The 57,671-nt window shown below is 45.4% G+C and carries 50 protein-coding genes and 1 pseudogene (2 of these 51 running past the window's edge); 43 read left to right on the top strand and 8 right to left on the bottom strand.

Features of this window, described 5'->3' with window-relative positions:
• The 3 genes from MHI15_RS16485 to MHI15_RS16475 form a co-directional block, all read left to right on the top strand.
• Nucleotides 1–761 carry the 3' portion of an RNA methyltransferase gene (locus MHI15_RS16485; protein ID WP_076125464.1) on the top strand. The gene continues 193 nt to the left of window position 1, outside the view, so the window shows 761 of its 954 coding nt (coding positions 194–954); the start codon falls outside the window, past its left edge; its stop codon occupies nt 759–761.
• Nucleotides 762–794: 33 nt separating this feature from the next.
• Nucleotides 795–1,412, top strand: coding sequence for an NUDIX hydrolase (locus tag MHI15_RS16480; RefSeq protein WP_076125462.1), 618 nt, complete (start codon nt 795–797; stop codon nt 1,410–1,412).
• 202 nt (nt 1,413–1,614) lie between these two features.
• The gene (locus MHI15_RS16475; protein WP_155288093.1) at nt 1,615–1,767 is read left to right on the top strand and encodes a hypothetical protein; all 153 of its coding nucleotides are present in this window, start codon (nt 1,615–1,617) and stop codon (nt 1,765–1,767) included.
• Between the two features lie 101 nt (nt 1,768–1,868).
• Here MHI15_RS16475 and MHI15_RS16470 read toward each other — a convergent pair whose 3' ends face one another.
• From MHI15_RS16470 to MHI15_RS16460, 3 genes are all read right to left on the bottom strand, one after another.
• Nucleotides 1,869–2,336 carry an ASCH domain-containing protein gene (locus tag MHI15_RS16470; protein WP_076125460.1) on the bottom strand — a complete coding sequence of 156 codons (468 nt, stop codon included), beginning with the start codon at nt 2,334–2,336 and terminating at the stop codon, nt 1,869–1,871.
• A gap of 24 nt (nt 2,337–2,360) precedes the next feature.
• The gene (locus MHI15_RS16465) at nt 2,361–4,322 is read right to left on the bottom strand and encodes an ABC-F family ATP-binding cassette domain-containing protein (RefSeq protein WP_341164620.1); all 1,962 of its coding nucleotides are present in this window, start codon (nt 4,320–4,322) and stop codon (nt 2,361–2,363) included.
• 119 nt (nt 4,323–4,441) lie between these two features.
• Nucleotides 4,442–4,609: a hypothetical protein gene (locus MHI15_RS16460; protein WP_162636617.1), complete on the bottom strand. Its 168-nt coding sequence runs from the start codon at nt 4,607–4,609 to the stop codon at nt 4,442–4,444.
• Between the two features lie 178 nt (nt 4,610–4,787).
• On the opposite strand from MHI15_RS16460, the gene MHI15_RS16455 reads away from it, so the two are divergent.
• The 22 genes from MHI15_RS16455 to MHI15_RS16350 all read left to right on the top strand — a co-directional run bounded on the left by MHI15_RS16455 (nt 4,788) and on the right by MHI15_RS16350 (nt 31,390).
• Nucleotides 4,788–5,165 (top strand): PH domain-containing protein, encoded by a 378-nt coding sequence (locus MHI15_RS16455; RefSeq protein WP_036680049.1) that lies wholly within the window; start codon nt 4,788–4,790, stop codon nt 5,163–5,165.
• A gap of 563 nt (nt 5,166–5,728) precedes the next feature.
• Entirely contained in the window at nt 5,729–7,306 is a 1,578-nt protein-coding gene (gene ggt, locus MHI15_RS16450; protein WP_341164759.1) for a gamma-glutamyltransferase, read from the top strand.
• 118 nt (nt 7,307–7,424) lie between these two features.
• On the top strand, nt 7,425–8,801 hold the full coding sequence (locus MHI15_RS16445) for an amidase family protein (RefSeq protein ID WP_341164619.1): 1,377 nt from the start codon (nt 7,425–7,427) through the stop codon (nt 8,799–8,801).
• An 871-nt stretch (nt 8,802–9,672) separates the two neighbouring features.
• The gene (locus MHI15_RS16440) at nt 9,673–9,987 is read left to right on the top strand and encodes a hypothetical protein (RefSeq protein ID WP_341143954.1); all 315 of its coding nucleotides are present in this window, start codon (nt 9,673–9,675) and stop codon (nt 9,985–9,987) included.
• A 462-nt stretch (nt 9,988–10,449) separates the two neighbouring features.
• Nucleotides 10,450–12,024 (top strand): PucR family transcriptional regulator, encoded by a 1,575-nt coding sequence (locus tag MHI15_RS16435; protein WP_340977206.1) that lies wholly within the window; start codon nt 10,450–10,452, stop codon nt 12,022–12,024.
• 95 nt (nt 12,025–12,119) lie between these two features.
• Nucleotides 12,120–13,244, top strand: coding sequence for an XdhC family protein (locus MHI15_RS16430; protein WP_341164618.1), 1,125 nt, complete (start codon nt 12,120–12,122; stop codon nt 13,242–13,244).
• Complete coding sequence (locus tag MHI15_RS16425; RefSeq protein WP_175617362.1) at nt 13,186–13,758, top strand: NTP transferase domain-containing protein; 573 nt, start codon at nt 13,186–13,188, stop codon at nt 13,756–13,758. Before MHI15_RS16430 ends, MHI15_RS16425 begins: the two co-directional genes overlap by 59 nt.
• Nucleotides 13,759–14,012: 254 nt before the next feature.
• Nucleotides 14,013–15,173, top strand: a complete 1,161-nt coding sequence (locus MHI15_RS16420) for a BMP family ABC transporter substrate-binding protein (protein WP_341164617.1) — start codon at nt 14,013–14,015, stop codon at nt 15,171–15,173.
• 109 nt (nt 15,174–15,282) lie between these two features.
• Nucleotides 15,283–16,815: an ABC transporter ATP-binding protein gene (locus MHI15_RS16415; RefSeq protein ID WP_341164616.1), complete on the top strand. Its 1,533-nt coding sequence runs from the start codon at nt 15,283–15,285 to the stop codon at nt 16,813–16,815.
• Nucleotides 16,812–17,954, top strand: a complete 1,143-nt coding sequence (locus tag MHI15_RS16410) for an ABC transporter permease (protein ID WP_076279514.1) — start codon at nt 16,812–16,814, stop codon at nt 17,952–17,954. The genes MHI15_RS16415 and MHI15_RS16410 overlap by 4 nt, the downstream gene beginning before the upstream one ends.
• A gap of 3 nt (nt 17,955–17,957) precedes the next feature.
• On the top strand, nt 17,958–18,887 hold the full coding sequence (locus MHI15_RS16405; protein WP_042185778.1) for an ABC transporter permease: 930 nt from the start codon (nt 17,958–17,960) through the stop codon (nt 18,885–18,887).
• A gap of 58 nt (nt 18,888–18,945) precedes the next feature.
• The gene (locus tag MHI15_RS16400; RefSeq protein WP_341164615.1) at nt 18,946–19,845 is read left to right on the top strand and encodes an FAD binding domain-containing protein; all 900 of its coding nucleotides are present in this window, start codon (nt 18,946–18,948) and stop codon (nt 19,843–19,845) included.
• 34 nt (nt 19,846–19,879) lie between these two features.
• Nucleotides 19,880–22,174, top strand: coding sequence for a xanthine dehydrogenase subunit D (gene pucD, locus MHI15_RS16395; RefSeq protein WP_340917031.1), 2,295 nt, complete (start codon nt 19,880–19,882; stop codon nt 22,172–22,174).
• Entirely contained in the window at nt 22,161–22,697 is a 537-nt protein-coding gene (locus tag MHI15_RS16390; protein ID WP_341164614.1) for a (2Fe-2S)-binding protein, read from the top strand. Before pucD ends, MHI15_RS16390 begins: the two co-directional genes overlap by 14 nt.
• 4 nt (nt 22,698–22,701) lie before the next feature.
• Nucleotides 22,702–23,214: a 2-oxo-4-hydroxy-4-carboxy-5-ureidoimidazoline decarboxylase gene (uraD, locus tag MHI15_RS16385; protein WP_076125440.1), complete on the top strand. Its 513-nt coding sequence runs from the start codon at nt 22,702–22,704 to the stop codon at nt 23,212–23,214.
• Between the two features lie 55 nt (nt 23,215–23,269).
• The gene (gene pucL, locus MHI15_RS16380; RefSeq protein WP_076282254.1) at nt 23,270–24,220 is read left to right on the top strand and encodes a factor-independent urate hydroxylase; all 951 of its coding nucleotides are present in this window, start codon (nt 23,270–23,272) and stop codon (nt 24,218–24,220) included.
• Nucleotides 24,220–24,594, top strand: coding sequence for a hydroxyisourate hydrolase (gene uraH / locus MHI15_RS16375; protein WP_076125436.1), 375 nt, complete (start codon nt 24,220–24,222; stop codon nt 24,592–24,594). Before pucL ends, uraH begins: the two co-directional genes overlap by 1 nt.
• 33 nt (nt 24,595–24,627) lie before the next feature.
• The gene (locus MHI15_RS16370) at nt 24,628–26,022 is read left to right on the top strand and encodes an allantoinase (RefSeq protein ID WP_280752614.1); all 1,395 of its coding nucleotides are present in this window, start codon (nt 24,628–24,630) and stop codon (nt 26,020–26,022) included.
• On the top strand, nt 26,019–27,260 hold the full coding sequence (allC, locus tag MHI15_RS16365; protein ID WP_341164613.1) for an allantoate deiminase: 1,242 nt from the start codon (nt 26,019–26,021) through the stop codon (nt 27,258–27,260). Before MHI15_RS16370 ends, allC begins: the two co-directional genes overlap by 4 nt.
• A gap of 34 nt (nt 27,261–27,294) precedes the next feature.
• Nucleotides 27,295–28,527 carry a pyridoxal-phosphate-dependent aminotransferase family protein gene (locus tag MHI15_RS16360; protein ID WP_076309621.1) on the top strand — a complete coding sequence of 411 codons (1,233 nt, stop codon included), beginning with the start codon at nt 27,295–27,297 and terminating at the stop codon, nt 28,525–28,527.
• A gap of 234 nt (nt 28,528–28,761) precedes the next feature.
• A complete protein-coding gene (locus tag MHI15_RS16355; RefSeq protein ID WP_076306753.1) occupies nt 28,762–30,579 on the top strand; it encodes an adenine deaminase in 1,818 nt (605 codons plus the stop codon).
• 358 nt (nt 30,580–30,937) lie between these two features.
• Nucleotides 30,938–31,390 (top strand): IDEAL domain-containing protein, encoded by a 453-nt coding sequence (locus tag MHI15_RS16350; protein ID WP_076125508.1) that lies wholly within the window; start codon nt 30,938–30,940, stop codon nt 31,388–31,390.
• Nucleotides 31,391–31,482: 92 nt separating this feature from the next.
• Here MHI15_RS16350 and hemH read toward each other — a convergent pair whose 3' ends face one another.
• Nucleotides 31,483–32,496, bottom strand: coding sequence for a ferrochelatase (hemH, locus tag MHI15_RS16345; protein ID WP_175617361.1), 1,014 nt, complete (start codon nt 32,494–32,496; stop codon nt 31,483–31,485).
• 450 nt (nt 32,497–32,946) lie between these two features.
• Here hemH and MHI15_RS16340 point away from each other — a divergent pair, with 450 nt between their 5' ends.
• Both MHI15_RS16340 and MHI15_RS16335 read left to right on the top strand, forming a co-directional pair.
• Nucleotides 32,947–35,232, top strand: a complete 2,286-nt coding sequence (locus tag MHI15_RS16340) for an FMN-binding protein (protein ID WP_076309622.1) — start codon at nt 32,947–32,949, stop codon at nt 35,230–35,232.
• A gap of 197 nt (nt 35,233–35,429) precedes the next feature.
• Entirely contained in the window at nt 35,430–36,386 is a 957-nt protein-coding gene (locus MHI15_RS16335; RefSeq protein WP_036680004.1) for a 3'-5' exoribonuclease YhaM family protein, read from the top strand.
• Between the two features lie 70 nt (nt 36,387–36,456).
• On the opposite strand, the gene MHI15_RS16330 is transcribed toward MHI15_RS16335, so the two are convergent.
• Nucleotides 36,457–37,113, bottom strand: coding sequence for a 3'-5' exonuclease (locus MHI15_RS16330; protein ID WP_076282260.1), 657 nt, complete (start codon nt 37,111–37,113; stop codon nt 36,457–36,459).
• A gap of 111 nt (nt 37,114–37,224) precedes the next feature.
• Here MHI15_RS16330 and MHI15_RS16325 point away from each other — a divergent pair.
• From MHI15_RS16325 to MHI15_RS16310, 4 genes and pseudogenes are all read left to right on the top strand, one after another.
• Nucleotides 37,225–37,740, top strand: a pseudogene (locus MHI15_RS16325) (TerD family protein); the annotation flags it as partial.
• Nucleotides 37,741–37,851: 111 nt separating this feature from the next.
• The gene (locus tag MHI15_RS16320; protein WP_256716638.1) at nt 37,852–38,523 is read left to right on the top strand and encodes a vWA domain-containing protein; all 672 of its coding nucleotides are present in this window, start codon (nt 37,852–37,854) and stop codon (nt 38,521–38,523) included.
• Between the two features lie 184 nt (nt 38,524–38,707).
• Nucleotides 38,708–39,325 carry a DNA-3-methyladenine glycosylase family protein gene (locus MHI15_RS16315; protein WP_076099514.1) on the top strand — a complete coding sequence of 206 codons (618 nt, stop codon included), beginning with the start codon at nt 38,708–38,710 and terminating at the stop codon, nt 39,323–39,325.
• A gap of 22 nt (nt 39,326–39,347) precedes the next feature.
• Nucleotides 39,348–40,058 (top strand): DNA alkylation repair protein, encoded by a 711-nt coding sequence (locus tag MHI15_RS16310; RefSeq protein ID WP_341164612.1) that lies wholly within the window; start codon nt 39,348–39,350, stop codon nt 40,056–40,058.
• A gap of 28 nt (nt 40,059–40,086) precedes the next feature.
• Here MHI15_RS16310 and MHI15_RS16305 read toward each other — a convergent pair whose 3' ends face one another.
• Both MHI15_RS16305 and MHI15_RS16300 read right to left on the bottom strand, forming a co-directional pair.
• Nucleotides 40,087–40,779: a PspA/IM30 family protein gene (locus MHI15_RS16305; RefSeq protein WP_076136267.1), complete on the bottom strand. Its 693-nt coding sequence runs from the start codon at nt 40,777–40,779 to the stop codon at nt 40,087–40,089.
• A gap of 59 nt (nt 40,780–40,838) precedes the next feature.
• Nucleotides 40,839–41,057, bottom strand: a complete 219-nt coding sequence (locus MHI15_RS16300; protein WP_038569266.1) for a PspC domain-containing protein — start codon at nt 41,055–41,057, stop codon at nt 40,839–40,841.
• A 286-nt stretch (nt 41,058–41,343) separates the two neighbouring features.
• On the opposite strand from MHI15_RS16300, the gene MHI15_RS16295 reads away from it, so the two are divergent.
• On the top strand, nt 41,344–41,757 hold the full coding sequence (locus tag MHI15_RS16295) for a zinc ribbon domain-containing protein (RefSeq protein ID WP_036679993.1): 414 nt from the start codon (nt 41,344–41,346) through the stop codon (nt 41,755–41,757).
• Nucleotides 41,758–42,049: 292 nt separating this feature from the next.
• On the opposite strand, the gene MHI15_RS16290 is transcribed toward MHI15_RS16295, so the two are convergent.
• Nucleotides 42,050–43,153, bottom strand: coding sequence for a GerAB/ArcD/ProY family transporter (locus MHI15_RS16290; RefSeq protein WP_036675894.1), 1,104 nt, complete (start codon nt 43,151–43,153; stop codon nt 42,050–42,052).
• A gap of 145 nt (nt 43,154–43,298) precedes the next feature.
• On the opposite strand from MHI15_RS16290, the gene MHI15_RS16285 reads away from it, so the two are divergent.
• The 11 genes from MHI15_RS16285 to MHI15_RS16235 form a co-directional block, all read left to right on the top strand.
• Nucleotides 43,299–44,813 carry a spore germination protein gene (locus MHI15_RS16285; protein WP_076282262.1) on the top strand — a complete coding sequence of 505 codons (1,515 nt, stop codon included), beginning with the start codon at nt 43,299–43,301 and terminating at the stop codon, nt 44,811–44,813.
• Nucleotides 44,810–46,033: a Ger(x)C family spore germination protein gene (locus MHI15_RS16280; RefSeq protein WP_076125410.1), complete on the top strand. Its 1,224-nt coding sequence runs from the start codon at nt 44,810–44,812 to the stop codon at nt 46,031–46,033. The genes MHI15_RS16285 and MHI15_RS16280 overlap by 4 nt, the downstream gene beginning before the upstream one ends.
• A 6-nt stretch (nt 46,034–46,039) precedes the next feature.
• Nucleotides 46,040–46,270: a hypothetical protein gene (locus MHI15_RS16275; protein ID WP_076218299.1), complete on the top strand. Its 231-nt coding sequence runs from the start codon at nt 46,040–46,042 to the stop codon at nt 46,268–46,270.
• Between the two features lie 239 nt (nt 46,271–46,509).
• A complete protein-coding gene (locus MHI15_RS16270; RefSeq protein WP_076276678.1) occupies nt 46,510–48,069 on the top strand; it encodes a response regulator transcription factor in 1,560 nt (519 codons plus the stop codon).
• Nucleotides 48,066–49,856, top strand: a complete 1,791-nt coding sequence (locus MHI15_RS16265) for a sensor histidine kinase (protein WP_076192957.1) — start codon at nt 48,066–48,068, stop codon at nt 49,854–49,856. Before MHI15_RS16270 ends, MHI15_RS16265 begins: the two co-directional genes overlap by 4 nt.
• Nucleotides 49,857–50,040: 184 nt before the next feature.
• Nucleotides 50,041–51,342 (top strand): ABC transporter substrate-binding protein, encoded by a 1,302-nt coding sequence (locus tag MHI15_RS16260; protein WP_076125404.1) that lies wholly within the window; start codon nt 50,041–50,043, stop codon nt 51,340–51,342.
• 228 nt (nt 51,343–51,570) lie between these two features.
• Nucleotides 51,571–52,383, top strand: coding sequence for a carbohydrate ABC transporter permease (locus MHI15_RS16255; protein WP_232061505.1), 813 nt, complete (start codon nt 51,571–51,573; stop codon nt 52,381–52,383).
• On the top strand, nt 52,383–53,204 hold the full coding sequence (locus tag MHI15_RS16250) for a carbohydrate ABC transporter permease (protein ID WP_076185385.1): 822 nt from the start codon (nt 52,383–52,385) through the stop codon (nt 53,202–53,204). The genes MHI15_RS16255 and MHI15_RS16250 overlap by 1 nt, the downstream gene beginning before the upstream one ends.
• A 37-nt stretch (nt 53,205–53,241) precedes the next feature.
• Nucleotides 53,242–56,313: a glycoside hydrolase family 2 TIM barrel-domain containing protein gene (locus tag MHI15_RS16245; protein WP_341164611.1), complete on the top strand. Its 3,072-nt coding sequence runs from the start codon at nt 53,242–53,244 to the stop codon at nt 56,311–56,313.
• Between the two features lie 157 nt (nt 56,314–56,470).
• Entirely contained in the window at nt 56,471–57,181 is a 711-nt protein-coding gene (locus MHI15_RS16240; protein WP_076308038.1) for a lantibiotic protection ABC transporter ATP-binding protein, read from the top strand.
• Nucleotides 57,178–57,671, top strand: partial view of a lantibiotic immunity ABC transporter MutE/EpiE family permease subunit gene (locus MHI15_RS16235; RefSeq protein ID WP_076279527.1) — the 5' portion only. The gene runs 253 nt beyond the window's last position; 494 of the gene's 747 nt are visible here — the first part of the coding sequence; it begins with the start codon at nt 57,178–57,180; its stop codon lies off the right edge, out of view. Before MHI15_RS16240 ends, MHI15_RS16235 begins: the two co-directional genes overlap by 4 nt.

Raw genomic sequence — 57,671 nt, 5'->3', positions numbered from 1 at the left:
GGGATAGTCTGCCTGAGATTTATGATCAAACGGAGCAGGTGGAGCTTGGCGGCAAGACGTTTAAGGTTATTTTTGTGAAGACCAACGATCTGGGCCCTGCAGACAAAATAGAGTATGATGAGCGCAGAGTGATCGAGCGGGAAATTGGGTTGCGGATTGAAGGAGAAGCGGATGTTAACCATCCGGAGCTGGTATACGGCATTGTTACGCTGGGTGGACGCTGGTACTTCGGATCTTATCATAAAAACAAGGCAACTTGGTTCCGCCAAATGAAGAAGCCACGCAGCTATTCTATCGCGCTTAGTACACGTGTTGCCCGTGCCGCGGTTAATATGGCTATTCCGAATCCTGAAGGTATACGTGCTATAGATCCTTGCTGTGGTATTGGAACTGTAATGGTAGAAGCCTTGTCAATGGGAATCGACATGGTTGGACGTGATATTAACCCTATGATTGCTACCGGTGCGAGAACAAATATTGCCCATTTTGGATTCACCAGTGAGGTAACGCTTGGGGATATTGCGGATATCACTGATCATTACGATGTAGCCATTGTAGATATGCCATATAATCTATATTCTAGTATTACACCTGAGGAGCAGTTCGCGATTCTAGTGAATGCGCGCCGGATTGCAGATCGGGTGGTTATCGTTGCGATTGAACCGATGGACGAGATGATCACTGAAGCTGGATTTACAATCATAGACCGTTGTGAAGCTAAAAAAGGAGCCTTCTCGCGTCATTTAATGCTTTGCCAGTAATCCTAATCATGGTACCGAAAAAGGGGTGCAGCAATGGAGCAGAAATGGTTAACGTGGGCCAAAGAAATTCAGGCCATCGCACAGACTGGATTAACTTATGCTAAGGATGTTTATGATATAGAACGATATCAAGCTTTGCGGGAGCTCAGTGTAGATATCCTCGCTAATTATACCTTCGAAAGCAAGGAGAGAATTAGACTCTCCTTTGCGGGTGAAGGGGGTTATGCTACTCCAAAAGTTGATGTCCGTGGTGTTGTATTCCGGGAGGATGAAATTCTACTTGTTCGCGAGAAGTTGGACGGGAATTGGGCGCTTCCTGGTGGTTGGGGAGACATTGGACTGTCCCCGAGTGAGGTTGTTGTGAAAGAAATCAAAGAGGAATCGGGTTTTGAGGCAGAAGCAGTTCGCTTACTGGCTGTATTAGATAAGAAATTTCATAACCATCCACCGGAGCCTTATCACGTGTATAAGTTCTTTATTTTATGCCGCATTGTGGGCGGAGAGGCAATGGAAGGGGTAGAGACAAGCGAAGTTTCTTTTTTTGCAGAAGATAAGCTGCCTGAGCTCTCAGCAGAGCGGAATACAGAGGCACAGATTCGGACGATGTTTGAATATTTACGAAATCCGGAAAAAGTAGTAATATTGGACTAAGAATCTGCATATACTGTATGACTTCCGCAAATTTAAGTTTTTAATTATTCAAAATTTGGTTAATATCTAATATGTAAGCACTTACAACGGTTTGGCCGCTGAGCCTTTATATCTACCAAAATTCAAAATTTTAATTTTTTGGGTCGAGCGGTCTACATTTTTTCCTCTACTGTGACGATAAGATATTTTAGGAGGGGATCGCATGGAACAAGAAGAATTGAGCATTCCATTGAAACAGGAAAATGTGGTGCGTCCTGCAGAAGGCAATATTGCCACTGGGCTGGTTTGGGGTATCTTAATCAGCATTCCGTTATGGATCTCTGTTATTGGCTGGATTTTGGGATTTTGGCACTAAACCATAAATTAATGAGGATCTAATTCTGTTGAATTTATAGTATACACAAAAGGCTGTCCCTTCCTTGTGGAAGAGACAGCCTTTTGCGTTTTCTGAAGATCTTAGCCTTTTGTATATACCACTTTAAAATTCTCACAAACAACTTTCATCTTTGGATCAAAGGGTTTGTTTAAGAATTTTAAGGATTCTCGGGTGAAGAACTGCTCATGATCATGACGCCATGACTTAAGCGTCCGGTCACCCTCTCCTTCAGTATAGGCAAACTCAGCGCTAACCTCATCAAAAGGTATAATTTGTACCTCTGTAGTAATAATTATTGCCTGCGGATCACCAGAACCATCCAGCACGATACTGTGCCCGCCAACTTGCGGAAACGTCTCGTCACAAGTTTCAAATATATCATAATTTGAAGCAGTTCCTGTCTTGATCCCACGAATCACCAGATCGAGCAGTTTATCGGCCATCTGGGGACTGTCACCAAAGGCCCAGGCGTCATATTTATCCGCTTTTTGTGGATGAAGCTGGGTATATTCTTTCCATAACAACTTAATTTTCTCTTTGTTGCTCATATGCTCATCTCCTTATAGATCAATTTATAGATCAGTTGTCTCCATCCATCCTGTATAGAGCTCATCCAACTGTTCCTGTATCGCATCACGTTCTTGTTGCAGTTCAGCAAGTTCAACTGCATCGCTGCTGATCAGGGGCTCTAACATCTTGGCATCGATCACGCCAAGGCGTTTCTCTACCTCTGCAATGGCCGTTTCCCAGTCGAAGGTGGTGTTTTTCCTACGGGAACTGGAGGATTTAGCGTTGGTTTCTTTCCCTGAATTGTTAGATTGAGGCTTATCAGAGCCTGAACTTGTTCGTTCTGCAGAGAAAGGTTTAGCTTGATCCGCAAAAGAGGGAGCTAATAATGCTTTTTCAGCTTGTTTTTCCTTGTAATATTCATAGTTTCCGTTGAACACTCCAAACCGCCCGTCTTCAATGGACCATAGTTTGTGAAATAGACGATTGATGAAATAACGGTCATGAGATACCGCCAGAACTGTGCCTGGAAACTCCTCTAATGCTTCTTCGAGTGCTTCACGAGAATCTATGTCCAGATGATTGGTCGGCTCATCGAGAATCAGCAGGTTTGGCTTGCGATGCATTAGTACAGCGAAACGCAGGCGGGTCCATTCACCACCGGACAGATTCGTAATGTCTTTGAATACATCGGGACCATAGAATAGGAAACGTGCAAGCTGCCCGCGAGCTTCACCTTCTTCAAGTCCAGCTTCTTCGCGGAAGTAGCGGAGTACAGACTGTTTGTTATTTTCCGGAACAGCCTCTTGTGCGAGGTAGCCGACCACAGTTCTTGAACCGAGTGTACAGCTTCCGCTGTCCGGGGTTTCCTGCCCTAAAATAATTCTTAAAAGTGTACTTTTACCTGCCCCGTTACCGCCGATGAGTGCCGTAGTCTCTCCGTAGCGAAGCACTTCGTTTGCCTCTGTGAAAAGGCTTCGCTGACCATATGCTTTTCCGATATCCTCCAAAATGACAACCTGATTACCGGAACGGTCATTTTGCTGTAGCTGCAAATCCATTGATTTGCGCTCCAGAATGGGACGTTTAACCTTCACCATACGATCCAGTGCTTTTTGCATGGATGCTGCTCTCCGGTAAAAGGAAGGGTTAGGAGGAGTCCCGCGATTGCCAAATTCAATGAGACGTTTGATGCTTTCCTGCATTTGTTTTATTTTTTTCTGCTGCTCTTGATAATCAGCAAATTGTTGAAGAAGTCGTGTTTCCTTCTCCACTTGATAGCCGCTGTAGTTGGTGTGGAAGGTAAAAGCCTCGCCATCTTCAATCTCGATGACTTTCTTGACTACAGCGTCCAGAAAGTAGCGGTCATGGGAGATCGCCAGCACTGTTCCATCATAACTCTGTAAAAATTGCTCCAACCATTCGATGGCATTCATATCGAGATGATTGGTTGGTTCATCCAGTAGAAGGATGTCTGGACGGCGCAGCAGCAGCTCCGCAAGTCCGACTTTTGTTTTTTCTCCTCCTGAAAGAGAGGCGAACAGTCGGCTGTATTGTCCGGTTCCGATCCCGAGACCCGAGGCTACGCGCTGAATAGAGGATTCGATCTCGTAACCTCCGGCGGCCTCGAACTTATCCTGCAAGCTGCCATATTCTTTTAACAGCCGATTCCAGAGGGTTTCATCCGTTCCGCTGTTAAAGCTGGACATTTCCAGCTCAAGCTCCCGCAGGCAGTGCTGCCATTGCAAAGGTTCAGCAAAGCTGCGCTGTAGAACATCATATACGGTTTCTTTTTCGCTAACTTCTTGTATTTGAGCCAGCAGGCCTACTACGCTACCTTTGCGTATTGAGATTTGCCCTTCATCGGGACGTTCTTCCCCGTTCAGCAGGTGGAATAGTGTCGTTTTGCCACAACCGTTGCGGCCGATCAGGCCAATTTTTTCCCCTTGGCGGATATCGAAGGTAATGCTATTCAGCACGAGTTGTGCCCCGTGGTATTTTTGAACATTTTGGCATTGGATGATCATATATATTCTCCTTTAAGAATGCCCTTCGCACCGCCAGTACCCTAAATGGCTCCGAAATCCTGTAAAAAACCATAAAAAAAACCGTAGGGAAATTTCCCCACGGCCTTATCATTCTCCGGTTAACTGATCCGTCCGGGTGATGGCAGGAAAGGCATTTCACAATTGTGTAGTGTTATTAAATTCATACAAATGGACAGACTTCTCCCGTTATCGCCATTTACATGAGCAATGCCAGCTATCGCTTTAGGTAGCCGACTCATAACACTGTTGGTCCAATTGTGATCCATTCCTTCCACACCCCTCTCTTAGTAAATTTAATGACAGTGTAATCAAAAATCAAAGAATAAGCAAGTAAAAAGATGTCAGAGAGTATTTTTACACAGCATAGAATATAAAAAATAGAATAATATGGTTCTATAGTGGGGGGCAAGTGGCTAAATTTAACGGATGAAAAGAGGAAGAGATATGGCACTTTTTGACGGGTTAATGGGCAATGCATCGCAAGTGAATCTTACGGAGGTCCAGCGGGAATACGCACAAATTCTTGCCCCTCAGGAGAAAATTGAACGCGCCTATAAGCTGATTAGAGATATGTTCATTTTTACGGACAAGCGGCTTATTTTGGTGGATAAACAAGGTCTGACGGGCAAAAAAACAGAATATCATTCGATCCCTTACAAAAGCATCTCGCATTATTCCGTGGAGACGGCAGGGCATTTTGATCTGGATGCGGAGCTATGTATCTACATTTCCAGCAGCACGCTTCCGGTGAAGAAGACCTTCAATAAATCCGTAAATATTTACGAGGTGCAGGCCGTGTTATCGCAATATATTTTAAAATAAATTGTTTATTCGGTGTTCCAAAGCACAAGCCCCCCTAAGTAAAAGTGGCTAAGATTACTAAGGTTAGATGCAGTTAGACATATCTGAGATAGGCAGAGCCACAATACATAACCGAGATAGGCAGCTATATAGTGGCAAAAGGTGACTAGACATATTCGAGATAGGTAGCTATATGGCGGCAAAAGGTGACTATATATATTCGAGATAGGTAGCGATTTGGTGGCAAAAGGTCACGGTAGTACGCCATGGGTGTATGCGGCTCCCTGTAATTAAAATGATTTTATAATATTCGTAGGCGTGAATCTACAAGGTTAAACAAAGATGACCTCTTATTTGTGCATAGCTCACAAAAAGAAGAGGTTTATTTTGCGTTTCAGCGTAACCGATTGACAAAGGATTTTCGTGTAATGTTAAATGACACTAATTAAACCAGAAGTTATAGGGGGCTCGCAGAGGAACCTGCCGCAGAATATAGGAGATTGAATATGATGGAGAAACCCGCCGCAAAAAAAATAAGGAGTTGGGACATGGCGGAAAAACCCGTAAAACATAGGGGGATGGGCATGGTGGAGAAACCCGTAATAGGCACAAAAACTATGGTAGTTAGCCCCCATTATTTAGCCTCGGCTGCTGGTGCACGTATGCTGGAAAAAGGGGGGAATGCCTTTGATGCAGCGGTGGCGATCAGTGCGACATTAGCTGTAGTATATCCACATATGACGGGGCTAGGCGGAGATTCCTTTTGGTTGACCTATAACACGCAAGAGGCGCGTGTTCGGGCCTATAACGGAAGCGGGCGCTCCGGGTACGGAGTCCGCAGAAGCAGCTACGCCGGGGAAGCTTTCATCCCGCGGCGGGGGATTCGCAGCGCCATTACGGTGCCGGGGATGGCGGACAGTTGGGATGCCATACTGAGTAAGTATGGCCGCTTTACGCTGGCGGAAGTACTGGAGCCTGCCGTTGGTTACGCTTTGGAGGGGTTTCCGCTGTCGCCGGATCAGCGGAATAACACGGCTGTTGCGGGCTCTGCGCTGTCACCGGAGGCGGCAGCGATTTACACGCCAGGCGGCGTGATTCCTTGTGCTGGATCGCGATTCCAGCAAAAACAGCTGGCGGCCACCCTGCGGACATTGGCGGCGGGTGGGCGGGATGCTTTTTATAAGGGAAAGATTGCGGAGGACATCTGTGACTTTATGCTGGCATCTGGCGGGTATCTGACTCGGGATGACTTTGCGGATCATCAGGGCGAGTGGGGCGAGCCGCTTCATACGGATTATCACGGGCATACGGTGTACCAAGTGCCGCCTAACTCTCAAGGTTTCACAGGACTAATGAGTCTTAATATGTTGGAGTATTTCAATTTTGAAGCAATCGAGCATGGATCGTATGAATATTATCACCTGCTTGTTGAAGCGTTGAAGTTAAGTTTCCGCGATCGGGATAGGGTGCTTACGGATCCGGATTTTAGTGCTATACCTTTGGAGCAGCTGCTGGATAAACGTTATGCAGGACAATTAGCGTCTGCGATTTCGATGCAAAAAGCTACACAACTGACAAGTCAGCCTATCGGCAGTGATACAGCTTATGCTGCAGTTGTGGATGAAGACGGGAATGCGGTCTCTTTTATTCAGAGTCTGTATTTTGAATTTGGTTCGGGCGTGATCGCTGGGGATACGGGGATTTTGCTGCAGAATCGAGGTTCGTTTTTTTCGCTGGATCCCGGGCACATCAATACGCTTGAGCCGCATAAGCGCAGTTTCCACACACTGATGCCAGCGATGGCCTGCCGCGAGGGCAAACCTGTGATTTTGTATGGGACGCAAGGTGGCGAAGGTCAACCACAGACTCAAACTCTGCTGCTCACAAGGATGCTGCATTATGGCATGAATCCACAAATGGCTGTGAATGAGCCGCGTTTTGTGTGGGGGAGAACGTGGGGAGAGCCTACGCAAGAACTGAAGGTGGAGAGTAGGGTAGCTGATGAGGTGCTGGCAGATTTGGCCGCAGCCGGTCATACTGTCCGGAAAGTAGATGACTATGATGGGGTTATGGGTCATGCTCACGTGATTTCGATAGATGACAATGGATACCGCAGTGGGGGAACGGACCCGCGCTGCGATGGTGCGGCGATTGGGTGGTAGGTATAGGAATGATGGAGCGGCCGGAAGAACTCTGAAGGAATCGTAGGAGAAAAGGTGACGGATACGAAAAGCTACTAGAGGGATTGTAATAGTAATGGTGAGGGGAGGAGGAGTAATTATGGTTTTGGATAATCGGTATGGTGCGTTTATAGATCCTGAGCTTACGGTTGAGAGTTTAGGTAGCGGGATATTGGATGGACTGACCTTTGCAGTAAAAGATGTATTCGCTGTAGCTGGACACAGCTCTTCTGCAGGTAATCCTGATTGGCTGCATAGCCACCATCCATCCACGGAGCATGCGGTGGCTGTACATCGTTTACTGTTGTCGGGTGCTACACTTCGTGGTGCTGCCCATACGGATGAGCTGATGTATAGTCTGGGCGGCGAGAACCATCATTTTGGAACGCCGATTAATCCGCGTGCTGTAGGTCGTATCCCGGGCGGATCTTCAAGTGGTTCGGCAGTAGCGGTAGCTTCTGGTAGTGTTGATTTTGCGCTCGGTACGGACACTGGTGGCTCAATTCGAGTACCTTCCTCCTATTGCGGAGTATATGGCTTTCGACCAACGCATGGAGCTGTGGATTTTCAAGGTGTTATTCCATTATCTCCGGCTTTTGATACCATTGGCTGGATGTCAGATCGTTTGGATGTGCTCCAGAAGGTAGGGGAAGTGTTGCTTGTGGCTGGGAGTACATCTGTGAAGACGGCGAAGAAAATAGAAAGTAGTATAGAGGAAACTGTAGGGAAGAGCATGGAGAATACTGATGAAAATAATTTAGAAATGAGCCGGAAAGAAAGTTTAGAAACGATTTTGGAGAAGCGTATTGAGAAGAGTACGGAGGAAATTTTAGAGATCGGCCCGGAGAACAAGGTAAAAAAGAAAATAGAAGACAAAATCAAAATGGGTACTTTATTTGTTGCTACTGACTGCTGGGCTTTGGTTAATCTGGAGAATGCAGCTATTTTATCGGAGGGATTAAGGTGTTTGCGATCCGGGGCAGATCATCTCATGGAGATAGAGATTGCTTTGGAGGGGTTAAAGGTCTGGATGGATGTTTTTAGAGAATTACAGGGGAATGAAATTTGGGAAACTCATGGCGTTTGGATTGAGAACAAGAAACCAGTTTTTGGACCTGATATTGCAGCGCGATTCTCGTGGGCTGCTAGTTTGGCGGAAGAGGATCATAGTGTTGCGAAATGTAAGCAAAAAGAGATTTCTAATCAGATGCGCTTGCTGCTAGGTGAGGACAATTGTCTTGTGATTCCGACAGTTCCGGGACCAGCGCCGCTGCGTGGAGGGGATTTGCGCCAATTGGAGGAGAATCGTAGCGGTGCGATGATGTTGAGTTGCATAGCAGGGTTGGCGGGTTTGCCTCAGGTAACAATACCTATGCTCTCCACAAGTGGATTGCCACTGGGATTATCCGTTATTGCCGGACATGGTCAGGATCTCCGGTTACTCTCTTGGGCGAATGAAGTGTGGCAGCAGTCCTGAGAAGCTGGGTGTAGCGGCCTTGAAAAAGCGATACTAAACAGACTGAAGGTACTGAACAACATAGCTTGATGATACTTTTCTAGTTACTGTTAACCGGTACTCCTCCATTACCCTCTTGGAATACACTCTAGAAATACACTCTAGGAGTACACTCTAGGAGTACACTCTAGGAGTACACTCTAGGAGTACACTCTAGGAATACACTCTAGGAATACACTCTTGGATTACACTCTAAGAATATACTCTTGGAGTACACTCTTGGAATACACTCTAGGAATACACTCTTGGATTACATTCTAGCAATACACTCTAACGCCACACTCACTTATTCATTCACAAATTAACGAAATGCACATGTCATTCCCTCCTGCTTTTAGTTTTATTGACACCGGGGAGCCTAGTGGAGTTGCTTTTAATACTAAGGTAGTTGGAGTTAGCTCAATAGTGGGGCAGTAGTGTGAAAAAGATAAATTCAGCGCTCGATTGTGTGGTGTAAGACCAGTGGAATTAAGTGAATACGTCGCTGGAGAGAAAAGAACGGTATAAATCCCGCAGAAATCGGAGAAATGGCTAAAGAAGCTAAAAAGAACGGTATAAATCCCGTAGAAGTCGGGGAAATGGCTCAAGTAACTAAAAAGTACAGTATAAATCCCGTAGAATCTAGGAAAGTGGCTTAAGTAACTAAAAAGAACGGTATAAATCCCGTAGAAGTCGGGGAAGTGGCACAAGTAACTAAAAAGAACGGGATAAATCCCGTAGAAGTCGGGGAAATGGCTCAAGTAACTAAAAGTACAGTATAAATCCCGCAGAATCTAGGGGAATGGCTAAAGAAGCTAAAAGAACGGTATAAATCCCGTAGAAGTAGGGGGAAATGGCTCAAGTAACTAAAAAGAACGGTATAAATCCCGTAGAATGTGGCGAAGACGCCTATGTAGCCAAAAAAAAGGGCAAAAGTGCCCTTCACCTCAGCAATTTCGGCTGGATAGCTGGAAAGAAGGGCAGAAGTGCCCTTCATCTCGGCAGTTTCGGCCAAACAGCCAAAAAGAAGGGCAAAAATGCCTCACACCTCGGCAATTCCGGCCGAATAGCCAAAAAGAAGGGCAACAGTGCCCTTCATCTCGGCGATTTCGGCCAAACAGCCAAAAAGAAGGGCAAAAAAGCCCTCCACTTCTACCGGCAGCAGTAGATCTATAAGCGCTTGTACCTCCGCCACAGCTACAGTGGGGTGGTATTATCTCTACTCGTACGGATCTCCTCCACCGATCAATTCCCCGTCTTGCAGCGCTGGTGTGCCTGCAACTTCGATCCGATGGTCAATTCGAATGGCCCGAGAATACCCTCCCATCAACTCCCATGTTGAACCCGTAAAAACTTGTTTTTACTCGAAAGCCCTCCCTCAACTCCACCTACTATTTTCCAATCCCCTTATACAGTTCACATGAACGATATGAGCTAAAGTTCAATAATTCGTAATTCGTAATTCATAATTCATAATTCATCCATGTTCAATTTGTGTTAAGTTTGTTTACATACAATCATGAAATTTTAACTTTCCTCTGTTCAACACGGTTCATTTTAATTATAATGTTACATAAAATAACATTATAAATCAGAAATGGTTCTATTGATCCTAATAAGGAGGGGTGGCATGCATCTTACGGTTGAAGAAGCGTTGTCCATTTATCCTTTGTCCGAGGCGAAGCTTATCGCTGGGTCTAAAGGGAAACATCGAATTGTGAAGTCAATTAATGTGATGGATGCCCCCGATATTTCGGATTGGATCAAAGAAGGCGAGATGCTGCTAACGACAGCCTACTTGATAAAGGACAATATGGAGGAAGCCTCTGCCTTGCTGCAGACTTTAAATCGCCGGGGATCTTCGGCCTTGGGCATTAAGCTGGGGCGGTTTTGGGATGAAGTACCAGAGCAACTGGTCGCAGAAGCGGAGAGTCTTAACTTCCCTCTAATCCAACTGCCGTTCGAGTTTACTTTTTCGGATCAGATGAATGGTCTGTTTCGCGCCGAGCTTAGCCGCAGCACTCACGTTCTGCAGAGCATTATGGAGAAGCAGAAAAAGCTGATGCAATTCGCCTTAAGATCTGTCCGCAGCCGTCCGTTGTTTGACTCGGTGTCTGAAGTGATTGGTCATTCACTTGTGGTGGTTAGCGCACGGGGGGATGTGATCTACAACAACTCTGAATACCATCCTTCACAGCTGCTGGAGGGGTGGCCATGGCAGAAACGGAATCAGCGCTTTCGTGTGGGAGATCATGTGAGCTACCGTACGCCACTTTTGCAAGGAGAGAAGTGTTCCGGATATCTATTGTTTTGTGCCATCGACCCTTTATTGCTCCCAATGGAAGAAAGTTTGTTTGTTCAGGGAGCTGAACTTATTTCATATCATATTCATTCAGGATACGAAGATTATTTTGAACAGGCAGAACACAGGGAGTTTAGCGGATTGCTGAGACGTTGTTTGAGCGGTAATTTATCTTACACAGATTTGGCGCAGGCTGCTCTCGACTTGGAGATTGAGCTGCTTCAATCACCATTTTGTCTCTTATTGACCGAAACAGCTGCGACTGGGGAAGAACGCCAAGGGGAGCTGCTCAGGCTAAAAGAAGAATATCTTGAACATCCCGGGCTCCGGGAAGTAAAGGGAATTCATGTGATCATAGATCAAGGACTTTTGTCTATATATCCGGGAGATCGTCAGCGTCCTGAACAATTTCGGGATCTAATCCAGGTTTGTTTTGACAACATGAAGTTTGATAAGGGATATTATCCGCGAGCTGCGATAAGCAGTTGTAAAGCGAAGCCGGAGGGGCTGAAGGAGGCTTTTGCCGAGGTAAAGGATTGTATGGGAATGCTTCAGGGCGGGGGAGTAAAAGGGAGTGTTGTGCATTACCGGCAGCTTGAGCTTAACCTGCTGCTCGGGCAAATCCCGGCAGAGGTTATGGAGAAATATTGTAATGGAAGTCTTAGAGGGTTGCTTAGCCGAGAACCGGAGTATGTCAGGGAAATGCTGCGGACGCTGGAAGTTTATCTAGAGAACGATGGTCATGTTAATGAAACGGCTAAGAAACTGTTTATTCATCGAAACACGGCTACCTACCGGATCGAGAAGCTTAGTGAGCTGCTGGACGTCGATTTTAAAAAAATAAATGATCTCATGAGGTTGAAGTTAGTATTCATGTTTCGGAGGATGCTCGGACGGGACTAAGGTCTGAGTTCTAAGGTCTAAGGTTTAAAGTCTAAGGTCTAAGTTCTAAGGTCTAAGTTTTGGATTGAAATGCAAACACGGAGGAGGGGTACCTCGTGAATACACATGAGATCGCCATGCATATTCAAACCCATCAGGCGCCTGCGGTGCTGGCAACGCTGATAGAGGTGGAGGGACACTCGTATCGTAAACCCGGAGCGGTGATGTTGTTTTTTGAAGGAGGTACGATTGGGAGCCTGAGTCCAGGTTGTCTGGAAAACGATCTGCAGCTGCGGACTTCTGAAATCTGGGAACGAGGGCTGCCCGAAATTGTGGAATACAACATGCTGTCTCCGGATGATCTGTCCTGGGGTGAGGTTGTCGGCTGTGGAGGCAAAATCAAAGTAGTGCTTGAACCCGTGCAGGGTCAGCTCTACAAGCTTTTAGTGCAGGCGAGTGACAGATTGGCTAGGGGAGAAAAGCTAATTCTGTTCCGCGAAGCAGTGGAGAAAGGTTTTGCCTATAAGCTGGAGCTGGATCCAGAAATTGTACTGCCGCAGAGCAAGAAACATCCGAAATTATCCCACTCGGCAAAAGAAAACCTAGCGGCAGGTCGCTTTATGGCCGCTCCAGCAGAATTGACAGCATTCCATACGTCTTTCGTATCTAAACCGCGGCTTGTGATTTTTGGCGGGGGACGTGATGTGGTTCCTATTGCGGAACTTGCTGACAGAGTTGGCTTTCGGGTAGCGGTTGCGGATTGGCGTGAAGGAAGCTTGCACAATAAGTTTCCTCGAGCTGAACAAGTAATTTGTTCCCCCATGGAGGTTGTTCAGCGATTGGGCGTAGCTCGGGAGGATTATGTATTGATTTGCAGTCATCAACTTGGGCGGGATAGACAGTTCCTGGAGAGTGTGATTCCGCTTGCTCCTCTATATATAGGGATTATCGGTTCGAAGGCGCGAATATCTCTTTTACTGGAAGGGTTTGAGGCTCCTGCATCTTTGCATGCACCTGTAGGGTTGCCGATTGGAGGAGAAGGTCCGGAGGAGATTGCGGTCAGTATTATAGCAGAAATTATTCAAATTAGAAGGGTGGGCTCACGAGAGCTGCCCAAAGGAGCGGATAGTATTGAAGGTAGCAGGAATATATTTGGCAGCGGGGCAGAGCAGGCGGATGGGCGTGTCCAAGGTTTCGCTGAAATTGTCGCAGGAGGTCTCCCTCGGGAGCGTCGCGCTTAGTGAATTGGATCGTTGCAATCTAGAACCGCTAATCGTGGTAGTGCGTGCGGATGACAACTTGGAATGGCTGCCACCCGCGATTGAGCCGCAAGGCTCCAGACGTACCGAAACTTGCTTAACCGCACATCTAGGATTGTCTTTTTCACTGCGCTGCGGCCTTAATGCGGTATTGCCTTTACAGCCCGATGCAGTAGTTGTGGCGCTTGCGGATCAGCCATTTATTACTACAGCATTAGTGAACCGTCTAATACAAACGTTTGAACAATCTCCGGAGATGGATTATGTCGCTAGCGTCAGTAATGGGTCGGCTATGCCCCCGGCTTTGTTCTCGAAGACGTTGTTTCCAGCACTACAGGGATTAGATGGAGATCGAGGAGCGGCGGGGATATTGCGTTCACCTGATTATAAGGGGATTGTTCTGGAATCTGAGTCTGCCCATTATTTCATGGACGCAGATACAAAAGAAGATTTTGGTGAGATTCAGGAGCAATGGATTCTGAGAAATGGAAAGTGAAGTAAAGAATAGTCTGGAAAGTAATCTGAAAAGTAATCTGAAACAGTGTTCCTTTTCCACCTTTGGTCATATAATATGACACGCAACTCACCTTACGAAAACCAATTAGTGCATTACACACAAAAAAAGTTCTGATTCTTATATTCCTATACAAACGTATGTTATATAAATTTACGCCAAGGCCACCTCTAAGTATAGTAGAAGTACATTAATGGTTGCAGCCATGATGAGAGATGATTTGGAGGAGGAGAATTATGAAAAAAAGGGGTCAGTTCATAACATCTTGTCTTGCATTAATGGTTCTAATGACGGTGGCTTTGGTGGGGTGTGGCAGCAATAATAATACTTCTACAAATGCAACGGAGGCACCAGCGACAACTACAGCGGCAACAGAGGCAACTGCAACAACAGAACCGGCTGCAAAGAAACCGACGGTTGCTTTTGTTTATATCGGACCTCCAGGGGATGGCGGCTACACGTACCAACATGATCAAGGACGGCTGTATATGGAGAAGGAGCTGGGGATTAAAGCTGACTTTGTAGAAAATGTCCCTGAAAGTGCTGACGCCGAACGAATCATCACAGAGCTTGCGCAATCACACGACATCGTGTTTACAACGAGCTTCGGATATATGGATTTTACATTAAATGTAGCGGGCAAATTTTCCAACGTGAAGTTCCTGCATGCTTCGGGTTACAAAACCGCAGAGAACATGGGGACCTACTTCGGGAAGAACTATCAGGCCAGCTATCTGAGCGGCATAGCGGCAGGAAAAATGACCAAAAACAATCAGCTGGGTTATGTGGGTGCTTTTCCGATCAGCGAAGTGATCTATAACTTGAATGCTTTTACCCTTGGAGCACAAAGTGTCAATCCTGATGTAAAGGTGAATGTGGTATGGACGAATACATGGTATGACCCGACGACTGAACGTCAAGCGGCAATCAGCTTGCTGGATAAGGGGGCGGATGTGCTTTTGGCCTATCAGGATTCACCTGCAACCCTGCAGGCTGCTGCTGAACGAGGGGCTTTTGCCGGGGGAAATGACTCGGACATGAGCAAATACGCTCCGGACAATTATTTGACGAACCCGGTATGGAATTGGGGGCCGTATTACGTAAAAGCTGTGCAGGCAGTTATGGATGGAACCTGGAAGAGCGAGCAATATTCCGGTGATATGGCTGACGGTATGGTGGAGCTGGCTCCTTTCGGGAACAAGATCCCAGATGATGTGAAAAAGCTTGTCGAAGACGCCAAAGCCAAAATTATCAGTGGTGAGCTTGAGGTTTTCACAGGTCCGATCTCAGATAATCAAGGGAATGTGAAGGTTCAGGAGGGTCAGAAGCTGACCTTGGAGGAAGTGCTGGGCATGAACTGGCTCGTAAAAGGTGTGGAAGGAACTATCCCGCAATAATGTTTAAAAATAGGGAATAAGATGTGCACATTCTATGGGTGGGGCGGGTTCCGTTAAGCGGAAACTTCCCCACCCGTACTACAACTTGAAGGAAGGAGGGGTTCAGGCCATGCGGGGAACTTCAGTTGAAATGCGGGGGATTGTGAAAAAATTCGGCTCGGTAACCGCCAGTGATCAAGTCGACTTTTCGGCAAATGCGGGTGAGATTCATGCGTTGCTTGGGGAGAATGGGGCCGGGAAGAGCACGGTGATGAGCATGCTGTCAGGGGTGTACAGAGCAGATGAAGGAGAAATCTTCATTCATGGGAAAGGTGCTCAGATCCGTTCTCCTAAAGATGCTGCGCAGCTGGGTGTAGGTATGGTGTTTCAGAACTTTAGGCTGGTGCAAAGCCTCACAGCAGCAGAAAATATCGTGCTTGGCGAAAAGTCGTCTTTCTGGCGCGGCCGTAAGTGGATGAAGAACAAACGCGAGGAGATAGAGGCATTAGCAGAACGGTTTGGACTGAATTTCCCGGTGGATCGCCCGATCTGGCAGTTGTCCGTGGGTGAGCAGCAGCGTGTTGAAATCGTTAAGACGCTGTATCGCGGGGCTGACATTATTATTCTGGATGAACCAACCTCTGTATTGACCCCGGGAGAGGTGGAACAGCTATTTGAAACGCTGCGGGTCATGAAGCAGGCAGGAAAAACGGTCATTATGACTACTCATAAAATGAAAGAGGTTATGGCGTCCTCCGATCGGATTTCCGTCATGCGCAAAGGGAAAATGATCGCCACACTGACCACGGCAGATACAGATGAACTGGAGCTGGCTCGTCTGATGGTGGGCAAGGAAGTAACCATCACTCGTCAAGAACGGGAAGCCACTGAAGGGGATTCTTTATTAGAAGTGAAAGATGTGGACGTATATGCCGATCACGGGCGAAAAGCACTGGATCACTTCTCACTGAACGTATGTAAAGGGGAGATTGTAGGCGTAGCTGGGGTAGCTGGTAACGGGCAAAAGGAACTGGCTGAAGTGTTAACAGGTCTTAGAGGCTGGAAAAGTGGTGAAATCACGTTTGATGGAAAAACGGTGAAATCGGCTTCGGTTAGAGGGGCAATTGATTCAGGAATCTCCCACGTGCCGGAGAACCGGATGAAGAGCGGTTTAGCTGGACGCCTCGGATCGGTGGATAATCTTTTGTTTAAGTCTTACCGCTCAGAGGAGCACTCCAAATTTGGTTTCTTGAAGTCCGCGAAGAACCGTTTGTGGTCACAGGAGCTGGTCCAGCGCTTTAACGTCAAGACACCTGAGCTGGAGACGCCAGTACAACAGTTGTCAGGTGGTAATCAGCAGAAGCTGCTCTTTGCACGTGAAATCAGTCATCGGCCTAAGCTGATGGTCGCCGTTCATCCGACACAAGGGCTGGATGTAGGTGCCATGGCTGGTGTTCACGATCTTCTTATGGAGTTGCGTGGTTCAGGTAGTGGCGTGTTGATAATTTCGGAGGATTTAGATGAATTGCTTCAGTTGTCCGACCGGATTCTAGTGATCTATAACGGCTCAATTATTGGTGAGAGTACACATGAGGAAGCGAATCGAGAGAGCATCGGACTACTAATGGCTGGTATTCATAATAGAGAGGAGAGCGCCGTATGAGCCCGGAGAATGGAAGAAATACCGCAGCAGCTGTACTGGAACCCCTCCCCTCTCACTCCGGAAAACGATTCTCTCTACGTTTCGAATACGATGCCAGCCGCATCCGTTCTCCTTGGTGGACACCTATTGTATCTATAATTTTAGCGCTATTGTTGTGTGCCCTATTTATTGCGGCGAATGGCATGAATCCGGTGCTGGTCTATGAAAAAATGTTCCGTGGCGCATTTGGCACTGCGTATGGGCTCACGGAAACGATGGTTAAAGCGATCCCGCTACTCCTATGTGGGCTTGGGATTGCTGTGGCTTACCGCATTTCGGTATGGAATATTGGAGCAGAAGGCCAGTTAACTGTTGGGGCTATGGCGGCCACAGCGGTCACGATTTATTTTCCTGACTTACCTTCATTCTGGTCCCTGAGCTTAATGCTGCTGTTCGGGATTGCCGCGGGTGCGCTTTGGGGACTGCTGACTGCTATTCCGCGGACGCATTTTGGAGTGAATGAGCTAATCACTTCATTAATGCTGAATTATGTTGCCCTATTGGCGCTCGATTACGTGGTATTCGGACCCTGGAAAGATCCTAAAGGATTTAATTTCCCGGGATCCCCTATGTTTACTGCGGCTCAGTCGCTGCCTGTTCTCGGAAGTACAAGATTGCATATTGGATTGTTATTTGGACTTATCGCCGTTGTGATTTATTACTTAATGATTCGTTTTACCAAGTGGGGTTACGAGCTCCGTCTGATCGGGGCCAATCCTGTTGCAGCCAGATACGCGGGGGTTCCTATCAAGCGCCATATTATTATCGTCATGCTGATCAGTGGGGGGCTCGCCGGGATCGCTGGCATGGCGGAGGTCTCCGGTGTTACACACAAGCTGATGCAGGGCATTTCACCGGGTTATGGATACACCGCCATTATTGTGGCTTGGTTGGCCAAATTGAATCCACTCGGTCTAATCGTTACTTCTATTTTATTCGGTGGCTTAATTGTTGGTGGATATAGTGTTCAAACCATCGGGCTGCCCTCATCGATATCAGAAATGCTGCAGGGCTCCATCCTGTTTTTCTTGATTGCTGGCGATATGATCTATCGTTTCCGCATTCGCCGTAGCCGGGTTCAGCTGAAAGGGGGGAGATAGGCGATGGATTTTACAACACAGCTACTTATTGCCGCTATTTCCGCAGGGACCCCGCTGCTGCTGGCTACGCTGGGAGGCATTCTAAATGAACGAGCCGGCATTATACAGCTTGGGGCTGAAGGTCTGATGCTGATGGGAGCGGTCACCACTTGTATCGTGTATATTCGCTCCGGAAACCTGTTGCTGGCTCTGCTGGCTACCGTAGCTGTAACGGCTGTGCTTGGTTTGCTGCATTCTTTTCTCTGTGTGACCTTGCGGGCGAATCAAACGATGTCCGGTCTTGCGATGACCTTGTTCGGCAGTGGGTTGAGCGCTTATCTTGGTAAACCAATCAGCGGCATTCCTTTGCCGGGAACCTCCCCTAAGCTGCATCTGGCTTGGCTGGAAAATGTACCGTTCATCGGAAAAATATTCGGCAACATGGACTACCTAACCTGGTTCAGCCTGCTGCTAGTGCTTGCTCTGCATCTGCTAATTCACCGCACTTCATGGGGCCTGCATTTGCGGGCAGTCGGAGACAGTCCGGCTACCGCAGATGTGATGGGGATCCGTGTGCAGCTTATCCGCTACAGCTATGTGATCACCGGTGCTGCTCTCATCGGCCTGGCCGGAGCGGATATGGTATTGGCTTATGCGCCAACCTGGAATGAAGGGCTGACAGCCGGTCGAGGCTGGATTGCGGTAGGGCTAGTGATTTTTGCCAGATGGAATCCGCTGCGCGCCTTGTTCTGCGCTTACTTTTTTGGGGCATTGGATTCACTTGGCTTCCGCATTCAATTGCTGGGCAGTGCAGTTCCGCCCTATTTTCTCAAAATGATTCCGTACCTTGTGACCATTCTGGTCCTGATGTACCTGGGGTACCGCAATCGCAACAAACCATCCGGTACACCGGAGGCGCTCGGAGTTCCTTATATTCGGGAACAAAGGTTTTAAGGCAGGCTATACGAGAAGGGAAGCGGCAATCTGGTACTCAAAAAGGGAGGCGGAGTGTATGGGAGTTATACGGGAAGAGGATGGAAGGCTACCTGAAGTAATTCAACCCCACAGCCTGCACGAAGCTTGGGAGAGAAAAACGGCGTTTGGAGACAGTTCCCGATATGTCGCAGGAGGAACATTGCTGAGAACAGGGTGGGAAAATGGAACGGATCATATGCCCAAACAGCTGATTGATCTTCGGCAAATCACAAATCTCGGCGACATTACCTTAACGGAATTTCACTTATCTCTGGGCGCTCTTGTTCCACTCTCCCAGTGCCGCAGTAATGAGCATTTGCAGGCCGTGGCTCCTGCGCTGCAAGAGGCTGCACGTTGCATAGCGGCTCCGTCGGTGCGTAATCTTGCCACGCTCGGGGGCAATATCGCTTCTGGCTTCGGAGATATTCTACCTGCGTTACTGGTCTATGACGCGGAGTTAATCTCCTTTGACGGCAAATTTATGACGGCACTACCTTTGATAGAGTGGCTAAACAATTACTGGAGCGGGATAAAACCTGCGGCAGATCTTGTGGCTGAGATTCGCATCTCACCTACTCGCTTAGAGAGTCCGTTAACGGATAGGCTAGAAATTTTCCGTAAGGTTGGCCGCCGGGAAGTGTTCACCCCTTCACTTGTAACAGTAGCAATCTCAGCATCAATCGATGAGGAACTCCGTTTCCGTGAGGTGCGTATCGCCGCAGGTGGGGGCTCTGGGCGGCCGCAGCGACTAAGTAGAGCTGAAGTTATGCTTGAAGGTGTGAGGTATACAGAGGAGCTGTTGGCTTCTTTATATGAAGAGGTTGAGAACAGCTTTGAGACGTATAGTGATCCCTTTGCAACAGAACTTTACAAGAAAAAGACTGCTGGGAATTTGGTTGTATCTGAGCTGTGGAAGGCTATGAATATACGGAGTTAAGAGGTGAATAACCCGACGAAAGGAGAGAGGGAAAATGCTGCTGAATAAGGAATCCAGCGGTAGCCGCTGGCGTACACGACCCGATGGAGAGGGCAAGGTATCCGGTAAGCTGCAGTATTTGACCGACATGAGGGCAGAAGGAATGTTGATCGGCCGCGTGCTCCGCAGTGAGCAGGCACATGCTCGTATTTTGTCCATACGCATTGAGAAGGCCGTTGAAGTCCCTGGTGTACACGCTGTAATTACTCATGAGGATGTGCCCGGACTTAACGGCTTTGGCATAGCTTTGCCGCATCAACCGGTATTTTGCAGTGACCGTGTGCGTTACACTGGCGATGCGATTGCGGCAGTCGCGGCAGAGACGGACGAAATTGCGGAATATGCCTTATCTCTTATCGAAGTGGATTATGAGCTTCTACCCTTACTTGAGAATCCGGAAGAGGCGATGAAAAAGGACGCAATTCTGCTGCATGCCGAGGGAAACGTGCTTCATCATACGGAATATCGGAAAGGGGAGCCGGAAGCGGTATTTACGGATTGCTGTCATGTGGTAGAGGAGACTTATTATACACCACGCCAAATGCACACCTATATGGAGACTGAAGGTGGACTGTTTATCCCAGAGGATAACGGACGGCTTACCGTATATTCAGCTACACAACATGGGTTGATGGATCGCCTGCAGCTATCCAGAATTCTGGCTATTCCTCAAGAAGATATTCGCGTCATCTCGAGTCCTATCGGCGGGTCCTTTGGAGGAAAAGACGAGCTGAATGTACAGCCATATGGAGCGCTGCTCGCCTTGCGGACACTCCGTCCGGTAAGACTGCATAATTCGAGAGCTGAATCGGTACGTGCAGGACTAAAACGCCATCCCATGAAAATCACCATGAAAACTGGCTGCGACCCCGAAGGAATCATCAGGGCACATCAGGTCAGAATTATTTCGGATACGGGAGCTTACGCAACACTGGGGGCGGAGGTGCTCAACTTCGCGACAGAACATGTGATGGGCCCCTATATCATCGATCATGTGGATGTGAAGGGTTTTGCTGTATATACCAATAACGGTGTATCTGGTGAATTTCGCGGTTTTGGCGGCAATCAGGCGATTTTTGCTTTGGAGGGACAAATCGATCGGTTGGCTGAGCGATTGCAGATCGATCCGTGGGAAATGCGCCGCCGCAATTTGCGTAAATATGGAGATCTGGGGCCGCTGGGTCAGGAAATTGCTCAGACCGATGGTGCCTTTCAGGTGTGGGAAGCGCTGGCGGGTTCGCCTCTTATGACTGAGGCCGCATCTACAGACAGTGATTCAGGTGTGGTGGAACCTTGGATCGTAACTGGAACGGGTGCTGCTATAGCTATGCATGGTGCAGGACTTGGCTATGGTATTCCCGATCCGGCGGGTGGCAGGCTCTCTTTGACGCTAGAGGGCAAAATTGAGGCGGTGTTTGGTTACGAGGAGTTTGGTCAGGGGTTAATCGCAACAATGGAACAAATGCTGATTGAACAGTTTGGCTTGGCGGCAGAGGATCTAAGCATCGTCATTGGCGATACGGATGTTGTGCCCGATAGCGGATCTAGTACGGCTTCCCGATCAACCAGCATGATGTGGATGGCCTTAAAACGGCTGCGTCCAGACTTCACCGCTCGAGTGCTGCAGGCAGCTGCGATGATAAAGCCAGAGCTGGATAACTATGAAATGAAGCTCGGCCCTGGCGGCATTTGGCTAAAAGACGGCGGTCTGCTTCTGACTTACAAGGACTTGGCACAGCATATTTCAGAACCCATTGTCTGTAATACAAAGTTTACTTATCCAACCACACCCTTTAAAAGAGTGGGGGCACATTTCCTATACACCTATTCTGCAATCGCAGTCCGCGTGGAAGTTAATCTGCTTACTGGACGTGTTCGTGTACTGGATCAATATCATGCGGTAGCGGCGGGACCGGTGGCTAATCCGCAAGGTTATCTTGGACAGATCGAAGGTGGCAGCAGTATGGCGGTCGGTTTCACCTTGTCAGAGGATGCTGTGATGTCTGGCGGCAGCTATGTCACCAAAAATTTAGACACCTATTTGGTGCCGACCATTGCCGATATGAATGGCAGCATTCAGGTGCAGCCGATAGAGGATTTGCCGGATCATGACACGTACGGTCCTCGCGGCATTGGAGAGGTGGGTTCCGTCAATTTAGCTCCGGCAGTCGTGTCGGCCATATTTCAGGCTGTAGGGAAGCGGATAACCAAGCTGCCCATTGATCCCGAATGGCTGCAGTCTACACCGTTTATTCCACAAAAGGTGGTGAACATCCATGTCGAGCCATAATTCAGATGCGAATCTAGATGAAGATAACCTTGCCCCCTTATCGTCTGAGGAAGCTTTTGCAGAAGAAAGGTTCACCTTTAATTGCAATCTCAATGGTAAAGCGATATCCTCGGAGCTTCCACCCTCCCGCCGGCTTTTAAAGGTCATTCGTGAAGATTTGGAGCTGACCGGCACAAAACGTTCTTGTGAGATTGGCCGCTGCGGGGCATGTATGGTGCTGGTGGATGGACGTCCAGTGAATTCATGTCTGGTCATGGCCTATCAATGCTCAGGTGCGGAAATTACAACGATTGAGGGTCTTAGTGAAGTAGGCCTGCATCCCGTTCAGCGGGCTTTTTTAGAAGAGGGGGGGTTCCAATGCGGTTATTGCACACCAGGGATGGTTATCTCGGTGGTTGCTCTGCTGGAAGAGAACCCGCATCCTACTCAGGCTGAAGTGGAAGAAGCTTTATCGGGTAACATTTGTCGCTGTACGGGGTACGGTGGCATTTTACGAGCTGTTAACAAAGCTATTGGAGGTTGAGTGGATGGTCGTTTCTGAAGGCAGGTTTACGATGGAAGAGATAAATGCCATGAGTATAACGGATTTTGTGAAGCATCTAGGCGGCATTTTTGAACATTCACCGTGGGTAGCAGAGGAGGCTTATAAGCAGATTCCGTTCCATTCTTTAGAGCATTTGCATAGCACCATGATGCAGACCGTACTGAGTGCTGACCGGAGCCGAATGGAGGGACTATTAAAAGCTCACCCGGATTTGGCGACTAGGCTTCAAGTTACGGCTTTGTCTGCCTCAGAGCAGCAGGGAGCTGGACTGGATCGGTTAACAACGAAAGAGTTCAATCTATTAAATGATCTGAATCGAAAGTATACGGACAAATTTCATTTTCCTTTTATTCTAGCTGTTCGTGGCAAAAACAAAGATGACATTATCAGCGCCATTGGAGTGCGAGTAGAGCGTTCCCCTCAGGAGGAATGGGTTCAAGCCTTTTCTGAAGTCGGTACAATTACGAGATTTCGCCTAAGTGATTTAATTATTTAATTATTTAATTATTTAATTATTCATTCATTCATCATAAACGGGGAGGGTGTCAGCCATGCTGGAACCAATTAACGGACGTACAATGTTTTATGGAAAAAGTGATGTGCTAACTTATCGTACCTATGCTAAACCGCTGGCCGTTACCCCCGTTCCCGAATCTTCCTTCACGGGCTGCGACAACATTATATTCGCACATAATATTACATTCGCAGTCACGGGCGAAGCGTTTCTTCCTTCTTTTTCAGAGGGGGATAATTCCATGGTTGTTGCTACCGATTCTATGAAAAATTTCATCCTGCGCAATACCGCGGACTACACTGGAAGCACAACGGAGGGGCTACTGCAGCTTCTAAGCAGCCGTTTTCTCTATAAATACGATCATGTCACCGCAGTTTCAGTTTCCGCAGACCGGTTACCTTTTGAACAGGTGATGGTGCCCGGGGTTGAGGGGCTTAAACAGAGTCATTTAGTACTGCGTCACTCCAATAATGAATCTTATTCGGCTTCGTTAACTATAAAACGTGGAGAGAATGGGACTGAGGTTATCGCTCATGAATGCCGATTGAAGGATTTACAGCTGATAAAAGTGAGTGGAAGCTCGTTTTATGGATTCGTCCGTGATGAGTATACAACATTGCCGGAGAGCTTTGACCGTCCGCTTTATATTTTTCTGAATATTAACTGGACCTACAGTGATGTTCAGCATGCTCTGGATGGAGATCTAGGCCAATATGTGGCATCGGAGCAGGTTCGCGATATCGCCCATAGCGCTTTTCATGAGCTGAACAGTCCATCAATCCAATCGTTGATTTATCAAATTGGGCTGCGCGTATTGTCCCGTTTTCCACAGCTGGCTACCGTTTCATTTGAGTCCAATAACCGGACTTGGGAAACCATTGTTGAGCCTGAAGAAACTAAAGGTGGAGTCTTCACCGAACCTCGTCCACCCTATGGTTTTCAGGGCTTTTCTGTCAGCCGTGCAGATCTGGCCGGAGAGACAGCGTAATGAGCGGGCGTCTTACCACCCATGTGTTGGATCTGTCGCGGGGGATTCCTGCTACAGGTCTGACGCTTCAGCTCTGGAAGCTTACGGATGGGATGAGCAAGCTTCTGTGTGAAGAAGTCACGAACAGTGACGGGAGGCTGGATGCTCCGCTGCTGGAGGGAAACGAAATGGAGTCTGGATGTTACGAGCTGCTGTTTATGGTTGGCGATTACTACCGTAGAGCGGATGCCAAAGCGTCAGCAGACACTCAACGTGAGATGCCTTTTTTTCTAGAACAGATACCTATTCGCTTTCATATAGAGAGCTCCATGCAACACTACCATGTACCTTTGCTAGTAGCACCTGGTGGATATAGTACGTATCGGGGAAGTTAAGAGAAAGTTGACGACCGGAGGAGGTGGCAGCTCATGAAGGAATCCTATGAACTTGTGATTAAGAACGGGAATGTAGTGCTGCCCGATCAGGTACTCAAGCTGGATATTGCAGTATCAGAGGGTAAGATTGTCGCACTTGGAGAGGAACTTTCGCTTGCGCCGCTAACCAAAGTCATCGACGCAGAGGGGTTCTATGTGCTCCCCGGTATGATTGATATGCATGTCCACTTTAATGAACCAACATTTGGACATTGGGAAGGCTTTCGCAGCGGTTCTGCGGCGTTGGCAGCTGGCGGCTGCACAACCTATGCAGATATGCCGCTTAACGGTAATCCACCTACTGTGAACGAGGCTGGGCTTCGTCAAAAGGTAGATGCTGCGGCTGGAAACTCTGCCGTTGATTATGTGCTGTGGGGTGGGCTCGTTCCCGGCAATCTGGATGATTTAGAAGTTTTGGCAGCCGCTGGCGTCACTGGGTTTAAAGCCTTTCTCTCCAATCCTGGAGGGGAGGGCGAAGGCAGATTCCGTGAAGTGGATGAGGATACACTCTATCAAGGGATGCAGCGAATCGCTTCTCTGGGCGGGATTCTGGCGCTGCATGCAGAAAGTGAGGCTATCACGGCGGTGTTGACCGCAGATGCAGTGCGAAATGGCAGAACCAGCGCAAGTGATTTTGCGGCTTGCCGCCCTGCTGAAGCAGAGCTGGAGGCAGTGTCCAGGGCGCTGCTGTACAGTGAACGTACGGGCTGCCGGTTGCATTTTGTTCATATCAGCACGGCCGCCGCCATTGAGAAAATCTATGAAGCTAAGCTTCGAGGTCTGGATGTTTCGGCCGAAACCTGTCCACATTATCTGGTCCTCACTGAAAATGATATGAAGGCTTTAGGCCCTGTGGCGAAGTGTGCGCCTCCGCTGCGAAGTGCGGTGGAGCAGGAGAAGTTATGGGAGATGCTGGCCCAAGGCAAAATCGATCTGATTGCTTCGGATCATTCCCCCTGTCCAACGGAATTGAAGGTGAAGCCGGACTTGTCTTTTTTTGCAGCTTGGGGTGGGATCTCGGGTGCGCAGAGCAGTCTGGAGCTTATGTTCCATGAAGGCGTGAATGTGCGGGGTTTGGATGTTACATTAATTTCCAGTCTGCTTGCAGGGCAACCCGCAAAACGTTTTGGAATAGAGCATCGCAAAGGCGCTATAGCTCTAGGTCTAGATGCCGATTTAGTTCTGCTGAATCCAAATACAACCTATACGCTGACTGCGGAGGATTTATTGTATCGCCACAAGCACAGCCCCTACATCGGAAGAACTTTATCCTGCAAAGTAGTTGCTACGATCTGTCGCGGGAATGTGATCTATACCTCTGAAGAAGGAGTGATCAGTGAGGGAGGTGGACAGTGGCTGCGAATTAGGAAGGAGCAGTACAGCCTATGAATGATTCCAGAGTTCAAGCGTCGACTCAGAAACTGCTGGAGCTGCTGGAGGAGCTGGCGGCATTCAGCACACCTGGGCCAGGAGTTACTAGACTGCTATATACGGAGGAATGGAGCCGGGCGCAGATTTTTTTGCAGGAAAAAATGGCTGGGCTCGGCTTAGAAGTTTCCATAGACAAGGTTGGCAATGTATATGGACGATTGAGTGGATGCAATCCGCAGCAAAAGGTTATTTTAACCGGATCGCATATCGATACTGTAGTCAATGGCGGAAAATATGATGGTGCCTATGGGATCGCTGCGGCTATGATTGCGCTTCAAGATTTGCAGAGGAACTTTGGCCAGCCGCAGCGGACGCTTGAGGTCGTATCTTTTTGTGAAGAAGAAGGGAGCCGATTTCCGCTTGCTTATTGGGGTTCGGGCCATGTCACGGAAAGGTATGACGGAAGCGAGGCTGAGACCTGTATGGATGCAGAGGGAGTGACATTACAGGCAGCAATGACGGAATCCAGCTTTTTGCAAGGTGTAACAGATGAGAATGGAGTCAGAAATGATATTGGTGCTTTTGTAGAACTGCACATCGAGCAGGGGATTATTCTGGAGAAAACGGACACTCAGATAGGCGTAGTTCAGGGGATTGTTGGACAGAGACGATATGTGGTCAAGGTCAGTGGTATTGCTAATCATGCGGGCACGACACCGATGTTTATGCGGCAGGATGCACTGGCTAGTGCGGTTGAAATGCTGTACGTGCTTGAAAGTTCTGCTAAAACGGCTGGTGAACCTCTTGTAGCAACCTCGGGTAAGCTTGAGGTGTATCCGAATACGCCAAATGTGATCCCGGGTGAGGTTCTTTTTACACTAGATATCCGCCATAGTGAAGAGGACGAACTGGAACGTTTCTGTGAGAAGCTTCTTGCGGAATGTAATGAAATTGCTGTTAAACGTGGGGTGATTCTTGAGGTTACATCCGTGCTCCACACAGTCCCTGCACCTATGGATACGAAGCTATCTGCAATGCTGGAAAATATCTGTCGCCAAGAGGGGAAGACGTACCGCATGATGGTAAGTGGAGCGGGACATGACGCCCAGCTGTTTGCGCCGCGTTGCCCTACTGCGATGATATTTGTGCCAAGCCGAGCTGGCATCAGCCATTCTCCGGAAGAGTATACTTCCCCTGAGCAGCTCGTTGCTGGGCTTGAGGTTCTGACTGCGATGTTATATGAGTTAGCTTATTAAAAAGAGTTCGCCGAACTTTTAAGGGAGGATCATCATGAAGCGTTACGAAGATTTGTCGCCGTCCCAACGCTGTATTATGACTCCGGGTCCGGTCGAGGTAGATCCGCGTGTACTGCGGGCGATGTCTTTTCCGGTGCTGGGTCAGTTTGATCCAGAGTTCACCTCTATTATGAATGAAACGATGGAAATGCTGCGGGAGTTGTTTGCTACTTCTAATTCATGGGCTTACCCTATCGATGGTACCTCCCGTTCTGGAATTGAAGCCGTGATGGTTAGTTTGATCCTGCCGGGTGAGCGTGTGCTGATTCCGATCTTTGGCCGCTTCGGACATCTATTGCATGAGATTGCTGAAAGATGTGGCGCTGAGGTGTTCGTGTTGGAAAAGCCATGGGGGAGTGTGTTTGAGCCGGATGAAGTGATAGCAGCTATGGAGACTTTTAAGCCACATGTGGTGGCAATGGTTCACGGGGAGACCTCTACAGGACGTGTGCAGCCACTCGCGGAAATTGGTAGAGCTTGCCGCCGGATGGATACTTTATTCATAGTCGATGCAGTTGCAACCATTGGGGGCATTCCTGTCGAGACAGATGCTTGGATGTTGGATGCCGTCGTTGGCGGTACACAGAAATGCCTGTCCATCCCTTCCGGAATGGCACCGATAACGTATAATGATCGTGCTGAAGCTAAGCTCATGACCCGAAAACGAGTAGAACGAGGGATTAGAACAAGTGATGTCCAGCCAGGTGACTTATCTTTTGTCCGCAGCAATTATTTCGATCTCGGCATGCTTCAGGATTACTGGAGTCCACAACGTCTCAATCATCATACAGAGATGACCTCAATGCTTTATGCACTGCGGGAGGGCTTGCGGCTTACCCTTGAAGAAGGGCTGGATGCCCGATTCGCCAGACATATCCTCCATGAAAAAGCACTTGTAGCTGGATTAACAGCTATGGGTTTAGAACTATACGGGGATCCTTCCTGCAAGCTTACTGTTGTTACCTGTGTGCTCATCCCTGAGGGGATAGATGGGGAAGCTGTACGTTCGCTGCTGCTGGGGCGGTTCGGAATTGAAATTGCCAGTTCTTTTGGACCGTTAAAGGGAAGGATCTGGCGCATCGGTACGATGGGTTTTAGCTGTCGTGAGAATAACGTGTTGCGGCTGCTTGGAGCGCTGGAAGCCGCATTACAGCGTCATGGATTTAAGGGGCCTTGCGGGTTTGGGGTTCAGGCAGCACTTGACGTATATGAGGCAAAAGTAAGATAATCGTTGGAATAGAGCGGATGGCGGGAGAGTAAAAACAGGGGCATGTCCGGATGGTTCGGACAATCTTTGGGAATAAGTAAACGGCTATCATCTACAGGGATGATTGAGCCGTTTTTTCTTACAAATACAGACCTGCGCAACTATATTATCCTAGGCTTAATAGTTAGGCAATCCTCTATGATTACGGATCTATTCACTACATCAAGACAACACTTGGATACTAACGGGGGAGAGATGAAGATGACAACTTTTACAAGAAAGCCTTTAGCGGATTGTGTACCTGAGCTTGTGGCTACGGCAAGAGGCGATAAACCGGCAACACTGGTAATTACAGGTGGAAAGCTGGTCAACGTATGCTCTGGTGAAATTCTAGAAGGAATGTCTGTTGGTGTTCAAGGTGGACGAATTGCTTATGTTGGTAAAGATGTGACACATATGATTGGCGAAGGAACGCAAGTTATTGATGCGAACGGCAAGTATATAGCTCCGGGATTGCTCGATGGCCACTGCCATATTGAGAGCACCCAGCTAACCGTTACTGAATTTTCCCGCGCTGTTCTGCCGCTTGGCACAACAGGTGGTTTCTTTGATGCACATGAGATTGCTAATGTATTCGGGCTGAAGGGTATTCAATTGATGCTGGATGAGATGCGGGGGACGCCGTTAGCTGCTTACATGCAGGTGGCTTCTTGTGTGCCTGCGGCAGGTGCGGAATTCGAGACAACGGGTGCCTCAATTGGTCCTGAAGAAGTTGCCGAAGCTTTTACTTGGGGCAAAGATGTGATTGCTCTGGGCGAAGTGATGAATTTCCCTGGCGTTGTTTACGGCGATGAGAAAATGCTTGGAGAGATTCAAGCTACGCTGCGGGCAGGCAGATTTGTAGATGGTCATTTCACATGGCCTTCCAGCGACTGGAGACTGCCCGTGTATGCTGCGGCAGGTGTGACTGGCGATCATGAGTGTGTGACAGCAGACGATGTGATTGAGCGCGTTAGACTGGGGATGTATGCCAAAATGCGCCGGGGCTCGGCTTGGCATGATGTTGCCAAGACCATCACCGCTCATACAGAGCGTGGACTTGACCCGCGTCGCATGATGCTGGTAACTGACGACCGCAGCTCGGAATCGTTACGGGACGAAGGTCATATGGATTTCGTTGTTCGCCATGCGATTGCTCAAGGCGTGAAGCCAGTAACAGCCTTCCAAATGGCAACTATTAATACAGCAGAGCGTTTTGGGTTGTCTCAGGATATCGGATCTATTACTCCAGGTTCTTTTGCGGATATTATTCTGCTGGACGGGAATTTGGCCGATGTTCGTGTGGTACTTACGATTGCTGCTGGTGTAGTCGTTGCCGAAAACGGTGTGATGACGGCAGAGCTTGCTAAATTCACATATCCAGAGGAAGTTTTGGCTTCGGTTCATTTGCCGCAGCGTCCTACCGCCGAAGATTTTATTATCGCGGCTCCAATTGAAACAGGGGAACTTACTACAAGAGTTATTAAAGTAAGAGAAAATCATGTGGAGACCATTGAACGTATGGTTTCGGTACCTGTAGTAGCAGGGCAGCTGGATGTAAATGCTGTAGAGGGTCTATGTAAAATCGCTGTGCTCGAACGGCATAAAGGAACAGGAAATAAATCAGTGGCTGTTGTGGAAGGCATCGGTTTTAAAGAACCGGCTGCTATCGCAATGACTGTTGCTCATGATAGTCATAATGTACTCGTCATCGGCAATGATAATGAGCTAATGGCCAAAGCTGCGAACGCGGTGGCGGACGCTCAGGGTGGGGTCGCCGTAATTACATCTAGTGGAGAAACGTTATTCCCGTTGGCCATTGCAGGCCTAATGTCTACAGAGCCATTTGAAATTGCTGCTGAGAAATCAGCTGCGATCAGCAAAGCGTTGTATGATGCCGGCTGTACTTTGAATTACGCGTTTATGACTTTATCGCTGCTTGCTTTGGCGGTTATCCCAACGTTACGTATCACAGATAAAGGACTCGTGCGGATTTCACCCGAGGGAATACAGTTAGTGCCATTGTTTGTTTAAGTAAATTAACTGAAGTATAATCCTAATGCAAAAAACTGTTCTGAGGTCATAATGACCCTTCAGAACAGTTTTTTTTGTTTAAATATAAGAAAGCAAAAGCTTCACATGATGCGTAATCTTTATACATCCTTTTGTAATGAACAATAATATTAAACAGATTTTTAGAGAATGAAACATTTTTCTGAGCGAAATCCTAAAAAAATATAAATAAAGCATAGTCAGGTGACGATAATAATGTTAAATTAGATAAAATTAAAGTGAATTAATGGAGTTAATTTTACATTAATGGCATATAAAGAATTATAGATAATGGCAGGTTTCGAATAACCCAACTAAGAGGGACGAGGTGCATGGAGAGATGATCAGACTAGAAACGCAAGATATTTTGAATATTAGCATGAAGCAAATTGCTACTATTTTTAAGATGAAGCCGCTTGAACTGAGATTTGTCACCGATTTTCAGGGTGAGAAATATCTCTTAACTAATGATAAGTTACACCTCAACAACCAGCAATATTGGGCAAAGGTTATGGAATGTGTCTTTGATGATCATGTTAGACCTGTGTTAATGTGTGAGGTATTATATTTCCTTCGTAATGAATTTCTGGAAAGTGACATTAAGTTATGTTTTTCTTATGATTACGCAGAGGATGGGAATGGCGCAGCTACAGCTACGGCTGAAGTATCCTTTAATGACTCAGCAGATTTACAGCCGAGTGAGATTGCCGAGCTGATTGATTTTGCGTTGACCTTGCAGGACAAGCAGTGGTTCCATGAACTGACTACGAAATATAAGCAGCTTACAGCATAAGTATCCTTTCGATTCTTCATGCTTAACAATTGATATAGCTAACCGTCTTGTCTGCAACAGAAATGATCTGTGGACAAGACGGTTTTTTTGATTTACCATCCTTGGGCGTTTTTTTCTACATGTTCAGCCAAAAAATCAAGCCAATCCTCATGGTCATTCAAACAGGGGATTGCCATAAATTCCTCTGCTTGTCCTCCACCAGCCTCGAATTGTTCTCGTCCTTCTATGGCTAGCTCATGCAGCGTTTCCAGACAATCGGTCACAAGACCCGGTGAAAAAATCAGAGGCTTACGTATTCCTCGTCCGGCAAGCTCTCCCAGAACATCCGCAGTAGAGGGTCCTACCCATTCTTCTCGTCCGAAACGTGATTGAAAACTAAGCTGCCAGCGTTCGGGCTCCCAATTCATAGCAGAAGCAAGAAGATGCGCGGTTTCCATACATTGCTGCGGGTAGGGATCGCCGGTATCCGCATACCGTTTGGGAATCCCATGGAAGGTCAGTACAAAATAATCAGGTTCTTTGCTCAGAATCTCCATTTGACGCAGTAGGTGTGACTTCAAGGCTGAAATATAACCGGGCTCATTATAGTAGGCATCAATAAATCTTAGAGCCGGAATCAGACGTTTAGTTACAGGTCCAGTGGAGCTTTGGCGACCTAAGGCTGCAAAGCTGGCCTGATCGAATACGGACGCGGTAGTCGTGGACGAATATTGCGGAAACAGCGGCACAATGATAATTCGGGTAACTCCGGCGGTGTCGAATTTCGCCATCGCTTGCTCCATGCTGGGTTCGCTATAAGCCAATCCAAGCTCTACCTGATACCGTGGACCCAGCAGTTCTTGTAATCCAGATTGCTGAGCTAAAGAGTGAAAGAGCAATGGTGATCCTTCGGTTGTCCATATTTGACTGTACAGCTCAGCGGACCGGCGTGGACGTGAACGCAGAATGACACCTCGCAGCAAAGGCTGCCACAGCAGAGGAGAATAATCTATGATTCGGCGATCTGATAAAAAACGTTTCAGATAAGGCCGTACAGCTTTTGCAGTTGGTGCAGTAGGGGTGCCGATTTGGGCGAGTATAACTCCAATAGGTGGCTGTTTGCTCAAAGCACAGAACTCCTTTCCCATATAAGAGATCGTTCTAAAATAGCATAGCTAGCCTTGAATGCACAGTTATTGAGATCACTTTGCGCGTATAAATTAAATTTAATCGCAAATAGTGATGTTTCTTATAGGGTGTGTGATTTTCGATACAGAAGAACCGCAGAAAGGTCTGGTAGTATCAAACCAGAAATTGATGGAAAACGGGTGTAAGTGTTTTTATAGTAACTTATGTGAATTATTTCACCTTTTATACAGCTTTGTGTTAAAAGGAAGAAATGAAATAGATTCAAGCTATTTTTTATTGAAAATCGAGCGTGTAAAGGCATGAGAGGGGGGATGAGTTCTTATGAAGAGAGAAGTTATGCTTCATAAGAAGAGAAGGGGCATCGTACGAAAAAGGTTTGGTTAACAAAAAGCTACATATCACTGGGGTTTGGTAAAGGAGAATTTTCATTGAAAAAACTAATTTCTTTAACGGTTAGCGCGGCTATATTGTTAGCGCCGTTTGCTTACACACTTAATGTGCCTGCTATAAACTTGAAGGTGGATGCAGTATCGGCAGCCTCCGAAGAAGCGGATGCACCGGCAGCAAAACCAACAGCAAAACCCACGGCAAAACCAGCAGCAACACCAAAAGCAACGGCAAAACCAGTAGCAACACCAAAGCCAACGGCAAAACCAACAGCAACGCCAAAGCCAACGGCAAAACCAACAGCAACAGCCAAACCAGCAGCAACCCCAAAAGCTACAGCAGCACCAGTAGCAACCCCAAAAGCAACCGCTGTACCAGCAGCGACAGTAGTACCAGCGGAAACTGTTAAGCCTGTGGCTACAGCAAAGCCTGTTACAGTTAATGAAAACGTATACCAAGATGGAGTTTACGTAGCTTATGGCGATGCATACTCCAAAGGCACGGAAGGTGCCAAGATCGAAATTAAAGATGGCAAAATTACTAGCATTGAGCTTTTGAGAACCAGTCCTAAGCTGATTGATAGAGATGCTCGTAACAATTATAGTGCTTTATGGCAAGCTTATGGATTGATGAAGGATAGATTGCTTGGCAAAACAAGAGATGGAGCAGCGGCAGTTGATGCTGTTTCGGGAGCTACCCGCTCCAGTAATGGCTGGAAATTGTCTGTAGATAGAGCGTTTGAAAGAGCTCTGACAGTGAAAGATACAAATGCCGTTTACTTTGATGGAGTTCATATGGGCGTAGATCCTACAGGTAAATATTCTGTATTCGCGACCTACGAATCCAACAAGCTTACAGATGTTAAAGTGTATCCTATGAACAGCGCTGGTGATTTCATTGAGGAGAAAGCTTACACAGCTGAGCAAGCAGCAGCGGTTGCAGCTATAGCTCCAGCCTTGCTGGCCAAAGGAACAGAGGCACAGCCTGTTGCAGGTCTTGATGCCGACTTTATAGCAGCGATTAACGCTTTCTGGGATGCTGAGCAGAATGCAATAATCAACAATACATCTGCTTATGTAGACGGATTTTATTCCTCTTATGGTACGGCAAGAAGTGTTGGCGTTGAAAGAGCCGACATCGTGATTCGCAACGGTAAGTTGGTTGATGTGAAGCTGTTTAGACTTGGCAACAACCTGATTGACAGAGGGGCAACAGCTTATGCGGAAGTAGTAAAAGCAAATGCTCCTATGACAGCTAAGCTGCTAGCGAATGGTTCATATATCGCTAACTATGATGAAAAGGTTGACGGAATTTCCGGAGCTACGGAAAGCAGTCACAGCTGGAACCAAGCTGTAGAAAGAGCATTTGAGAAAGCGCTGAAGGTTCCTGCTGAAGGTCAATATTTTGACGGCAAATTTGCCGGAGTAGATAACCAATCTAAAGTACTGCTGCTAGTTGATGTTGATGCAGATGCGGTAACAGGCATTAAAGTAAGTCTGTTTGGAGCTGACGGCAAGCTGATTGCTGACGATAAACTGAGTGCAGAACAAAAAGGATGGGTAGCTACACTCACATCCGGGCTGTTAGAAAAAGGTGTGCAAATGGCCGATATTACAGGCCAAGAAGCATTGTCGGCAGCAGCTAAAGCAGCACTGACAGATGCTTTGACCAATGCATCCAAAGTCCAAGGAACCTATAAAGACGGAACCTTTACTGCATTTGGTGATGCTTATGATAAAGGAACGAACAGAGCGGACGTTACCCTGCGTAACGGCAAAATCGTAAATGTATCCTTGTACCGTGTAGGAATGAACCTTGTAGATAGAGGGAACGCTGCTTATCCTGAGGTGGTAAAAGCAATTCCTCAGTTGACGGCTAGCTTCCTCGCAGCAGGGACTAGAGAAGGTGTGCAGGAAGTAGATGCTGTGTCTGGTGCAACTAGCAGCAGCGTGGCTTTGAAGACTGCGGTGGATAGAGCATACGGAAAAGCTGAGGTTGTAGAAGCTAATAAAGCGGCTTATTTCGATGGAATCTTCATTGGTGTAAGTGCCGATAAGCTTGTAAATGTTATGGTGAATGTAGAGTACGGTGTTCCTGTCAAAATGCTTGTTTATTATTTGGATAAAAACGGAAGTGTAAGAACAATCAATCAGTTAACGGACGCGGAGCTGGCAGTGAAAGGTGAAATCGAGTCGACATCGACCGGATACAGCCTGCACAAATATGGTTACCGTCCAGCAGCCTTCGGAAAAAATGATGCAGAGAAAGAAATATCCGCTAAAGCGGTAGAAGCTATTAAATCAGCGCTTGAATCGGCTGGTAAATAATTATCGTTTTATAATAAAAGGAGGATATTCCAGTGCCAGAATATGGCCGGGGAGTAGCCTCCTTTTTCAAATATTCTTGGCTTGTACATAAATATGAAAATAGATCGTATAGTGATTTAAAGGGATTTTGGAGGTGAGTGTCTAAAGTTTAATATAGAGAGCAGGCCAAAAGCCTGTTATTAATAGGAGGCTCCAACATGACACAAATTAAACAGCTCGCTCCACAAGATGAATTTGTTGGCTTTTATCTTTTAAGAGAGCTGGCAATTAAACAAACGAACGGCACTCCTCCAAAAGATTATTTCGACATCGTTCTGGGGGATTCCACTGGACAATTATCTGCGAAATATTGGGATGCCAGCACAACCGATAAAGAAACTTTTTTTCCTATGGCGCTTGTGAAGGTACGCGGGATTGCTCATACTTATCGTGAGAAATTACAAATAAAAATTACTAAAATCAGGTTGGTTAACGATGAGGATGGTGTTGCACTTACGGATTTCATCCGTTCTGCCCCAATTCGTCCAGTAGACCTTATTCATACGATTAAAGGGGTTATGGCAAGTATTTCAGATCCGGAAATTGCTTCGATTGTCTCTTTTTGTGTGGGTAAAGTCGAAGAGAAATTGATGCATTATCCGGCAGCCAAAACACATCATCATGCTTATTTTGCCGGACTTGCTTATCATATGGTGCGTATGCTGGAGATTGGTGATTTTCTGTGCAAGCAGCGTCCGTTCTTGAATCCAGATCTAATGAAGGCAGGAATCATTCTGCATGATATCGCGAAGCCGGAGGAGATGGTCTCCCAGCTTGGGATTGTCTCGGAATACAGCGTTCAGGGCAAGTTGATTGGCCATATCTCGATGGCGTCTAACTGGATCACGGAAGCGGCTATCCGTTTAGATATTGATTTGAATTCGGAAAAGGTTATGGCGTTACAGCATCTCGTATTGTCACATCATAATTTGGGCGAATGGGGTAGTCCTGTTCAGCCACAGACAGCTGAGGCAGTCGCTCTGCATCATATCGATGCGATGGATGCGAAGCTGCAAATGGTGGAGGATGCTTTGGATACCACACCGGAGACCGAGGAATGGACACCGTTCATCAGAGGTCTAGAGAATAAGGCTGTGTATCGTTTGAAGATTTAAGAGATACCCTGTAAAACCAAACCCCCAATCAGCAGAAAGGAGCTGGTTGGGGGTTTTTGATGTTCTTTGGTTATTTGGACAAAGTGGCGCGGCTGCTATAAATGGAGGGTTTATGTTTAGTGCCTTGTTTCTTAGCAGGCTTTTTCGTGCGAGTGGAAAATGGGGTATACCCGCCGGCAAACATCGTTCCGCTAGTATATCCTTGACTGGCAGAGAGCAATAGAGGATCATAGTGCTCCTCCTGCTCCATAAGTTTTACTAGAATTGCAGCGGCTGCGCGTGCGTCATCTAAGGCATCATGGTGCTTTAGCGTAATGCCGAAAAACTCGGAGACTACATTAAGTTTATGGGAGGGCAGGTCGGGCAGCATTTTTTTGCCTAATAAATAGGTACATAAGTATTGAAAGCTTGGGTAGCTCAGGGACATTCCATCGAGACAATAACGCAGGACACTCATATCAAAAGCAGCATTATGCGCCACGACGATTTGTCCGTGTAGTAACGGTTCTACGGTGGGCCACAGTTCTTGAAAAGTAGGTTGCCCGATTACCATTGATGGCGTGATGCCGTGTATCGAAATGTTCATGCCATCAAACCGCTGCTGCGGGTCAATTAGCCAAGAATGTTCTGCGGTTATATTTCCAGCTTTAACTTCCACAAGTCCCAAGGCACATGCACTGGATCGACTGGAGTTCGCGGTCTCAAAGTCAATTGCTATAAAGTCCATTCGTAAAGCTCCTTATCTATCATATATACGTTTCATATTAAAGTAGTAAAATGATAAATACAATCTAGTGAATCACAATGAGCTGTTCAGTAAAAATAAGGAGATGATAGAGTGCGGCTTATAAAGGGGCAAAAGGTGGATATTACGAAAGGGAGAAACGTGAACAAGCTTTTGCTGAAATTTGGGTGGATGACTGCTGATACTAGAATTGGCATAGACTCTGCTGCTTTTTTACTGTCAGAGCAGAACCGTTGCGAACGCGATGAGAACTTTATCTTTTATGGTAATCCGTTGTCTATAGACGAAGCTGTAACTCATTCTGTCTTACAACTAGGGGATAAAGAAGCTATCGCCATTACACTTTCTCGACTTCCTAAGGATATTACTAGAATAGCTTTAACTTTAACGATCTATGAAGGAGAAAAATTAGGACACTCTATGAAGCAAGTAACCTCTCCTTATCTACGCTTAGTGGATGCTGCTAGCGGTGAGGAATTATTCGTTTTCGAGTATGGCTCTGACCTGTCGACGGAGACAGCTATTGTGGTTGGAGAGCTATATCGCTATGGCCCAGAGTGGAAATTCAGTGCGATTGGTAGTGGCTTTGAGGGAGGATTGGCTGCGTTATGTACAAACTATGGGCTCGTTATTGAAGAAGACGAAGGGAACCCTGAGGTAGCGGCCACAGCTGAGTTATCCCTGCCTTTAGAGACGATCCGTTATGAAGAGAAGAATGTACTGTCCTCTATTGATTTACGTAAAAAAATTGTTCAGATTACCTTAGAAAAAAAGAATCTGACAGGAGTCATCGCAAGGGTAGGCGTTGTTCTGGATATTACAGGATCTATGAGAAATCTCTATAATAATGGAACCGTTCAAGAAGTAGTTGAGCGTATATTAGCCGTTGCCTGCAAATTTGATGATAACCAATCGTTAGATGTTTGGGTGTACGATACGGAGTTTAGCCGGCTGCCACCAGTGACAGAGCAGGAATTAGGAAGATATGTGTTTACACATATTTTAAATAATCGTACCATTCATAAGTTTGGCCGCAATAATGAACCGCCAGTAATGGAGGATATCATTAAAAAATATACGGAGGAAGAACCCGATTCTACACCGGTATTTATCATATTTATTAACGATGGTGGTGTAGTGAAATCCACTAAAAATGTGATTATGGCTGCTTCGGTCCAACCGATTTTCTGGCAGTTTGTCGGAATCGGTAACTCGGATTTTGAAGTATTGAAGCAACTTGATACGATGAAGGGCCGTTTGGTGGATAACGCCAATTTTATTCATCTGGACCACATTGAAAAGGTGACTGATGAAGATCTGTATGATCAGCTGCTGAATGAATTCCCCTTGTGGCTAAGCGCAGCGAAAGAAAAAAGAATCCTGCGAACATAAAAATACATTACTGAGAATGAATAAGCCTGTGCGCTACAATAGGCCATAACCACCTATCTTAGGAGGTCTTATGGCTTTTTTTAGTTTCGCTATCTTGCTATTCTATTCAACAATCCGTACACTGCCAAATAGGTATTGTATATTAGGATTAGGGTCATCACTATCAGATACGGGAGGAAACACTTTGAGCAGCGTAATTACTAAGTTTTTTGATTATGGGCAAGAAGACATAGATTATCTCCGAAGTGTGGATCCAGTACTTGGCGCAGCTATGGCACGGATGGGCAGAGTGGAACGTGTAATTATACCGGATCTTTTTACTGCGCTTATCTATGCTATAGTAGGACAGCTTATTTCAGTAAAAGCGGTTCGGACCATTTGGAACAGAATGTTGGCTCAGTTCGGAGACATCACTCCGCAGCAGTTAGCCTTACATACGGCGGATGAGATTCAAAGCTGTGGGATGACGATGAAAAAGGCACTATGTATCCATGAGATTTCCAATTTGGTCGCTCAGGGTGATTTTAAGCTGGAGGAATTGCCTGGGTTATCAGATCAAGAGGTTATACAAAAACTTATGACGTTAAAGGGCATTGGCAAGTGGACGGCAGAAATGATGTTAATCCATTCTATGGAACGACGGGATGTGGTCAGCTGGGGAGATATTGCGATTCGTCGGGGGATGATGAAGCTGTATGGACTTGATAAGCTTACCAAAGATCAATTTGAACAATACCGGCTAAACTATTCTCCTTTGGGTTCTGTGGCTTCTATATATTTATGGGAAATTTCATTTGAATAATGGACGGGTAAGGAGTACTACTATGGAAAAAACAATAAGAGAACAGCTATTGAATTTGGCAGATGTGGACTACCAAAAGTTTTCTGCGGTCTTAATTCCGACGATAGATAATGTTATAGGCGTCAGGCTACCGGAACTGCGCAAGCTTGCCAAAATCATTGCAAAGGGTGATTGGAGAGCCTATTTGGAGCATGCCGAGACAGATTATTTTGAAGAAGTGATGCTGCAAGGTATGGTGCTTGGCTACGTGAAGACAGATCTTGAAGAAATCCTACGTTATATCGCTGACTTTATTCCCAGAATCGATAACTGGTCGGTATGCGATAGCTTTTGCACAAGCCTGAAGTTTACCGTAAAGAATAAAGAACGGGTATGGGAGTTTATAATGCCGTACTTATCATCAGATAAAGAATATGAGATCCGATTTGCTGTGGTAATGCTGCTTAATTTCTTTATTGAAGAAACGTATATCAGCCGGATTTTACCATTGCTCGATAAGGTCAGTCATGAAGGCTATTATGTAAAAATGGCGGTTTCTTGGGCGCTTTCGATTTGTTATGTGAAATTGCCAGAGCCTACGATGAGTTATTTGAGAAACAACAGCTTAGATGATTTCACTTACAACAAGGCTTTGCAGAAAATCACTGAGTCTTATCGCGTGGATCCGGAAACGAAAAAATGGATTCGCGGGATGAAAAGAAGTAAAAAACAAACCCCTTATTCAGCACAATAGCTGAGTAATAAGGGGTTTATTGTCCTATTTATTTTTTCTCAGTGTTTACTTCAGTGTTAGTTTTACGGTTGCGGATTCGCTCGATTTCGATGTCAACAGCGCTACGCAGGTTAGGATCGATGGAAGGACTTATTCCTGTACCTGTATTGAATTTATTTTTGGAGTTTTCCGCCAATGCTTCCCACTCGAAAATCTTCTCTTCCATACGTTCGAAGCCTTGCGAAGCTGATCCTACATTTAGACCTTTCGTAGAACTACGTGGAGCTGAGTGGAGTGTTTCTGTGGCTTGTTGAGCGCGAGCGATAAGCTCAGTTCTTTTCGCTTTGAGATGTTCACGCTCTTCTTTAGCTCTAGCGATATTGATCTCAAGCTCTGCCAGGGATTGCTTAGTTTGTACTTGACTATTTATGGACTCTTCCAGCTGTTCCACGTACCGTAACTTGGCTATGAGTGCCAGGCGAGCTCTTTCTTCATTTCCTTGCTCAACTGCTTGAACGGCTTCGGCTTCACTTTGCTCTACTAACTGAGTATATTCTTGCTTGCGGCGTTCCAACACACTTGCTGTAACTTGCAGATCACGCTCATTGCGTTCCGCCTTAGCAATATCATTTTCAAGATCACGTAAATACTGACCTGTCAGCAATACCGGGTTTTCTAATTTATTTAGACCTTCGTGTAGGGCTGCTTTAGTAATTGTGGAAATTCTTTTTAATAGACTCATGTTCTATCTCTCCTTTTTTATGGCTATATTAGGGCTGGCTTGTATTAAACGACGATTAATTAATAGAAATCATGTCCATCTGAAAAGCTGTTAAAAGGTTCTTTAGGAACGATGATACTAGCGATGACGTAGAAGATAAGTACAGTTCCGAAGCTGAACAATGCTGCGGCAACAGCAACAAGCCGGATTACTGTAGCATCAATACCAGACCAACGAGCAAGACCTCCGCACAAACCACTTATCTTCTGATCACTTTGGGAACGATATAATTTTTTCATTTATTGTTTTCTTCCTCTCGTATGGGTGTGATTGTTATTGAATCCTGCAACCCGTTTGCTTATGTACTCATTCTAATGTCTTTTTGCATGCGAAAAAACGGCCTGGAGGCGGTTTTGTATACCAGACCTGAGTCGAGGTTCGTTCCCGCAGGAAGGCGGGGAAAGGGTTAGTAAATCGGTTATAGGCTACAAACCATGGACGAAGTTAGGTACAATAAAGAAAGGAATACTTCTGGCGGTGTCGAAATATGCTTATATATGACTACTACGGAATTGGGGGCTGAATATGAGTTTTTTTAACAAAGTAAAAGCAGGGGTAAGCGAGGCTGGGAATAAAGCAAAAACAGTGGTGGAGATTAACCGGTTGAAGCTGCAAAATAACGGTAAGCAAAATGATATTGACCAGCAGTATCAGGTCATGGGCAAACTGTTATTTGAAGCCGTAACTCAAGGTGCAGGACCACTGCCAAGTGAGCAAATCGAGACTAATATCAATCGTATTCTCGAATTGAAGGCGGAGATTGAGACGAACCTTCAGCAAATTGCTGAGTTGTCCGATGTAAAGCATTGTAAAGCATGTGGTGGGAATGTGGCGATCGAGGCACGCTTTTGTCCGGCCTGCGGATCCACTTTTGAAGTGGCAAAAGAACCTGTCAGTGATGTAACTCCATCGTCGATTTCTTTGGATAAGAAGGAATAGAGTTACTTCATACAAGAAACTTATGAACAAAGAGGCTGTCTTAAAAGTAGTGAATACTACTTATGAGGCAGCTTCTTTTTTAGTAAAAAGGCTATAAGCGGATTCTTGCTTTAGCCAATAGACTATGGGCTACGCACACAAAGTATTCTATGCCATTAGGTTGGGCGGCGGAATATTCACTTTGTGAATTTCAGGGAGAAATTCCCAAATTATTTTAGTGGATCGTAATTAGATCATTAAGCGGGATTCGTATCTACAATCTTAATTTCACTTATTCACAATCTAGTGTCGTTTAAACCTTAGAAGCGTGGCGTTTCTTAAATTTATACACAACTAGCAACATAAGCGGCAGAACAAATGCACAGGTGAAATCCCAATCTACCCAGTAGGCGGGGATCTCCTTCACATAGAAAATGATGTCTTTGGCAATCAGCTGTGACATACCGAATAACAAAAATCCAGTGGGGATGATCAGAGGACGGTGGCTTTTGAGTTTAAATAATTGGGCTGTACCTAAGGTTAAAGCATAGTAATAAACTGCAGTTTTGAAGTATGTGCTGATAATCCATGCTGTAGCCATAAGCGCTTCAATACGTTGCAGAGAATTAGCAATATTAATTTTTTGAGCAAGAATATAAGCGGCATAAAATTGATGTTCAGAAGCGTAAACACCTAGAACGGTAAGGGAAAACAATAAGATGAGGTTAAGGCCCAGAGCTCCGATGATCAAGGCTATGAAAATATCCCGGCTTGTTTTGCTATTTTTCTGAGCATAAGGATATATCATTAGAAACACGCACAATTCGCCAAAAGGATAAAAAACACCATACATCAAAGTATGAAGCATGTCCGGTACTGGTGTGTTCAAGATGGGGTATAAACGTTCCATTTTGACATCGGGGGTCAGCAGGAGCAGCAGACCGATTAAAAAAACTGCAAATAAAGGGAAAAATAGCTGAGCTGCCCGGCCCAAGGTTTCTAGGCCAAGTCGTACCCCATATACCAGCAGGAAAATGGCCATGAAACGAATAACCCCACCGGGTGTTTTCTCGTAAATCTGTGTACACATGAAATCTTCAATTTCTCTTATGTAGGTGGAGGCAGCAATCAGGAAGAACCCTAAATAGAATAAGGCCACAGCAGTTCCGACCCATTTTCCTAAAATTTGTAGGCTAAGCTCGATAATATTCTTGTTGGGTTCAAGGTCTGCTAAGCAGAGTAACAGTTTTATGGTCACTAGACCCAAGGGAATGCTAATCAAAGCAGCAATCCATGCATCTTGCTTCGCTCCTGATATCATTAACGCCGGATACACAAGCGCCATATCCCCAATAAATGTGAATAGCCCGAGTATAATCATTTGATTGGTACTAATTCGATCTTTCTCCAAACTCATATACCCCCTCAAATTTATTGGACTAGTTTTAGTATGGTTGTAGTTACCAGAATTATGCCATCCCGATTTTTTAATCCGAAGGAATAATTATCATAATTAACATCAAACTATACTCATCTATCTATGGAGAAGTGGAGGTTGCATCATGAAAGATACGGAGATTGGTACATTATCAAGCCGGTTGGAAGTTAATATTGCTAATTTGTACCAATTGATGGGGGAAAGCTCTGATGTAGTCATAAAAGAGTTGCAGATAGAAGAAAACACTCATATTTCTTTGGTTTACATAGATGGTCTTGTGGATACTCAGGTGCTGCATAATTCAATTTTGTATTCCTTGCAGGAACACATTCCTTACGAACAGCTGAGGGGGCTTTCTCCCGAGCAGAAGTTTGAGATGATTAAGAAACAGATATTAATAGCCGGCGATATAGCCGTCATTGACGATTACAGCCAATTTATTCATCATTTATTGTCCGGTAATATAATGCTGCTGCTTGACGGGTTATCCAGCGCTCTGCGGATCGGCTTACCAGGCTGGGAAGATCGTAATGTCGGGGAGCCTAGCTCACAGTCGGTTGTTCGGGGTCCAATGGAAGGATTCACTGAGAATTTACGGACGAATACGGCACTGGTTCGGCGAAAAATCAAAGATAGCCATTTATGGCTGGAAACCGTTCAGATCGGAAGGGTGACTCAAACCAGCGTATCCATTATGTATCTAAGTAACATCGCGAATAAGGAACTGGTGCAAGAGGTAAAGCGCCGTCTGAATAAAATAGATACGGACAGTATTCTCGAGAGTGGATATATTGAAGAGTTTATTCAAGAGACGGCAGTTACGCCTTTTCCTACCGTATACAACAGTGATCGTCCAGATACGATTGCAGCGGGTATTTTGGAAGGAAAAGTGGCCATTCTTGTTGATGGAACTCCTTTTGTACTGTTGGTGCCCACATTTTTTGTGGCATTTTTCCAGTCAGCTGAGGATTATTACCAAAGGGCCGATATTGGAACATTGCTGAGATTAGTTCGTTTTATTTCATTTTTTATTACTTTGCTTGCCCCTTCATTGTATGTTGCGATTACTACTTATCACCAAGAGATGATACCGACCAATCTTGTAATCAGTTTAGCTGCCCAGCGGGAGAGTGTTCCTTTTCCTGCTTTTATTGAGGCGCTGATCATGGAAATGACTTATGAAATTTTGCGGGAGGCCGGGGTGCGGATACCCAAAAATATTGGTCAGGCGATTTCCATTGTCGGAACGCTGGTGATAGGACAAGCCGCGGTAGCAGCGGGTTTTATTTCATCCGCAATGGTCATTATTGTATCGCTAACAGCCATTTCTAGTTTTGTTATTCCGGAGACAGGAATGTCTATTGCTGCGCGGATGATCCGTTTTGTGCTTATAGCTTTGGCCGGATTTATCGGATTATATGGAATTCTCTTCGGTATTTTCATCATCGTATTGCATTTGTCGAGTCTGCGTTCTTTCGGAATGCCTTATATGAGTCCGCTCGGACCGTATAATTCCAAAGATTTAAAAGACTCTATTTTTCGCTTTCCGTGGCCGTTTTTAAAGACAAGGCCTGCTGAGAATAAGACGCAGAACCTGTTTCGTCAAAGCACATCCAGTGATAAGGAACCAACAAAATGAATAAAAAATTAGTTAGAGGCGTTCTTCGATTAATGATAGCCCTCCAATTTACGTTAGTGCTAAGCGGCTGTTGGGAAAGAAATGAGCTGAATGAGATAGCTTTTGTCTTGGGGATAGGGATTGACAAGGCAGAAAAAGGTTATACCGTTTCGATGCAGGTCGTTATTCCATCTGCGATTTCCTCCCAAACGAATGGAGGAGGGGGAGGCAGTGGAGTCCCAGTGGTTGTATATAAATTTACTGTACCTACGTTTTATGATGCGCTGCGTAAGCTGAATCTGGATAGCTCTAGGTCAAGTTATCTCGGTCATATCCGGGTGTTGGTGATTGGGGAGGAGCTTGCCCGCACCGGAGTGGGTGAGATACTCGATGTATTTAAAAGAAGTCGGGAACCCCGGATGGATTTCTACGTTATGGTTGCCAGAGATACAACCGCCAGCAATGTCTTGAATGTCCTTACACCTATGGATAAATTACCAGCGAACAAATTATTTAGTTCCTTGGATAATTCTTATAAAGATTCAGCAAAAACAGTCGCTGTCACGCTGGATGATTTTATTGAGAATTTATTGTCTGAAGGCGAGAATCCTGTGCTAACCGGAGTGAAAATTATAGGCGATCCCAAAGATGGAGAGGACAAAAGCAATGTAGAGCGAACAATGCCTAAGGCAAGATTGGAATACCATACTGTAGCTGTGTTCAAAAAAGACAAGTTGATCGGTTGGCTAACCGAGGGAGAAACGATTGGTTACAATTATATCAACGATAAGGTAACCGCACATTCTGGCCCGATCGCAGGGGAAGACGGAAAGCCCATTGTAATCGAAGCGATCCAGGCTACAACTAAACGCAAAGTGAAAATCATTAATGGGGAGCCGCATATTTACCTTAGTGTTAAGACGCTTTGCAATATTGAAGAAGTGCAAAGTGTAGAAAATTTGGAATCGGAAAGCACTATAAAACGTTTGGAAAAGGAAACAGAGGAGCGGATTATAGAGCGGATGCAAAAAACTGTGGAGCATGTAAATGATCGTTTCAATGTTGATATTATGGGATTCGGACAATCGATCTACCATGCCAGCCCTAAAGCTTGGGCAAAGCTGCAGCAACAAAAGGGTGACGATTATCTTAAATCATTGCCCATCCATTACAAAGCCTCAGCAGTTATTAACCGCGTGGGTCTCACAGATAATTCTTTTCTTGAAAAAATCAAGGAGTGAAGTAAAATGCTGGTACTGTTATTCTTGGTGATTGCTGTAGGTTGTATGGCACTTGATTTGCCTAAATTAATGCGAAAGCGCCGAGTGCCTGATCTTAGCATATATTTTATTTTTTGGATTTTGGGTCTAGGTGCGACCTTCTGCTCGTTGTTAAAATTGAACATCCCCAGTCCGCTGTTTCTTATTATTTTTATCTATAAGCCAATAAATAATTTATTTGGATTATTGTTTCATTAACAAAAAAGCTGCAATTATCGCAGCTTTTTTTGTTGCATCATCTAGAAGTTTTTTCCTTAAATTTAAGAATATTTCATGGGATGAAAAATGAGAGGTTGACCATATTTGTCAGTGGGGCATATGATTTGGAATGAACAATTTTTAAGTAAGCTTACGGCTTTACTTGTCTAGAAGCTTGCTCCTTGTTGGATGTATTGTATACTAACAAATGGAAAGAAAACGGTTACAAGGGGGAAGAAATGAAACCAATATTCAAAATTATGATTGTTGATGACGAGATGCTAGTAAGACAAGGAATCAAACATCTTTTGGATTGGGAGAATGAAGGGTATCGAATTGTTGGTGAGGCTGCTAACGGTCTTGAAGCACTAAATATGATGGATGAGGTCAGCCCACATATCATCATTACAGATATTGTTATGCCAATCATGGGCGGAGAGAAACTGGTTAAGATAGTTAAGGAGAAATACCCTCATATTGAAGTAATCGTCTTAAGTAGTTTCAGTGAATACGATTATGTCCGATCCACATTTCAAAGTGGGGTAGCGGACTACATTCTGAAGCCAAAGCTAGAAGCTGATTATTTGTTATCCATCCTAAATAAAACCACTGCTAAATTGGTAGGGATGGAGATGTCCGATCAAGGAACGGATTCTGGCGAAAAGCAAATTTTGCTAGTTATCGAGAAGCTTATGACCGGATATGAGTCTGGGATTGAACCTGCTTTGCTTCATGCGAAGTTTCCACACCCACTATTCGCTTTCTTCGGAGCGGATATGAGACATATTAAAGATTCTGGGGATAGGTTAACTTTCACACAGAAAATAGAAAAAGGGCTTAGTACGCTCCCTTTGGGTGATACAGTGTTTATTCGGTTGAAGTTTGTCAATGATTCAGTTATTTATTTGCTTAATGCAAACCCGGAACAGTGGGACGAGCTTGTTATAGAGCTCCGATATCTGGTCTCGGAAATGGATCATTGGGCGAGAGAAACACATTTCGTTATCAGCCAAAGCTTTACGGATTTTAATAAGCTGGGAGAGATTTATCGAGACAATTATTTAAAGCTTACACGATACAGTTTCTACTTGCCGGATCGAAGCTTAATTGAAAACGATCATTTGCCCAGCCTTCCGAGAGCCTATCAGGAATATGATATGGGCGAATTAATGGAACAACTGAAACGCAAGCAATACCAGAAGGCATTTACTGGATTTCTGGAATATGTTCATCTCCGTTCGATGGATTATAGGACCGATATTTTCGAATTCAAATCGTTATTGGGGAATTTCATATTTAACGTAGCGACCACACTTGGAAAAATGAAGTACGAGACTGGAGGCTTGGAGGCATCCAAATACGATTTCTTTCGAAAAATAGATGAAGCGATGTATGCCGGAGACGCAATCGCTGTTGCTGAAGCCTTTATTCGCGAAGCTGAACGTGCGATTGGTGAGACGAACCTAACGATCAATCCCAATATGACCCGATTGCTTGAATACATTCAGACTCATTACGCTGATCCCATCACGTTGACTGGGGTTGCACGGCAGTTTCATTTCAACGCTTCTTATTTATCGAGCCATTTCACTGCTCAGAATGGTGAAGGATTTAATGAATATTTGAACAAGGTCCGGTTGGAGAAAGCCATGGAGTTACTCGTGACGACGGAAAAAACAATTTCTGATATCAGCGCTAGTGTGGGGTATTCGGATCAGAGTTATTTTACTAAAGTGTTTAAGAAACAGGCTGGTATTTCTCCGAGCCAGTACCGAAGACGGGACGTAGAGCGACCATGATTGGAACTATCATTAACAAGATTAGAAAGCAGGGCCTATTTCTTAAGCTTTTTCTTGTGACCCTCATAAGCATTGTTGCTGTATCCCTGCTGACTTTGTCTATTACCATCCGTATGTCAGAAAATTTATTCTTAAAGACCTTCAGCATAACGAATGGCAAACTACTAAATCAGATGAAGACAAACTTGGAGTCCTACAACAACGTTGTAGCTACGGGTGCTACAATGACAGCTCAGAAAGGTGCCATCCGCAGCTATTTGTCTGGGGGAGAGACGGATTCATTGACACTCGCTATCAAAACCTACCAGATGACAGAAAGCATGCGGGCAGTCCGCTCCAACCTCAGTGCTTTTGATGTGGGGATTATGATTGTAGGTGCGAATGGCAGAAGTTACTCAACTGACCCTTGGTATTGGTCTGCTACTGCTGAAGAATTGAAGAACCACCCGATTACGAAAGCGACAGTGGCTCATCCGCAGCAAATTCTGTACCAGCTTTATCAAAAAGAGGATGGTCAAACCCATAAGAAAGAGATCATGTTAGTGGCTTCTAAAGCTCTATTTGATCATTCGACCGGCAGTATCTATGGCACTATGTACATTGCAATTCGTGATAGCGATTTCAAGGCCTTCTATGCCAATTTTACGAGTGAAGGTAATGATGTTGTGTTGCTGAATGCAAAAGGGCAAATTGTATCCAGCAACAGGACAGAGCTGATTGGACTGAACGATCAACAGCTGCTTCAAGAAGTAGTTGATGAACAGAGCACAGGAGACAATGGAGAATCTGTCTATGTGATGGGGAATGAACGGGTAGTATTCTCGGAATACTTGCCTGAATTTGATGTTTATTTGGTGAATCTGATCGATAAAAAAGCTGTGACCGGGCAGATGGTTAATGCCAAAGCAGTGTCGTTGACGATCATGGCTATCGTAGCAATTTCGCTTATTATTGTATTTTTAATTACAAGGAAAATGACGAAGTCCCTGCGTGTACTCGTTGAACAGATGTCGAGTATTCCTAAGGGGGGATTCGATAACCACGTGGATGTCGCTACTAGTAGTTATGAAGTTAAGGAGCTAGGCAATGCCTTTAATTTTATGCTTGATTCCCTACATGATTATGTTGATCGGTTGATGGAGACCCAGAAGCAGCAGCGTAATGCGGAGCTGGCCGCCCTTCAAATGCAGATCAATCCCCATTTTTTATACAATACACTGGCTTCTATCAAATTTCTGGTGCAACAGGGTAACAAAGAAAAAGCAGCTGGCACGATAAATTCGCTAATCTCACTCCTGCAAAATACTGTCAGTGATGTTCAATCCACTATACCTGTTAGTCAGGAATTAGAATCGCTGAAGCATTATGTATATATCAATCATGTAAGGTACGGCGAGAAGATCCGCGTGAATTATTTTGTGGAGCCTGAAAGCTTGGATTATCATATGCCAAAGCTAATTCTGCAGCCTTTTATCGAAAATGCGTTCTTTCATGCATTCAATCTTAAAGATGAGGGAAGAATTCTAATCATGATCGCTGTTCAGGAAGATCAGCTTGTATGTGAAGTTGTAGATAATGGTGACGGGATGGACCTTGATCCTAATTTTCTGAAAGAAGAACAGTTGCCAGCCTCGAAGCACAAACGCCAATTGTTCTCCGGGATCGGTATACGGAATGTGGATGACAGAATCAAATTGCTGTACGGAGAGAGTTACGGTATTAACATTACAAGCAAACGAAATGAAGGTACGAAGATCATAATTACGCTTCCATTGTTAAAAGGCTAAAAAATTTACAAAAATCTAAAATTAGTACCAGTGTCGATCTCAGAGGGAAAATAGAATCCAATAATAACACCAAAGCTAACAAAGATACTGCCAAAGAAAGCGAATACAAAATGATAATATGGAATTGTAGCAGAGAAAACGCTTCCATCTTTATTATTTTACAGATTAACAAGGGGGTTACGAAGTGAAAAAATTATTATCCGTGATGCTGGCTAGTGTGGTTCTACTTTCGGCATGTTCCTCAGGTGGAACGAAAAACGAAACGGGCAACTCCGGAAGCGAAGGTAGCAGTAAGCCACAAGAAATCACAGTTTGGGCTTGGGACCCAGCGTTTAACATTGCAGCCATGAATGTTGCCAAAGAAGCTTATGCGAAAGTCAATCCAGACATAACGGTAAACGTCGTAGAGAACGCGCAGGCTGATATCGTGCAAAAGCTGAACACAGGGCTGAACTCTGGATCTACGAAGGGTCTTCCTAACATTGTATTGATCGAGGATTACCGTGCGCAAAGCTTTTTACAAGCGTATCCGGATTCCTTTTATGAATTGACTGATGTTGTAAAAGCCGCTGATTTTGCGGATTATAAGATTGGCCCGACCAGTGTTGACGGCAAGCAATACGGTGTTCCGTTTGATTCTGGTGTGACTGGAATGTATGTACGGACAGACTATCTTGAGCAAGCAGGCTACAGCCTGGATGCACTACAGGATATCGACTGGAAGCAATATATCGAGATCGGTAAAGCTGTAAAAGAAAAAACCGGCAAAAGCATGATCACACTGGATCCCAATGATCTTGGACTTATCCGGGTCATGATTCAATCGGCGGGTGCATGGTATACAGGTGAAGACGGTCAGACTCCGACCATTGCAGACAACGCTGCTTTGAAAGAGGCACTTGTATTGTACAAAGAAATGATGGATTCCGGCATCGTGAAAGTTAACTCAGACTGGAGCCAATTTGTAGGCGCATTTAATAGTGGTGAAGTGGCAACCGTGCCGACGGGTAACTGGATTACCCCTTCAATTAAAGCCGAAGCTTCCCAATCCGGTAAGTGGGCAGTAGCTCCACTTCCTAAGCTGGCAGCAACAGCAGGCTCCGTCCATGCATCTAACCTTGGGGGCAGCTCCTGGTATGTAATGAATGTAGATGGTAAAGAAGCCGCTGCGGAGTTCCTTGCAAAAACATTTGCTTCTGATGCTGATTTGTATCAGACGTTGAATACAAAAGTTGGTGTTATCGGCACTTTAAAAGCTGCGGCAAGCGGAGAAGCTTATTCAGCAGCGGATGAATTTTTCAAAGGTCAAAAGGTTGTATCAGATTTTGCGGCATGGACCGAGCAAATTCCTAACGTCAACTACGGCATGAACACTTACGCGATAGAGGACATTATGGTTGTAGCAGTGCAATCTTATCTTGGTGGAAAAGATGTAGATACTGTTCTGAAAGATGCCCAGAAGCAAGCAGATACCCAAGTTCGCTAATCACACTTAGGCTGTACTATCTAAGCCCTTGCTTCTACTTCTCCTGTAAATTGGATTTCTACAGAAGGATGGGTAGCAGGGGCTTTCATCTCTAATAAATCAGACAGAAGGGTGTGAAGTGGAGTGGAAAATGTAAAGCCAGGGCTAAGCTCTCAAAGACATAAAAGCTCTAAGGGTCAACGGCAGATCCATCTGACAGGTTGGTTATTCGTTATTGTGCCGGTAATTATGATCAGTATTTTCTATTTCTATCCAATGATTCAAGCCTTAATTCTATCCTTCAAGACAGGTAGAGGCAACAATCTTCATTTTACCGGCCTTGATAACTATATTCGGCTGTTTAGCGACACCACTTTCCTTACAGCCGTCAAAAACACTTTTATTTACTTGATTATTCAGGTCCCAGTTATGCTGGTGCTGGCGCTCTTTATCGCTGTGCTGCTAAATGACGAAAGACTGAAATTTAAAGGATTTTTCAGAACGGCCATATTTCTGCCAACGGTAACTTCACTTGTAGCGTACTCCGTTGTTTTCAAGTACATGTTTGGAGCCGAAGGTATCGTCAATAAATTTCTGGTGAATCTGCATCTAATCAGCGAACCGATTCAATGGATTACTGACCCCTTCTGGGCTAAAGTCACTATCATTATCGCTATCACTTGGCGCTTTACTGGCTATAATATGATTTTCTATTTGTCCTCACTGCAAAATGTCGACAAATCAATATATGAGGCTGCTCATATAGATGGTGCGAGTGCATTTACACAATTTTTCAAAATTACAATTCCCCTATTGAAGCCGATTATCTTGTTTACGACGATCACATCGACCATTGGTACCCTTCAGTTGTTTGACGAGGTGGTTAACATCACGAAAGGTGGACCCGGCAATGCAACCATGTCGATTTCCCAATATATTTATAACCTTTCCTTTGAATACACACCTAACTTTGGATATGCTGCAACTGTCTCCTATTCGATTGTTGTAATGGTGCTCATTCTGACGCTTATTCAGAACAAAGTAGGAGGGGATAAGAGATAATGAAAACCAAACGCATGTTTACTTACGTATTTCTAATCATCGCTGCGCTGATCTCTATCTTTCCATTTATCTGGATGGTTATAAGCGCCACGAACCAGTCGGTTGATGTAACCAAAGGAACATTGTTGCCGGGTGCACATTTAGTGAAAAATATAAACAATCTTTTTAGTTCAGTGGATATGTGGCAGGCTCTCTGGAACTCTGCAAAAATCTCTGTGGTGACTACTGTGCTTTCACTGCTAGTCGCATCGGCGGCTGGATATGGTTTTGAAATGTACCGCAGCCGGAGTAAAGATATCGTATTCAATATTTTACTTGCTTCAATGATGATTCCATTTGCGGCGATCATGGTACCTCTATTTCAAATGTTCGCAAAAGTATCTAGTGTAGTGCCTTTTCTGGGCATCGATACAGCATCGGCGGTCATTCTTCCGACATTTACAACAGCATTTCTAATTTTTTTCTTTCGTCAAAGTACAAAAATGTTTCCTAAGGATATGATGGAGGCTGGGCGCATCGATGGTCTTTCGGAATTTGGTCTGTTCTTCCGCATTTATATGCCAACGATGAAATCAACTTACGCCGCCGCAGCGATTATCACATTTTTAAACAGCTGGAACAATTATCTGTGGCCTTTGATCGTATTGCAATCACCAGAAAATATGACTGTGCCCCTTCTTATCTCGAATCTAGGCTCTGGTTATGCCCCTGACTATGGTCTGATCATGTCTGCGATTGTCATTACAACCTTGCCGACAGCACTAGTGTTCTTCATGATGCAAAAGCAATTTGTAGCTGGGATGACGGGTTCGGTTAAATAAGTTAGCGATCATGTTATGAATAGAGGAGGAAATATAGATGAAGCAGCAGGTTGAACGAAACCTCACTCCAAGTCTGGAATGGTTATCAGACCCTTCCATTTATGCAATAGGCAGAGTGCACGCGCATTCTGACCATCGATATTACCAAACGAAAAATGAAGCCGAAGCGCTTGGAGAAATGCCCTGGCGCCACAGCCTGAACGGCAGCTGGAAATTTAGCTATGCCCAAAATGCCATGGAACGACAGGTTCATTTTTATAAGGAGAACGTGTCTTGCAGAGGCTGGAAGGATATTAAAGTTCCCGGTCATATCCAACTTCAGGGTTATGGGCAGCCTCAGTACGTGAATACGATGTATCCATGGGACGGTCATGAGCATCTTAGACCTCCGATGATCTCTGAGGACCACAATCCTGTAGGCAGCTATGTCAAATATTTTGAAGTTCCTGCGGGCTGGGAGCAACGTCCGGTGTATATATCTTTTCAAGGAGTTGAATCGGCTTTTTATATATGGCTAAACGGGGAATTTGTTGGCTATAGCGAAGATAGCTTTACACCGAGTGAATTTGATTTAACATCGTACTTGACGGAAGGTGAAAATAAGCTGGCGGTCGAAGTCTATCAGCGCAGCACGGGGAGTTGGTTGGAGGATCAGGACTTCTGGCGCTTTTCGGGAATCTTTCGTGAGGTGTATCTATACACCGTGCCGGATGTTCATGTGCGGGATCTCCACGTTCAAACCGATTTGGATGAAAAGTTTGAGCAAGGAACGCTGACGGCTGTCATGCAATTGATAGGTAATTCTGCCTCAAAAGTGCTCCTTGAGCTAAAGGATAGAGCAGGTAATCTTGTAGCTAGTGGGGAAAGTGAAGTTTCAGGAGATTCCCTTTCGCTTACGCTTGCGGCAACAAAGGTGCAGCTGTGGAGCGCAGAAGCTCCTAATCTGTATACCCTTTACGTCTCTGTTTACAACGCATCCGGGGATCTTGTAGAAGTTGTGCCGCAAAAAATTGGTTTTCGGAAATTCGAAATGATAGATAAGATTATGCACTTAAACGGCAAACGTATTGTATTTAAAGGCGTCAACCGACATGAGTTTAATCCGCGCTTTGGACGCAGCATTACAAAAGAAGATATGCTATGGGACATAAAAACCTTAAAGCAGGCGAACATCAACGCTGTGCGGACCTCGCACTATCCGAATATGACGCTCTGGTATGAGTTGTGTGATGAATACGGAGTCTATGTCATTGACGAGATGAATTTAGAGTCGCATGGATCATGGCAGAAAATGGGGGCAGTTGAGCCGTCTTGGAACATCCCCGGCAATAAGCCTGAATGGCAGGATATCGTGATGGATCGTGCGATTTCCATGGTAGAGAGAGACAAAAACCATCCCTCCATTCTAATTTGGTCCTGTGGGAACGAATCTTTTGCAGGAGAAGTAATTTTGAACGTAGCCAATTATTTTCGAGAGAAGGATCCTACTCGTTTGGTTCATTATGAAGGGGTGTTCCATAACCGTGAATATGATGATTCGAGCGATATGGAAAGCCGCATGTATGCGAAAGCGGCAGATATTGAAAGATATTTAACAGAAGATCCGTTAAAGCCATATATTAGCTGTGAATACATGCATGCGATGGGTAATTCCGTCGGGGGACTGCATAAATACACAGAGCTAGAACAGAAGTATCCAATGTATCAGGGTGGATTTATCTGGGATTATATGGATCAGGTGATTATAAAAAATGATCGATACGGTAAGCCCTTCATGGCTTATGGAGGAGACTTTGATGACCGTTCAACCGACTACAACTTCTCCGGTAACGGAATTGTGTATGCGGATCGGAGATGGTCGCCAAAAATGCAGGAAGTGAAATTTCTGTATCAGAACGTCAAGCTGCTCCCGGACAGTCAGGGTTTTACAATCAGAAATGAAAACTTATTTGTGGGCTTGGATGCTTATGAATTACAATACGCTCTGAACTATGAGGGTAGGGTCATCCAGCGTGGAACTGTATTCGCTCAGGTTAATCCAGGCGAGGAAAAATATGTAGAAGTTGATCTACCCGATATCAAGAATCAGTCTGGCGAGTATAGCTTGGATGTTTCACTTGTCCTGAAGGAAGATTCATTATGGGCGAATAGCGGTTATGAAATCGCTTTTGGCCAGCATGTTTTTCAAGTGGCCAATACGTCAGCCGAGGAGTCTTTAACAGATGCTAAAATAACATCTGTCGTGAATGATTTTCGCGTGGTTGAAGGAGATGTGAATATTGGTGTACATGGTCGTGACTTCTCCGTAATGTTCTCAAAGCAGGCGGGCACATTAATTTCTGTTAAATATTCAGGACAGGAAATGATCTCTTCACCGCCGGCACCACTCTTCTGGAGAGCAATGACAGACAATGATAAGGGGGCAGGAATGCATTTCGACTCTTCCCCTTGGTATGCAGCAAGCTTGACCCGTAGAACGTTAAGCTTCGAGCTCGTGGAGGAGAAAGATCGTGCGACCGTGACTTACGTGTATAAGCTTAGTGTATCAGAGGAGGTACGTGTACGGGTAACTTACACAGTGTTCTCCGATGGAAGCATACAGGTGAAATCAAGCTACCATGGAGCAGCGGGTTTACCAAAGCTTCCACTCTTCGCTTTAAGCTTTAAGGTGCCAGCGGATTATCACCAGCTGAATTGGTATGCAAATGGGCCGGAAGAAAATTATATCGACCGTGCGTGTGGAGCAAGATTGTGTCGCTTCCAGAATCATGCGGTGGATAATGTGTCGTCCTATTTGGTGCCGCAGGAATCGGGCAACCGCACAGGTGTGCGCGAAGTATCCATTAAGAACGATTATGGTCAAGGCATTATAATATCGGCACCAGATACAGCCCCTGTTGAAGCCAATATCTCGCCTTACTCGGCAATGGAGCTGGAGAATGCGACACATCATTATGAGCTGCCGAACGTTCACTATACCGTTGTTACCATTGCTGGACGTCAAATGGGCGTAGGCGGGGATGACAGCTGGGGAGCTCCAGTTCTTGATGAATATCAAATCAATCCATCCTTAGATATGGATTTTGAATTTACAATTCGCAGAGCATGATGATAAAAATTCAACAGGCTCGGTTCAATGTTAAATTTGAACCGAGCTTTTTTTATGCTCGTTATAATTCCTTATAATTTGAGCTCAGTAAAACCTTATAAAGTCCTTAGATTTGCTATATATGATCAACGTATAGCAAATGAGAGGATGATATAGGATGGGAGAGTATATTTTACAAACTAATAATTTATCCAAGAGTTTCAGGGGGCAGCGTGCGGTTAGCGATATCAGCATAACCGTAAAAACTAATTCGATTTATGGACTGCTAGGCCCAAACGGCGCAGGTAAATCGACGACTCTAAAAATGATAACAGGGATTCTTCGAGCGACGTCAGGACAAATTTTATTTGACGGTCATCCATGGACACGTAAGGATTTACTACACATTGGAGCGCTGATTGAGTCCCCGCCACTTTACGGGAATTTGACTGCTGCCCAAAATTTGAAGGTACATACGACAATATTAAACTTACCGGATTCTCGGATTCGGGAAGTTCTTGAAATTGTTGATTTAACAACAACAGGCAAAAAAAGAGCGGGACAATTCTCTATGGGCATGAAGCAACGTCTCGGGATTGCGATCGCCTTGTTAAATCAACCTAGACTCTTGATTCTGGATGAACCGACAAATGGGCTTGATCCCATTGGGATTCAGGAATTACGTGAGCTTATACGCTCATTTCCTGCACAAGGGATTACAGTCATTTTATCGAGTCATATTCTTCATGAGGTGGAGCAAATTGCCGATCATATTGGGATCATTAGTAATGGTGTTCTGGGGTATCAGAATGCAATATATCCTGGTGATGATTTGGAGAAATTGTTCATGGAAGTCGTGACTCGGAACAGACAGGAGGTAACAAGATGATCCACTATCTGTTATCTGAAAATCTTAAATTCAAACGAACATTTTCGCGAAAATTGATTGTTGCGGTGCCACTGTTTTTTCTTCTATTTTCATTTTTCACACAACAGAACCTGCAAACGGAAGACCACTATTTTATGGAAATGGTATTTAATTGGTGGCCGCTGTTATTCATGACCATAGGATCTGCTTTGTTGTCTACACTATCGAATAACAAGGATCGTAAGGCTGGAGGGTACCGTAGCTTAAGCAGTCATGGAATTAGTATCGCTAAACTTTGGCTCAGTAAAATAATTGTGGTGTCATATTATTTGTTGCTGTCTTCGCTGCTTCTTATTGCAGTAATGTACCTATCTGGTCTTTTGTTTCCTTTGGGTGCAGCAGCCTTATCTGAAATTATAACAGCTGCTATTGTTGTTTGGTTGACCTCTTTGGGGATGATTCCAATCTATCTATTCTTAGCCGAACAATTTGGGGCGGTAGTATCTATTCT

Origin of the sequence: Paenibacillus sp. FSL H7-0918, assembly GCF_038007025.1 — a bacterium.
GTDB classification, from domain to species: Bacteria; Bacillota; Bacilli; order Paenibacillales; family Paenibacillaceae; genus Paenibacillus_AQ; species Paenibacillus_AQ odorifer.
Note: the sequence above shows the minus strand (reverse complement) of the source record. Positions and strands in the feature narration are given on the sequence as shown.

Bases quoted from the DNA above. Each gene is read 5' to 3' on its own strand.
- uraH (WP_076125436.1), top strand. From the start codon at position 24,220: ATGAGCGGGCGTCTTACCACCCATGTGTTGGATCTGTCGCGGGGGATT.
- uraD (WP_076125440.1), top strand. From the start codon at position 22,702: ATGGTCGTTTCTGAAGGCAGGTTTACGATGGAAGAGATAAATGCCATG.
- MHI15_RS16280 (WP_076125410.1), top strand. From the start codon at position 44,810: ATGAATAAAAAATTAGTTAGAGGCGTTCTTCGATTAATGATAGCCCTC.
- MHI15_RS16405 (WP_042185778.1), top strand. From the start codon at position 17,958: ATGGATTTTACAACACAGCTACTTATTGCCGCTATTTCCGCAGGGACC.
- MHI15_RS16310 (WP_341164612.1), top strand. From the start codon at position 39,348: ATGGAAAAAACAATAAGAGAACAGCTATTGAATTTGGCAGATGTGGAC.
- MHI15_RS16440 (WP_341143954.1), top strand. From the start codon at position 9,673: ATGGCTCAAGTAACTAAAAAGAACGGTATAAATCCCGTAGAATGTGGC.
- MHI15_RS16445 (WP_341164619.1), top strand. From the start codon at position 7,425: ATGGTTTTGGATAATCGGTATGGTGCGTTTATAGATCCTGAGCTTACG.
- MHI15_RS16415 (WP_341164616.1), top strand. From the start codon at position 15,283: ATGCGGGGAACTTCAGTTGAAATGCGGGGGATTGTGAAAAAATTCGGC.
- MHI15_RS16410 (WP_076279514.1), top strand. From the start codon at position 16,812: ATGAGCCCGGAGAATGGAAGAAATACCGCAGCAGCTGTACTGGAACCC.
- MHI15_RS16295 (WP_036679993.1), top strand. From the start codon at position 41,344: ATGAGTTTTTTTAACAAAGTAAAAGCAGGGGTAAGCGAGGCTGGGAAT.
- MHI15_RS16355 (WP_076306753.1), top strand. From the start codon at position 28,762: ATGAAGATGACAACTTTTACAAGAAAGCCTTTAGCGGATTGTGTACCT.
- ggt (WP_341164759.1), top strand. From the start codon at position 5,729: ATGGTGGAGAAACCCGTAATAGGCACAAAAACTATGGTAGTTAGCCCC.
- MHI15_RS16270 (WP_076276678.1), top strand. From the start codon at position 46,510: ATGAAACCAATATTCAAAATTATGATTGTTGATGACGAGATGCTAGTA.
- MHI15_RS16370 (WP_280752614.1), top strand. From the start codon at position 24,628: ATGAAGGAATCCTATGAACTTGTGATTAAGAACGGGAATGTAGTGCTG.
- MHI15_RS16360 (WP_076309621.1), top strand. From the start codon at position 27,295: ATGAAGCGTTACGAAGATTTGTCGCCGTCCCAACGCTGTATTATGACT.
- MHI15_RS16470 (WP_076125460.1), bottom strand. From the start codon at position 2,336: ATGAGCAACAAAGAGAAAATTAAGTTGTTATGGAAAGAATATACCCAG.
- MHI15_RS16265 (WP_076192957.1), top strand. From the start codon at position 48,066: ATGATTGGAACTATCATTAACAAGATTAGAAAGCAGGGCCTATTTCTT.
- MHI15_RS16400 (WP_341164615.1), top strand. From the start codon at position 18,946: ATGGGAGTTATACGGGAAGAGGATGGAAGGCTACCTGAAGTAATTCAA.
- MHI15_RS16465 (WP_341164620.1), bottom strand. From the start codon at position 4,322: ATGATCATCCAATGCCAAAATGTTCAAAAATACCACGGGGCACAACTC.
- MHI15_RS16290 (WP_036675894.1), bottom strand. From the start codon at position 43,153: ATGAGTTTGGAGAAAGATCGAATTAGTACCAATCAAATGATTATACTC.
- MHI15_RS16455 (WP_036680049.1), top strand. From the start codon at position 4,788: ATGGCACTTTTTGACGGGTTAATGGGCAATGCATCGCAAGTGAATCTT.
- MHI15_RS16475 (WP_155288093.1), top strand. From the start codon at position 1,615: ATGGAACAAGAAGAATTGAGCATTCCATTGAAACAGGAAAATGTGGTG.
- MHI15_RS16460 (WP_162636617.1), bottom strand. From the start codon at position 4,609: ATGGATCACAATTGGACCAACAGTGTTATGAGTCGGCTACCTAAAGCG.
- MHI15_RS16300 (WP_038569266.1), bottom strand. From the start codon at position 41,057: ATGAAAAAATTATATCGTTCCCAAAGTGATCAGAAGATAAGTGGTTTG.
- MHI15_RS16390 (WP_341164614.1), top strand. From the start codon at position 22,161: ATGTCGAGCCATAATTCAGATGCGAATCTAGATGAAGATAACCTTGCC.
- MHI15_RS16240 (WP_076308038.1), top strand. From the start codon at position 56,471: ATGGGAGAGTATATTTTACAAACTAATAATTTATCCAAGAGTTTCAGG.
- pucL (WP_076282254.1), top strand. From the start codon at position 23,270: ATGCTGGAACCAATTAACGGACGTACAATGTTTTATGGAAAAAGTGAT.
- MHI15_RS16420 (WP_341164617.1), top strand. From the start codon at position 14,013: ATGAAAAAAAGGGGTCAGTTCATAACATCTTGTCTTGCATTAATGGTT.
- MHI15_RS16255 (WP_232061505.1), top strand. From the start codon at position 51,571: ATGATCAGTATTTTCTATTTCTATCCAATGATTCAAGCCTTAATTCTA.
- MHI15_RS16480 (WP_076125462.1), top strand. From the start codon at position 795: ATGGAGCAGAAATGGTTAACGTGGGCCAAAGAAATTCAGGCCATCGCA.
- MHI15_RS16285 (WP_076282262.1), top strand. From the start codon at position 43,299: ATGAAAGATACGGAGATTGGTACATTATCAAGCCGGTTGGAAGTTAAT.
- MHI15_RS16435 (WP_340977206.1), top strand. From the start codon at position 10,450: ATGCATCTTACGGTTGAAGAAGCGTTGTCCATTTATCCTTTGTCCGAG.
- MHI15_RS16245 (WP_341164611.1), top strand. From the start codon at position 53,242: ATGAAGCAGCAGGTTGAACGAAACCTCACTCCAAGTCTGGAATGGTTA.
- pucD (WP_340917031.1), top strand. From the start codon at position 19,880: ATGCTGCTGAATAAGGAATCCAGCGGTAGCCGCTGGCGTACACGACCC.
- MHI15_RS16335 (WP_036680004.1), top strand. From the start codon at position 35,430: ATGACACAAATTAAACAGCTCGCTCCACAAGATGAATTTGTTGGCTTT.
- MHI15_RS16275 (WP_076218299.1), top strand. From the start codon at position 46,040: ATGCTGGTACTGTTATTCTTGGTGATTGCTGTAGGTTGTATGGCACTT.
- MHI15_RS16305 (WP_076136267.1), bottom strand. From the start codon at position 40,779: ATGAGTCTATTAAAAAGAATTTCCACAATTACTAAAGCAGCCCTACAC.
- MHI15_RS16250 (WP_076185385.1), top strand. From the start codon at position 52,383: ATGAAAACCAAACGCATGTTTACTTACGTATTTCTAATCATCGCTGCG.
- MHI15_RS16330 (WP_076282260.1), bottom strand. From the start codon at position 37,113: ATGGACTTTATAGCAATTGACTTTGAGACCGCGAACTCCAGTCGATCC.
- allC (WP_341164613.1), top strand. From the start codon at position 26,019: ATGAATGATTCCAGAGTTCAAGCGTCGACTCAGAAACTGCTGGAGCTG.
- MHI15_RS16350 (WP_076125508.1), top strand. From the start codon at position 30,938: ATGATCAGACTAGAAACGCAAGATATTTTGAATATTAGCATGAAGCAA.